Here is a 44,405-nt window from a genome sequence, read left to right as displayed (position 1 = left end):
CGCAACATCGCGCGCCCGCGCCCTCACGCTCGGTGCAACCGCATCGCTCTTGCGCGGACGCCCCAGCGGCCGCAGCGCCTCCGCCCCGCCGACGCGAAATAGATCGCGCCATGCGTAGAGATCCTTGCGCAGCACCTTCAGCTCTTCTGAAAGCGCCTTGATCCGCTCGCCCGCCAGAATGCGGCGAACCGCCTCAAGCTTGAACTCTCGGCTGAAAACACGGGGGGATTTGTTGGGCATACGTTCTCCGTTAGAGAACTGTCCCTAATTTCCCGTGTCTCACTTTTGGGGGGCACTCCAATCGATCTGCCCCGGATTACGATTCGCTCCATCCGGGCTACAGATTGACGGCCTACAAAATAAAGCGGCTCAAATCGGCGTTCTTGGCGAGGTCGCCGACATGCTTGCGCACATAATCGGCATCGACCGTGATGGTGTCGCCGTGGCGATCGGGCGCGGTGAAGGAGATCTCGTCCAGCACCCGCTCCATCACCGTCTGCAGCCGCCGCGCGCCGATATTCTCGACAGTGGAGTTAACGGCGACAGCGACGTCGGCGAGCTCGTCGATGGCGGTGTCGGTGATCTCCAGTTTCACGCCTTCGGTTTGCATCAGCGCAACATATTGCTTGATCAGCGACGCCTCGGGCTCGGTCAGAATGCGGCGCATGTCGTCTCGGGTCAGCGCCTGCAATTCGACGCGGATCGGCAGGCGGCCCTGCAATTCCGGCAACAGGTCGGAAGGCTTTGCGATATGGAACGCGCCGGAGGCGATGAACAGGATGTGATCGGTCTTCACCGGGCCATGCTTGGTCGAGACTGTGGTGCCCTCGATCAGCGGCAGCAGGTCGCGCTGCACGCCCTCGCGCGAGACGTCGCCGCCGGCGCGATTCTCCCGCACGCAGATCTTGTCGATCTCGTCGAGGAACACGATGCCGTTGTTCTCGACCGCGTTGATCGCTTCCTGCACCAATTGATCGGTGTCGAGCAGCTTGTCGGATTCCTCGTTGACGAGGATTTCGTGCGAGCCCGCCACGGTCAGACGCCGGGTCTTGGTGCGGCCACCCATCTTGCCGAAGATGTCGCCGATTGAAATGGCGCCCATCTGCGCGCCCGGCATGCCCGGGATCTCGAACATCGGGAAGCCGCCGGAGGACTGCGTCTCGATCTCGATCTCCTTGTCGTTCAATTCGCCGGCGCGCAATTTCTTGCGGAAGGATTCCCGCGTCGCCGGGCTCGAAGCCGGCCCGACCAGTGCATCCAGCACGCGTTCCTCGGCGGCAAGTTGCGCCCGCGCCTGAACGTCCTTTCGCTTGCGCTCGCGGATCAGCGCAATCGCGACCTCGACGAGATCGCGCACGATCTGCTCGACGTCGCGGCCGACATAACCGACCTCGGTGAACTTGGTGGCTTCGACCTTGAGGAAGGGCGCGCCGGCGAGTTTTGCCAATCGCCGCGCGATTTCGGTCTTGCCGACGCCGGTCGGCCCGATCATCAGGATGTTCTTCGGCAGCACTTCCTCGCGCAGGGAACCGGAAAGCTGCAGCCGCCGCCAGCGGTTGCGCAAGGCGATGGAGACCGCGCGCTTGGCGTCGGTCTGGCCGACGATGAAACGGTCGAGTTCGGAAACGATTTCGCGGGGGGAGAAGTCGGTCATGTCACCTAGCTAGGGGTTCAAGGCTGCCAGAGCAAGCTGAGGTTAGATTGCCGGCAGGCCGGAAATCATGTCGAGTTTGTAACCTGCGGTCATGCGTCACAGACCATCAAGAGAGCCGGGCCGTCGGGCGTGTCGATCATGCGGACTTTCTCAAATCGCGCTTTCTCATAGGCGCGCACGGCGCGAGCATTGTTCGGATCGGGATCGGTGACGATGCGCGGCGCGCCCTGCCCCAACCGCTCGATGACGAAGCGGCGGATCAATGCCGAGCCGTGCCCGCGTCCGATCATGTCGGGCTCGCCGATGAAGAGATCGATGCCGCGTGTGCCTTTGGGATGTGCTCCGAAACCTTCATTCCAGGCCGTCAACGCGTAGCACTGGATGTAGCCGAAATCGCTGCCATCGACTGAGACGATGAACTGGTCCATCGCCGGCTCATCGAGATCGCCACTCACCAGCGCATATTGCTCGGATGGATCGCCCCACCATTCCCGGACATGCGGCAGCGCCAGCCAGCGCTCGATCAGCGCAAGGTCGGCCGCCGCCATCTCTCGGAAGGTGTAAGACTGCAAGGTTCAGCCGCCCAGCGTCTCGATCGTCACGTTACGGTTGGTGTAGACGCAGATGTCGGCGGCGATATCGAGCGAGCGGCGCACGATCGCCTCGGCGTCCTTGTCGCTGTCGATCAGGGCGCGCGCCGCGGCCAATGCGTAATTGCCGCCCGAGCCGATCGCCATGACGCCGGCCTCCGGCTCCAGCACGTCGCCGGTTCCGGTGAGGACCAGGGAGACGTCCTTGTCGGCGACGATCATCATCGCCTCCAGCCGCCGCAGATAGCGGTCGGTGCGCCAGTCCTTGGCCAGCTCCACGGCCGCCCGGGTCAATTGTCCCGGATATTGCTCGAGCTTGCTTTCCAGCCGCTCGAACAGGGTGAAGGCGTCGGCGGTGGCGCCGGCAAAGCCGCCGATCACGTCGCCCTTGCCGATCCTGCGCACTTTCTTGGCATTGGCCTTGATCACGGTCTGGCCGATCGAGACCTGTCCGTCGCCGCCGATCACCACCTTGCCGCCCTTGCGGACGGTGACGATCGTGGTGCCGTGCCAGACGGTCGGCTCGTTTTGGGATGCTTGCATGGGGTACCTCTTTGTCCGAGCAGATTTAGGCGGTCGGCCAGTGGCTTACAATCGGCTGATTTGAAGCCTGTTCGGTCACCATGGCCGCAACTTGGCCGCTTTTTGCGTCATCCCGCAGTAGCGAAGGGGTCATCGGCCTGTTAAAAGACGCCCGTTTTCGGCACGGGAAAGCTCAATTTTCATGCGCACGGCGACGATCAAGCGCAAGACCAAGGAGACGGACATCGAGGTGGCGGTAAACCTCGACGGGTCCGGTGTGTCCCAGGTTTCGACCGGGATCGGCTTCTTTGACCATATGCTCGACCTCCTGGCGCGGCATTCGCGCATCGATATCACGGTCAGGGCCGAGGGCGATCTCCACGTCGATTACCACCACACCACTGAGGATGTCGGGATTGCGCTCGGACAGGCCGTGAAACAGGCGCTTGGCAACATGGCGGGCATCACCCGCTATGCCTCGATCCACATGCCGATGGACGAAACGCTGTCGCGCGTGGTGATCGACATTTCGGGCCGTCCGGTGCTGGTGTTCAAGGTCGCCTTCCCCCGCGACAAGATCGGGGAGTTCGACACCGAGCTGGTGCGCGAATGGTTCAATGCGTTTGCGATGAACGCCGGCGTGACTTTGCACGTCGAGACCCTATATGGCGAGAACAGCCATCATATCGCCGAATCTTGTTTCAAGGGTCTTGCGAGAGCGCTTCGCGCGGCTGTCGCGATCGATCCGCAGGCCGCGGGCGAAGTGCCCTCCACCAAGGGCAAGCTCGGCGGTTGATTTCCCGGGCATGGTCCGGAAAACTCGGTCCCGGCTTTCCCTCGCGACAAACGCGAAGCGTTTGCGCGGAGATCATGCTCAAACCAAAAGTTCGCGGCGGAGAGTTTTGATGCCGGTCTACACAGTGCATGCCCCCGTAGGGAACAATGCCGATCTTGCGGCAACCGACAAGTTCACCTTCGTGCGCGACGGCTTTCATTTCTGGGCGGCCATTGCGAGCGTGATCTGGCTGGCCTGGCACCGGCTGTGGCTGGCGCTGATCGGCTGGGTCTTGCTGATGGCGGCGATCGATTACGGCTTGGCAAAGCTCGGCATCGGCCGCGGTACGATCCTGGCCGTTGATGTCGTGCTGGCGCTGCTCTTGGGGTTCGAGGCCGCAAGCCTGAAGCGCTGGACCTTGTCGCGCGGCAGATGGCGTCAGCTCGACATCGTCGTGGCCGATGACGAGGAATCCGCCGAGCGTCGTTTTTTCGATCGCTGGACCGCGGCGCATCGTGGCGTGGTCAACGACCAATGGTCGGTCGACCGCGGCGGCCCGCCGCCGACGCGGAACAATCCGGGCCAGCCGTTCTCCAAGCCGCCGCCGCTGCCGCAGGGCGGCATTATCGGGTTGTTTCCAGAGCCGGGAGGATCGCGATGACGGTTGCCATCATCGATTACGGTTCGGGCAACCTGCACTCGGCGGCGAAAGCGTTCGAGCGCGCCGCGCGCAGCATGGAAGATCCGCAGAAGATCATGGTGACGCGCGATCCCGACGCGGTGTTCCGCGCCGACCGCATCGTGCTGCCGGGCGTCGGCGCCTTCGCCGATTGCCGCCGGGGCGTCGATGCGCTCGACGGTATGCTCGAGGCTTTGACGGAAGCGGTGCGGGTCAAGGCGCGGCCGTTCTTCGGCATCTGCGTCGGCATGCAGTTGATGGCGACACGCGGCAAGGAGCATGTGACGACCGACGGCTTCAACTGGGTCGAAGGTGACGTCGAGAAGATTCAGCCGCGCGAGGAGAACCTGAAGATCCCGCACATGGGCTGGAACACGCTCGAAGTGCTGCGCGAGCACCCCGTGCTGGAGCGCCTGCCGCTGGGGCCGGATGGCCGCCACGCTTACTTCGTGCACTCCTATCACCTCAACGCGGCCAATGAGCAGGACGTGCTGGCGCGCGCCGATTACGGCGGCCCGGTTACAGCCGTCGTTGCAAAAGACACCGCGATCGGCACGCAGTTTCACCCCGAGAAGAGCCAGCGCTTCGGGCTGGCGCTGATCTCGAACTTTTTGAAGTGGAAGCCGTGATCCTCTTTCCTGCCATTGACCTCAAGAACGGACAGTGCGTGCGCCTGGAGCAGGGCGACATGGCGCGCGCCACCGTGTTCAATCTCGATCCGGCGGCGCAGGCGCGCGCCTTCGCTGCTCAGGGATTCGAATATCTGCATGTCGTCGATCTCGACGGCGCCTTTGCCGGCAAGCCGATGAATGCGCAGGCCGTCGAGGCGATGCTGAAGGCGGTCACGATGCCGGTGCAGCTTGGCGGCGGCATCCGCGATCTCAGGACGGTGGAAGCCTGGCTGGAGAAGGGCGTGGCGCGCGTCATCATCGGCACCGCGGCGGTGCGCGACCCCGAGCTCGTCAGGAGCGCCGCGAAGAAGTATCCCGGCAGCGTCGCAGTCGGGCTCGATGCCCGTGACGGCAAGGTCGCGGTTCAGGGCTGGGCCGAAACATCGGAGGTGACGGCGCTCGAGATCGCGCAGCGTTTCGAGGACGCCGGCGTTGCCGCAATCATCTTCACCGACATCGCCCGCGATGGCCTTTTGAAGGGCCTCAACCTCGATGCCACGATCGCTCTCGCCGAGAGCATCTCGATCCCCGTCATCGCTTCCGGCGGCTTTGCTTCGATCGATGATGTGAAGGCATTGCTGGAGCCACGCGCGAAGAAGTTGGCGGGTGCTATCGTCGGCCGCGCGCTCTATGATGGCCGGCTTGATCCTGCAGCCGCATTGCAACTGATCCGCAGCGCCAGCGCCGCGGCTTAGGAGACGATATGTTCAAGGTCCGCGTCATTCCCTGCCTCGACGTCAAGGACGGCCGCGTGGTCAAGGGCGTCAATTTTGTCGATCTGCGCGACGCCGGCGATCCCGTCGAGGCCGCGATCGCCTATGACGCCGCCGGCGCCGACGAGCTCTGCTTCCTCGACATCACCGCGACCCATGAGAACCGCGGCATCATGCTTGATGTGGTACGGCGGACCGCCGAGGCCTGCTTCATGCCGCTCACCGTCGGCGGCGGCGTCCGTACCATCGACGACATCCGCACGCTCCTGCGCTCCGGTGCCGACAAGGTGTCGATCAATTCCGCAGCGGTCAGCCGTCGCGAATTCGTGAAGGAAGGCGCGGAAAAATTCGGCGAACAGTGCATCGTGGTCGCGATCGACGCCAAGCGCGTCAACCGCGCCGGCGGCTCCGACCGCTGGGAGATTTTCACCCATGGCGGCCGCAAGGCCACCGGCATCGAGGCGATCGAATATGCCCAGGAAGTGGTCTCGCTCGGCGCCGGCGAGATCCTGCTGACGTCGATGGATCGGGATGGCACTCGGCAGGGCTTCGACCTGGAGCTGACGCAGGCGATTGCCGATAGTGTCCCCGTACCGGTCATCGCGTCCGGCGGGGTCGGCAACCTCGATCATCTCGTCGACGGCATCCGCAAAGGGCACGCTACCGCCGTCCTGGCCGCCTCGATATTCCATTTCGGCGAATTTACCATCCGCCAGGCCAAGGAGCACATGGTGCGTGCAGGGCTGCCCATGCGTCTCGATCCCTAGGACTCGCCGTCACAAAAGTGCTAAGTCCCCTCCGGGGGAAATTGCCGGCTTTCACGCCGGTCCGGGTGCTCAAGTATGTCGCGTTTCACGGTCCACGATCTGGCCGCCATCATCGATGCCCGCGCGGCGTCGGGGGGAGAGGCGTCCTATACGAAGAAGCTGCTCGACAAAGGCGCCGAGCATTGTGCCAAGAAGCTCGGCGAGGAAGCGGTCGAGACCGTGATCGCCGCGATCGAGAACGATCGCGATCATCTCATCGCCGAAAGTGCCGATCTGGTGTTTCACCTGCTGGTGCTGTTGAAGGCCCGCAGCGTGAAGCTCGAGGACGTCGAGGCGGCGCTGGCGCAGCGCACATCCATGTCCGGGTTGGAAGAGAAAGCGGCGCGCAAGCGCGATTAGGGCACGGTCATGGATATTCAGGCACCCGACCAGCAATATAATCCGTACCGGATATTCTCGCGCGAGCAATGGGCGAAATTGCGCGACGACACGCCGATGACGCTGGAGCCAGGCGAATTCGAGCGGCTACGCTCGATGCACGATCGGCTCGACATCCACGAGGTCGAGGACATCTATCTGCCGCTGTCGCGGCTGCTCTCGATCTATGTCGACTCCACGCAGCGGCTCTATTACGCGCAGCGGCAATTCCTCGGCATCCAAGACCGCAAGATGCCCTACATCATCGGCGTTGCGGGCTCGGTCGCGGTGGGAAAGTCCACTACCGCCCGCGTGCTGCAGGCGCTGCTGGCGCGCTGGTCGCCGCGGCCCAAGGTCGACCTCGTCACCACTGACGGCTTCCTCTATCCCAACGCCGTGCTCGAGCGGCTGGGATTGATGCAGAAGAAGGGCTTTCCGGAAAGCTACGATCAGCAATTGCTGCTCTCGTTCGTGAGCGACATCAAGGCCGGGCGGCGGCCGGTGCGCGCGCCGGTTTATTCGCACCTGACCTACGACATCGTTCCGAACCAGTTCATCGAGATCGATCGTCCCGACATCCTGATCGTCGAGGGTGTCAATGTGCTGCAGACGAGCCGCTTGCCGCGTGACGGCAAGGCGGTGCCGGTGGTTTCCGACTTCTTCGATTTCTCGGTTTATATCGATGCCGATGAGCCGGTGTTGCGCGAATGGTACGTCAAGCGCTTCCTTGCGCTGCGCGATACCGCGTTCCACGATCCCCGCTCCTATTTCCACCGCTATGCCGTGCTGTCGGACGAAGAGGCGACCGCCACCGCGATCGCGATCTGGGAACGCACCAACCGCGCCAATCTCGAGGATAACATCCTGCCGACCCGTCCGCGCGCCACGCTGATCCTGAAGAAGGGCGCCGACCACGTGGTGGAGACCGTCGCGCTGCGGCGGCTGTAGCTGCTGTCGCTCGGCATCGTCATTGCGAGCGCAGCGAAGCAATCCATCGCGCCTCACATGCGGAGGCATGGATTGCTTCGCTGCGCTCGCAATGACGGCGGAGGCAGCGGAGGCTACGCAGCCAGATGCCGCGCCGCTGCCAGTCCTCTCAGCGCCTCCTCGAGCTTCTCGCGATCGAGCGGCTTGATCAGAAAGCCGTCCATCCCCGCTTCGAAGCAGGCGGAGCGATCTTCCGCTAAGGTGTTGGCCGTCAGCGCGAGGATTGGCGTTGGTCGGCCGGGCTGGTCGGCTTCCGATTGCCGGATGCGTTTGGTGGTCTCGATGCCGTTGAGCTGCGGCATCTGGACGTCCATCAGCACGAGGTCGTATGGCGCGCCCGTTGATTTCGCCGACAACCAGGATTGAAGCGCCTCTTCGCCGTTGGTGGTGATCACTACCTTGTGGCCGAGGCGCGTCAGCAGCGAGCGCATCAGGAGCGCGTTGATCTCATTGTCCTCGGCGACCAGGATCGACAGCCCCTTGTCGGACAGGGAGGCCGGTGCCGAGCCAGCCTCGATTGGCTCGACGACGAGCTCTGCGGCGACGCTTGGGGAAGCGATCTCGGGCGTGGCGGTCAGACGAGCGGCGAGCGAGACGGCGCGCAGTGGCTTGACCAGATAGCCGGTGAACGGCGAGTCGGCGGACGGCTGCAGTTCCTGCCGGGTTGCCGGCGTGAACATCACGATCCGCTGCGTCGCATGCATCCGCGCCGCTTCCCCGAGGTGGCCGATCTCGGCCGCTCCCAGCGCGTGGTCGATCAGCGCGGCATGCCATGAACGCTCGGGCAACAAGGCCTCCGCCACCATGGCATCCGACACCATGCAGGTCTGTGCACCCCAGCGCTGCAAGCGGCGCGAGATCAGCGAGGCCTCGATGCCTTGCGGCGCGACCAGCATGATCGACTGGCCCGCAAGGTCGGGCGGGCTGAACATCGGCGGTCCGTTGCTGTCGGAAGCCGCGAGCGGGATCGATAGTTCGAAGGTCGAGCCCGCGCCCGGCGTGCTTGCGAGTGCGATGCGGCCGCCCATGCGCTTGATGATGCGGTCGCTGATGCTGAGGCCCAGCCCGGTGCCGCCATAGCTGCGCGCAATGCCTTCGTCGGCCTGCTCAAACTCGCGGAAGATGCGCTGCTGCGCCTCCGGCGCAATGCCGATGCCGGTGTCGCGGACCAGGAAGCTGATTTCATTCGGCCGGATGCCGGGCTCGACCACCAGGGCGACGCCGCCGGTTGCGGTGAATTTGATCGCGTTGCCGGCGAGGTTGAGCAGCACCTGGCGCAGCCGGGCGGCGTCTCCGACCACATCCATCGGCAACCGCTCATCGATATAGGCGGCGATCTCGATTCCCTTTGCCTCCGCCCTCGGTGCCAGCAATTCGGTGATGTCCTCGATCAGTTTCGAGAGCGCGAACGGGCGCTGCTCGAGATCGATCTTGCCGGCCTCGATCTTGGAATAGTCGAGGAGCTCTTCGATCAGCGACAGCAGCGCGTCGCCGGAGGTCTTCACCGCCTTGGCGTAGGTCATCTGCTCCGGCGTCAGCGGCGTATCCATCAAGAGTCCGCTCATGCCGATGATGCCGTTCAGCGGGGTGCGGATCTCGTGGCTCGCCATTGCGAGGAAGCGCGACTTGGCGCGGTTGGCCGCATCGGCCTGATCGCGCGCCTCGGCAAGCACGCGCTCGCTTTCGGTGCGGTCGGTCACGTCACGCCCGACGCTTTGCATCTCCGCAGGCCTCCCAGCGTCGGTGCGGACGAGGCCCTCGCGCCAGGCGATCCAGCGCGGCCCGAAGGGGCCTGCGATCTTCTGGTCGTAGGTGCGGGTGCTGCTTGGCTCCAGCGCGGTGTCGCCCTGTTCCAGCACCTCGAAGGCGAAATGGCTGCCGATCAGTTCGCCGCGCGGCTTTCCCGCGAGGTCGCAATACGCGTCGTTGACGAAGGTGATCATGCCATCGCTGTCACGCAGGACGATCAGGTCGCTCTGCGACTCAAACAGGCTACGCGCGCGTTGCTCGGCTTCCTGCAGTTCCCAGTTGCGGTCGGCGAGCGCCTCGTTGTGCTCTGCGATCATGCGCAGCTTTCCGCGCATCAGCCGCAGTCGGACATTCAGCACGACCAGCGCCACGCAGGTGAGTGCGAACAGCAGACTGACAGCCACGGCAATGGTACGCGGATCACGGTCCGAAACGGCGCCAACGAGGAACGCATAACCGCCGGCGAAGGCTGCGGCGAAGACGATGAAGGCGCGGAAGATGAAGACGATCCAGGGGTGACGCCGCCCGAACCGAAGCAAGCGGAGCCTCAGTCGATAGGTCCACGTCATCGCCGATCCCCTGATCACCTGCTGAAGGCTGGCGGCTTGAGCCGCCCTTGCATGTTGGGTCGACGATGCGTCGGCGACCTTGCAAAGTGCTTGAGACAGCGTCGGGTTCCGGCCCGCGATGCGAACAGGGTTGATAAAGCGTTAACGATCGTTGCTACAGCGAAGCCGCCTGCAGATGGCGGTGCCCGCCATGCGCGCCGACGATCAGCGCCGCGGCATCGCGCACGGAGAAGCTCTTCGAATGGACGAAGATCCGGTAATCGGCCGGGCCATCCTGCGAAAGATAGATCACGGGGTCGGTCGCGGCGGGATTGGCCGAGATCGCCACCAGTTGCGGCACGCCCTTGCTCTCGCAGGCGCCGGGCTCGGCGTCGTCGTCGATATCATCGATAACAGCGAAATCGGCGGCTTCCGCATTGTCGGAGACCTGGACTCGGACGGTGGCGGCAGCCGGGTCGTCCGTGAAGCTGACATGGAGCTGGGCGAGCCAGGGGATCGATGCGATCTGGACGGTGGCGCCGCCGGCCTCGATGCAGGGATGTGGGCCCGGCAGGAATTCACCGCGGGCAACGAGCGCGAACACGGCCAGCGGCACGGCCGAGGCCAGAATCTTCAAACGCAACATGACACCACTCACTCAACCAAAGCTGGCTACGATTGCGCAGGCTTATGGTTGGCGGAGTGTAAAGAGAACTGGTTACCGTCGCGTTGACGCGACGCTGCTGGACGCTTTACGCCGCGCGCCTGATGTCGTCGGCGAGCGCGCGGTAGGACAGGGCCTCCGCGAGATGCAATCGTCCGATCTTCTCCGTGCCGTCGAGATCGGCGAGCGTGCGCGCGACGCGCAGCACGCGGTGATAGCCGCGCGCGGTGAGGCGCATGGTCTCGGCGGCATCGCGCAACAGCTTCTGCCCCTGCGCGTCCGGCTGGGCGATGGTCTCAAGCAGCGATGCCGGCGCTTCCGCATTGGTGCGGACGTTCGGCATGCCGGCGGCGGCATAGCGCGCAAGCTGGACGTCGCGCGCCGCAGCGACCCGCGCCGCCACTTCCGCCGATCCTTCGGCAGGCGGCGGCAGGATCAGGTCGGCGGCGGTCACCGCCGGCACCTCGATCCGTAGATCGATGCGGTCCATCAGCGGGCCTGAGATGCGCATCTGGTAATCGGCGGTGCAGCGGTCGATGGGTCCGCGCTTGCAGGCATAGCCGGGCTCATAGGCATGACCGCAGCGGCACGGGTTCATCGCCGCCACCAGCATGAAGCGCGCCGGATAGGTGACGCGGTGATTGGCACGCGAAACCGAAACCTCGCCCGTCTCCAGCGGCTGGCGCAGCGAATCCAGCACGCGTGGATCGAATTCCGGCAGTTCGTCGAGGAAGAGCACGCCCTGATGCGCCAGCGAGATTTCGCCGGGCCTGGCGCGCATGCCGCCGCCGGTGAGCGCAGCCATGCTGGCGGAATGATGCGGGCTGCGGAAGGGCCGCCGCGCGGTCAAGGCGCCGTCGCGGATCTCGCCGGCCACCGACGCGATCATCGACACTTCCAAAAGTTCCGACGGCGACAGCGGCGGCAGGATCGAGGGCAGCCGCGCCGCCAGCATCGATTTGCCGGCGCCGGGCGAGCCCATCATCAACAAATGATGCCCGCCGGCCGCTGCGATCTCGAGCGCCCGCTTGGCGCTTTCCTGACCCTTGATGTCGCGCAGGTCGAGCAGCGTCTCCTTCTGCTCATGCACCTTCGGCTGTGGGCGCGACAGCACCTGCGTGCCCTTGAAGTGATTGGCGATCTGGATCAGCGAGTGTGCTGCGATGATCTGGATGTCTGGGCTCGCCCACGCCGCTTCGGAGCCGCAGGCCGCGGGGCAGATCAGCCCCTCGTCGCGCGAATTGGCGCCGATCGCCGCCGGCAAGACGCCCGCAACCGGAGCGATCGAGCCGTCCAGCCCGAGTTCGCCCAGCACTGTGAAGCCGTTGAGCGCATCCGGCGGGATGGCCCCGATCGCCGCCATCAGCCCGAGTGCGATCGGCAGGTCGTAGTGGCTGCCTTCCTTTGGCAGGTCGGCCGGCGCTAGATTGACGATGATCCGGCGCGCCGGAAGGGCGAGGCCGGAGGCGATCAGCGCCGAGCGAACCCGCTCCCGCGCCTCGGAGACCGCCTTGTCCGGCAGGCCTACGATCGCAAAAGCCGGTAGTCCCGGCGCGACCTGCACCTGCACGTCGACCGCACGAGCCTCGATCCCCTCGAAAGCGACGGTGGAAACGCGTTGAACCATGCTGCCCCCTTGCCACAATCGAGGGTAGCCGAAGGCAACGCCAAGCGCAAGAACATTACGGGAACGTGGGCTCCGGGGCCGCTTTTCCGCTGTCCCGGAGCCCACGCAGCTTACAGCGTCATCTGCATCGGTTCGGGATAATAGTGGAAGCCGTCGCCGACCTTGGCGACATGGCCGTAGCCGGGCCAGGCGAAGTGGTAGGACATCACGGGGGTCTTGTTGGCCGCCAGCATCTCCAGCAGCCTCACCCGCGAGGCCGCCGCCTGTTTCGGGTCGGTATCGTAGGAGAATTCCATCCGCGGCCGCTCGAGCAGCAGCACGGCGTGGTGCGAGAGGTCGCCGAGGAAGGCGAAGGATTTGCCGGCCGAGCTCACCATGAAGATGTGGTGGCCGATGGTGTGGCCGGGCGCCGCAATCGCCTGCACGCCGGGCAGGAATTCCTGGCCGTCCTTGAAGAACACCAGGCGGTCGCGGACCGGCAGCAGATTCTTGCGCGCGTGAACGACGAAGTCCTTCAGCGGGCTGCCCATCTTGCCTTCATCGGTCCAGTAATCGAAATCGCTCTGGGCGATATAGACCTGCGCGTTCGGGAACAGCGGCTTGTCGTTGGCACCGACGATGCCGCCGATGTGGTCGATATGCGCATGCGAGCAGACGACGGCGTCGATGTCCTCCGGCTTGATGCCGGCTTCCGCCATGCTCTTCTGCTGGCGGCCGGTGGTCGGACCGAACGCTTTCGAAGTGCCCATGCCGGTGTCGAACAGGATCAGCTTGTCGCCGGTGTTCACGATCGGCGAATTCTGCTCCAGCACGACATTGTCGGGCGAGAGGAAGTTGTCCGACAGCATCTTCTTCACTTCTTCCTTCGGCACGCCGGTGAAGGTGCCGGAGGGATCGCCAAGCGGCAGCGGGCCGTCGGAAACGACGGTGACTTCGGCATCGCCTAGAATGAAGCGGTGCCAATACGGCGTTTGCGTGCCGAGCTTCGGCGCGCGTGCCAGCGCGCTGCTCCCGAGCAGCGTGCTTGCACCAAGGCCGGCGCCGAGCGCGAGCAGGGACCTTCGCGAGACGTTGATTGTCATGCTTTTCCTCCACGATTTTTATCGAGTTATATTTTGGCAATCATCGCGTTGCCGCCCGCGAGCAGGTCCTGCCCCACGACCTGAAGGCGAGCAACGCCATGCTGCGCTCGCCGTCGCAAGCTGACAAGAGGTCTCAGAGCGGAAGAAAGGCAGACGCGCCCTAAGATTTTGCGCGCTTCGCCTCGATGACGTCCCAGATCCTGGCCGCCACGTCCGGGCCGCCGAGCCGCGCAATGGCGCGGATGCCGGTCGGCGAGGTGACGTTGATCTCGGTGAGATAGCCGTCGATCACGTCGATGCCGACGAACAACAGGCCGCGCTCGCGCAGCGCCGGGCCAAGGGTTGTGCAGATCGCGCGCTCGCGATCGGACAGCTCGGTCGACTGCGCCGCGCCGCCACGCACCATGTTGGAGCGCAGGTCGTCCGCCGCAGGCACGCGGTTGACGGCGCCGGCGAACTCGCCATCGACCAGAATGATGCGCTTGTCGCCATGCTTGACCTCGGGAAGGAAGCGCTGGATCACCCATGGCTCCTTGAACGTCACCGTAAACATGTCGAACAGCGAACCGAAATTCATGTCCTGCGGCATCACGCGGAACACCGCGGCGCCGCCATGGCCGTGCAACGGTTTCATGACGACGGCGCCATGCTCGTCGCGGAACGCGTTGATCTCGTCGAGGTCGCGCGAGATCAAGGTCGGCGGCATCAACTGCGGAAAATTCATCACGAACAGCTTTTCCGGCGCATTACGGACGCTGGCGGGATTGTTGACGACCAGGGTCTTCGGGTGGATACGCTCGAGGAAATGCGTAGAGGTGATGTAGGCGAGATCGAACGGCGGATCCTGCCGCAGCAGGATCACGTCGAAATTGGTCAGCGGCTCGCGCTTGGGCTCGCCAAGCGTGAAGTGATCGCCGACCTCGTCGCGCACGGAAAGAATCTGCACCGGCGCCACCAGCTCATCGCCGCGCAGCGAGAGCTTGTCCGGTGTGTAATAGGAAATGCCGTGGCCGCGCTTCTGCGCTTCGAGCAGCAGCGCGAACGTCGAATCGCCGCGAATGTTGATGCGCTCAATGGGATCCATCTGGACGGCGACGTTCAATTTCATGGGCTTTGGGTCCGGTCTCTCGAGGAAGTCATGCGCTGGCGTCGAACGCCGCCAACAGATGGCGCGGCAAACGCTTGGGCGCAATCAGCATGGCGTCGAAACGCATGTCGAATTCCGCATGTTCGGGATGCGTCATCAGCCAGGCCTGGGCGGCCGCAATGATGCGCTGCTGCTGGCGCGGCGTGACGGCATAGGCGGCCTCATCAAAGCTGGCGCGGGCCTTGACCTCGACGAAGGCGAGCAGGTTGCGCTTGCGCACCACCAGGTCGATCTCGCCATAGGGCGTGCGGAAACGCTTGGCGAGGACGCGATAACCCTTGGCCATCAGATAGACCGCAGCGCGGCTTTCCGCCGACAGCCCGGTGCGGAACGCAGCGACCCGTTCGGGCGAAGCGAGCTTTGCGATTGCGTCCGGCGGCACGTCATCACTCTTCGCCATCGTCGCCCCGCCGTTCTTTTGCGAGTTCGAGCGCGCGAGCATAGACCTCGCGGCGTGGCCGGCCGGAAAGCTCGACTGCATGCGCAACCGCATCCTTGACGCTGTCGCGCAGGAGCGAGGTGCGCAGCAGTTCGTCGAGCTGATCCTGCCCCATCGTCTGCGCATCCGCCGGCGGCGGACCGATCACCAGCACGAATTCGCCGCGCGTCTCCAGGTCGTCTTTTCCTGCTGCCAGTTCGGCGATCGGGGCGCGCCTGATCTCTTCGTGCAGTTTCGTCAGCTCGCGGCAGATCGCGGCATCGCGTCCGCCCATGATCGCGGCGAGGTCGGCCAGCGTCTCCTGCACGCGGCTGCCGGATTCGAACAGCACCAGCGTTGCATCGATCCTGGCGAGCTCTACGAGGCGCGTGCGCCGGGCCTGTTCCTTCGTAGGCAAAAAACCCTCGAAGAAAAAGCGGTCGGTCGGCAGCGCCGCGACCGAGAGCGCCGTCAGCACCGATGACGCCCCGGGCACCGCGATCACGTGATGCCCGGCGGCGCAGGCCTCGCGCACCAGTTTGAAGCCGGGATCGGAAATCAGCGGCGTGCCGGCGTCGGAGACCAGCGCGATCGCGGCGCCCTCGGCCAGCCTCTGCAGGATTCTTGGCCGGGCCTGGGCCGCATTGTGCTCATGGTAGGGGGTCAGCTCGGCCGTAATCGTGTAACGCTCGGTCAAACGGCGGGTGATGCGGGTGTCCTCGCAGGCGATCAGGTCGACGCCGGCGAGCGTCCCCAGCGCGCGCAGGGTGATATCGGCGAGATTTCCGATTGGTGTTGCGACCAGATGGAGGCCGGGAACCGGCTTTGGCGCAGTCAGCACATGACCGCCGATGGAAAATGTCCTGTTGGGGACGTCCATCCCGGCGTCAGCACCGTATCTTGAGCTGGCTTTTGCGCGCATAATGCCAATCTAGAGCATGATCCGGAAAAGTGGACACCGGTTTTCCCAAAGATCGTGCTCGAACGAAGAGTGGGGGAGCGCCGGCGCCATAACGTGCTTGCGTCTTGCAGAGTGAGGGCGGCTGTGCTGCGCATTTGGTGAGGGGTTCACGGTCGACAGCCGGCAATTCGCCATGGGGATAATCCCGTTGTTTTGGTTAACTATTCGCCGACAATATGCCTGATTCCATCCCCCATTTGTTCGGCAGTTGGAATCCCGGCCCGAGCACGGCTGGTCAAGAGAAGAGACGAGATGGTGGGCCCGCATAGTCGCAAACCAAAATCCTCGGGTCTGCAAGGTTCCGCCGCGACCCGCCGGACAGCACTTGGCCTGATGCTGGGTGCTCCCTTGCTGGCCGCCTGCTCGGGGGTGCAGCAGACCCTTAGCCAGTTTACCAGTCCGTCGAGCCCGTCGCAGCCGGAAGCGCCCGCCGGCCCGCAACAGCAGCCGCAGGCGATCGGCAACGGGCAGGTCAAAGTGGGGCTGATCCTGCCGCTCTCGGCGGCCGGCAATGCCGGCCTCGCCGGGCAGTCGATGAAGAACGCCGCCGAATTGGCGCTGGCGGAATTCCAGAACCCGAATATCCAGCTCCTGATCAAGGACGACGGCGGCAGTCCGCAAGGCGCCTCCCAGGGCGCGCAGCAGGCGATCGGCGAGGGCGCGGAGATCATCCTGGGCCCGCTGTTCGCCCAGTCGGTGCCGGCCGTCGCCCAGGTGGCGCGCGGGCGCGGTATCTCAGTAATCGCGTTCTCGACGGATTCGAGCGTGGCGGGACGCGGCGTCTATCTCCTGAGTTTCCTGCCGGAGTCCGACATCAACCGGATCGTCGAATATTCCGCGAGTATCGGAAAGCGCTCCTTTGCCGCGCTGGTGCCCGACAATGCCTATGGCAATGTGGTCGAGGCGGCGTTCAAGCAGGTGGCCGGTCGCAAGGGCCGCGTCGTCGCATTCGAAAAATACGGCGCCGATCGCGCCACGCCGGCACGTACAGTGGCGCAGTCGCTCGCGCAGGCCGACGCGCTGTTGCTCGCCGATGACGGTGATTCGGTGGTGGCGACGGCAGACGCGCTGACCGCAGCCGGCGCCAATCTGCGCAACATCCAGCTCTTGGGGACAGGCCTGTGGGACAATCCGCGCGTGTTCGCAAGCCAGGCGCTGCAAGGCGGCCTGTTTGCCGCGCCGGATCCGTCCGGCTTCCGCGCCTTCGCCGGTCGTTACCGCAGCAAATACGGCTCCGAACCCGTGCGCACCGCGACGCTCGCCTATGATGCCGTTGCGCTGGTGGCCGCACTGGCGCGAACGCAAGGCGCTCAGCGCTTCCAGCAGGAAACGCTGACCAATCCCTCCGGCTTTGCCGGTATTGACGGCCTGTTCCGTTTCCGCGCCGACGGCACCAACGAGCGCGGACTTGCGGTGATGAAAGTCGCCAGCGGCGGCACGCAAGCGGTCGCGGGGTCACCGAAGAGCTTTGGGGCGTGAAGAAGCTGCCGTAGCCCGGGTGAAGCGCAGCGCAACCCGGGATTCTGTCGCGAGCTAGAGCATTTTTGGTTCTGATTGAATCAGAACCGAAGCTCTAGATTCTTATTTTGACGCGTTTTCTTCACGCGAACCGGTGTCCACTTCGCTCGGAAAACGCTCTAATGCAGACACCCCGGATTGCGCTGCGCTCCATCCGGGCTACGAACTGCACGTCACTATGCGGCTAAATCCGCCACCACGGCATCCAGCACCGGGAAACCTGACTTGGTCACGCGCAGCCGTCCGTCGGTGTCGACGATGATAGCGCCCTCTTCGCGCAGCAGCGCGATGCGGCGCGGGTCGAGTACGCGGCCGGAAAGCGACGCATAGCGCTCGGGGTCGATGCCTTCGGCGAGACGGAGCCCCATCAGCAGGAATTCGTCGGCGCGCTCTTCGCTATTGAGCACCTCGTCGGTGACGACGCCGCTGCCATTGGTTTCGACCCGCATCACCCAGGCTTCCGGCCGCTTCTCCGTTGCGGTGGCGTGACGGCGGCCGTTGATGTCGAGGCGGCCATGCGCGCCCGGGCCGATCCCGGCATATTCGTCGCCACGCCAATAGACGAGGTTGTGCCGGCACTCCGCGCCGGGGCGGGCGTGATTGGAAATCTCGTAGGCCGGCAGGCCTGCTTGCACACAGACTTCTTGCGTCACGTCGTAAAGCGCGCGTGCGACGGCCTCGTCCGGCGTCTGCAATTTGCCCGCGGCATGCAGGCCGAAGAATGGCGTGCCTTCCTCGATCGTGAGCTGATAGAGCGAGAGATGCTCGGCAGCTTCCGCGATCGCATGCCTCAGCTCGTCGGCCCACATCGCAGGGGTCTGATCGGGCCGGGCGTAGATCAGGTCGAAGGAATAGCGATCGAAAGACTGGCGCGCGACGGCGACCGCATCGAGCGCTTCGCGCGCGGTGTGCAGCCGCCCCAGCGCCTTCAGCGAAGCGTCGTCGAGCGCCTGCACGCCGAGCGACACGCGGTTGACGCCGGCGCTGCGATAGCCGCGAAACCTCGTCGCTTCGACGCTCGTCGGGTTGGCTTCCAGCGTCACCTCGACATCGGACGCGACGCGCCAATATTTGCCGATCGCATCCAGGATCGCGCCGACCGTCTGCGGCTGCATCAATGACGGCGTCCCACCGCCGAGGAAGATCGAGGACACTTCACGGCCGGGGACGCGCGCCGCGGTCGTCTCGATCTCGCGCGCAAAGGCGCGAGCAAACCGCGCCTCGTCGATCGGCGCATGCCTGACATGGCTGTTGAAATCACAATACGGGCATTTCGACAGGCAGAACGGCCAGTGCACGTAGACGCCGAAGGCTGCCTGGTCCCGGTCAGTCAAGGCATATCTCCGCCAACTTGACGAAGGCGCGGGCCCGGTGCGACAGGCCGAGCCCGAGCGGTGGCAGCCCGTGCTTCTCGACGCTCGTCATCTCGCCGAAGGTGCGGGTATGGCCATCCGGCAGGAACATGGGATCATAGCCGAAGCCGGCGGTGCCGCGCGGCGGCCACACCAAGGTTCCATCGGCGCGCGCCTCGACCTCTTCGAGATGTCCGTCCGGCCAGGCGACGCAGAGCGCGGAGACGAAATGCGCGCTGCGGCGGTGGGGCGCGGTCGCGTCGCGTTCCTGCAACAGGCGTTCGATCCGCGTCATCGCGGCGGCAAAATCCTTGTTTTCGCCGGCCCAGCGCGCCGAATAGATGCCGGGGGCACCGTCCAGCGCATCGACCGCCAGCCCGGAATCATCGGCAAATGCCGGAAGATCGGCGGCCTTGGCTGCGGCGATCGCCTTGATCGCGGCATTGGCGCGAAAACTGTCGCCGGTCTCCTCGGGCTCGCCAAGTCCGAGATCGCCCGCCGAGATCGCCTCCACGCCCTGCGGCGCCAGCAATTCGCGCATCTCGGCAAGCTTGCCGGGATTGTGGGTCGCGATCACGAGCTTTCCAGTGATTCGGCGGTGCATGGCCTATTGACTACGACACCGCCATTTTCTGCAAGTCGACCAGCCGCGCCACACCCTTGCGCGCCAGCCCCATTAGCGCCAGGAACTCGTCCTGCGAGAACGGCGTCTTTTCCGCGGTGCCCTGCACCTCGATGATGCGGCCGTCGCCGGTCATCACGAAATTGGCGTCCGTCTCGGCTTCCGAATCCTCGGCATAGTCGAGGTCGAGCACCGGCGTGCCGTTATAGATGCCGCAGGAGATGGCCGCGACGTTGTCGCGCAACACGTTGGTTTTCAGCATGTTGCGGGCCTTCATCCAGTTGATGCAGTCGGCGAGCGCGACCCAGGCGCCGGTGATCGAGGCGGTGCGCGTGCCGCCGTCGGCCTGCAACACGTCGCAATCAACAGTGATCTGGCGTTCGCCCAGCGCTTCCAGGTCGACCGTGGCGCGGAGCGAGCGGCCGATCAGGCGCTGGATCTCGATGGTGCGGCCGCCCTGCTTGCCGGCGGAGGCCTCGCGACGGGTACGTTCCAGCGTCGCACGGGGCAGCATGCCGTATTCGGCGGTCACCCAGCCGCGGCCCTGGCCCTTCAGCCACGGGGGCAGACGGTCTTCCAGGGTCGCAGTGACCAGCACATGGGTGTCGCCGAATTTCACCATGCAGGAACCCTCGGCATATTTGACCACGCCGCGTTCCAGTGAGACGGGGCGCAGTTCGTCGGGTGCACGGCGGCTTGGCCGCATGGGAATCCTCCGGGAATTCGAGCGATATGGCTGGCGGTGCTTGTAGGAGCGGGCAGGCGTAGCGGCAAGCTTTTTGGCCGGCTCCCGGGCGGTAATGCACGCTTGTCAGCGGGCGTGTGGATGGTCAAATTAGAGGCAGTTGTGAGGGAGTTGGAGTTATTGTGGCTCAACACGAACCGGTCGGTTTGATCACGCCGCACGCCGGGCTTGCCCAGCTCAACGAGCGTTCGCGCGACATTTTCCGTCAAATCGTCGAAAGTTATCTGGCGACCGGCGAGCCGGTCGGCTCGCGCAACATCTCGCGCCTGATCGCGCTCCCGCTGTCGCCGGCCTCGGTGCGCAATGTGATGTCCGATCTCGAGCAGCTCGGCCTGATCTACGCGCCGCATACCTCCGCCGGCCGGCTGCCGACCGAATTGGGCCTGCGCTTTTTCGTCGATGCGCTGATGCAGGTCGGCCACCTCACCGAGGCGGAACGGCAATCGATCCAAAGCCAATTGGCTACCGTCGGCCGCGCGCAGTCGGTGGAGGCAGCGCTCGACGAGGCTCTGATCCGGCTATCCGGCCTCACCCGCGCCGCCGCCGTGGTGCTGACGCCGAAGTCCAACGCGCGGCTGAAGCATATCGAGTTCGTGCGGCTCGAGCCGGAACGTGCGCTGGTGGTGTTGGTCGGCGAGGACGGGCAAGTCGAGAACCGGGTGCTGGGCTTGCCGCCGGGTGTTCCATCCTCGGCGCTGATCGAGGCCACCAACTTCCTCAATGCGCGCATCCTCGGGCGTACGCTCGCCGAAGCGCGGCTTGAGCTCGAGACCGCGCTGGCACAAAGTCGTGCGGACCTCGATCAATTGACGCAGAAGGTGATCTCGGCAGGGCTCGCAAGCTGGTCCGGTGGCGACAATGAAGACCGGCATCTCATCGTGCGTGGGCACGCCAATCTCTTGGAGGATTTGCATGCGCTCGAGGATCTCGAGCGCATCAAGTCGCTGTTCGACGATCTCGAGACCAAGCGCGGCGTGATCGACCTTCTGGGGCGCGCGGAAAGCGCCGATGGCGTGCGGATCTTCATCGGGTCGGAGAATAAATTGTTCTCGCTGTCGGGGTCCTCGACCATCGTTGCGCCCTATAGCGACGGCGCGGGCCGTATCGTGGGCGTGCTCGGCGTGATCGGGCCGACCCGGTTGAATTATGCGCGGGTGATCCCGACCGTGGACTATGCCGCGCGCCTCGTCAGTAGGATCCTGGGCGGTTAGATCATGATCTCATCTCTTTGTTTGAGCATGATCTCCGCGCAAACGCTTCGCGTTTGTCGCGAGGGAAAACCGGTTTCCACTTTTCCGGATCATGCTCGAATCCTCGAAACCGGGCTGGTTGCGCTTGATTTTCGTTGCCCAAAGCACGATATCCCGGCCAGCCAATCCCTTACATGTTGACCAGACGCGATTTTTCGAAAAGGCAAGCCATGACCGATCCGAACCGGCCGAACGACAACGCCGAGAACCCGGCGCAGACCGGCGAGCCCGTGGTCTCGAAGCCCTACGTCATGCCCGACGATCCCGAGCAGGGATCGGCGGAGGCCCTGACCAAGGAGCTGAACGAAGCGCGCGATCGGACGCTGCGCACGCTGGCCGAGATGGAAAACCTGCGCAAGCGCACCAGCCGCGAGATCGCGGACGCGCGCGCCTACGGCATCACCGGCTTTGCCCGCGACATCCTCGACATCGCCGACAATCTGCAGCGTGCCCTCGATGCTGTCCCGGCGGAGGCCAAGGCGGCCGCCGACCCTGGGCTGAAGGCCCTGATCGAGGGCGTCGAATTGACCGAGCGTTCGCTGCACGCCACGCTGGAGAAGAACGGCGTCAAGAAATTCGATCCCACCGGCGAGAAGTTCGATCCGAACTTCCAGCAGGCGATGTACGAGGTTCCCGATCCCTCCGTGCCCTCAGGCACGGTGGTGCAGGTGGTACAGGCCGGCTACACGATCGGCGATCGCGTGCTGCGTCCGGCGCTCGTCGGTGTCTCCAAGGGCGGCGCAAAGACCGCGCCGGCTTCGGCCGCACAGCAAAACTGAATCTGCTCAACGCATCGGCTGATGCAACGCGGTTGATGCCGGCCTCGACAGAGGCCGGCAGAGATCGATGTTATCGCGGCTGAATTCCGTCGCGCACGCTGCGGAAGCGCGGGAACGCGGTCGACCATTGATCGCGCGGCGAGGAGCCGATGATGCGCAGCGAGGTCTGTGCACCGAACCGCAGCCACTGCACGATGGTAACGGGCGTGTTGTCCTTGCCGCTGACCGCATCGATCCGTGTCTCGTAGCCGGGCTGGCCATCGATGCGGATCGGCTCCGACATCGTGATCCGTCCGTCGCGCACGCCGGGGATCGTGGTCGCGATTTGCTGGGCAAAACGGCCGCGATCATCGGGAGAGGCCGCGGTCGAGCCGATGATGCCGATGATCATGAAGGGCGCCACCTCGAACCCGCTCTTCTCGTCGCCATCGGCGACGATCAGCGCGGCGCCGGGCGCCAGCGTGCGGACGTTCTTGAAGTTCGCCAGTTCGGTTATCTTGAACGGCATCAGCCCGAGCTGCTCGTCGACCGGAACCTGATCCCGGATCGCTGCGGTCGAAAACATCTGGCGGACGGCGTCGTCGGTATAGATCCTGGCGGCATTCTCCGGGACCTGCATGGCGATGTAGCCGGAGAAGGTCGGGCCGGGCAGGATCATCGAATAGCGCCGCACGCCGCCGGCGCCATCCTTGGCATTCTCGACCGTGTAATAGGCAAGGCCGGCCGCTGTCTCGATGCTCTCCGGCTTGATCCCGCCGGCGCCGCCCGGGTTCGCCTTGAAGGCATTGGCGACCTCGCCATAGGCCTCCGCCGGCAGGTCGGTCACCAGCACCTTGACACCCTGGTCCTCGGTCTCGAAGCCGGTGAAGGTTTTCGCGCGATTGAGCCCCACCAGCGGCTTCATCCCGACCCGGGCGCCCGGCGGAAAGACCACGTCCGCGGCAAAGGCGGGAAATGCGGCGGCAATGAACAGGGCGACCGCGGCGAGGAGGCGAATGGGGTTCATGTCAAGGATCTACCGGGTTTGGCATTGAAGCCGTTCGATGGGCGGCCGGCGCGGGCCGCAAGCTGTCGGGCCTCGTTCAGTTGGCCCGCTTTTAGCGGTTTTGATGGCCCGACGACAGGGGCGGGCGGCTTCATGCCGCCTGATGGCGCAGGGTGCAATGTCGCAGCTTTCTTGCGCATTCGTTAATGTCGGCCCAAGGACCAAGCCGGGCCCAAGCCGATCCCGGCCCGGGCTGACACAATCTTTCAAACGTCAGTCTTTTCAGGTCTCAAGGTTGCGTCCAGTCCTTGCAGGCCTTACCCCCCCTCCTATATGAGCCTCATCGTCGCAATATCGCGAGCATTTGAACGTGTGGGGGTTCGGTTCGGTGCGCCGCCAGGGCCCAGCCAACCTGCCTTAGAGAAGAGAAGGAAATCAGAACCATGGGAAAGGTCATAGGGATCGACCTCGGCACCACGAATTCGTGCGTTGCTGTAATGGATGGCAAGAACGCGAAGGTCATCGAGAATTCCGAGGGCATGCGGACGACGCCGTCGATCGTCGCCCTCACCGATGATGGCGAGCGCCTCGTCGGTCAGCCGGCCAAGCGCCAGGCGGTGACCAATCCTGAACGGACATTCTTTGCGGTGAAGCGCCTCATCGGCCGCCGCTATGACGACCCGATGGTCGAGAAGGACAAGAAGCTTGTCCCCTACAAGATCGTCAAGGCATCGAACGGCGACGCCTGGGTCGAGGCCGACGGCAAGACCTATTCGCCCTCCCAGGTCTCCGCCTTCATCCTGCAGAAGATGAAGGAGACCGCGGAAGCGCATCTCGGCCAGAAGGTCGATCAGGCCGTCATCACGGTTCCCGCCTACTTCAACGACGCGCAACGCCAGGCCACCAAGGACGCCGGCAAGATCGCGGGTCTTGAAGTGCTGCGCATCATCAACGAGCCGACCGCGGCCGCGCTCGCTTACGGTCTCGACAAGACCAAGTCCGGCACCATCGCCGTGTACGACCTCGGCGGCGGCACCTTCGATATCTCGATCCTGGAAATCGGTGACGGCGTGTTCGAGGTGAAGTCGACCAACGGCGACACCTTCCTCGGCGGCGAAGACTTCGACATGCGGCTCGTCAGCTATCTCGCCGACGAATTCCAGAAGGAGCAGGGCATCAACCTGCGCAACGACAAGCTTGCCTTGCAGCGCCTGAAGGAAGCCGCTGAGAAGGCCAAGATCGAATTGTCGTCGACGACGCAGACCGAGATCAACCTGCCCTTCATTACGGCCGACCAGACCGGGCCGAAGCATCTGACGATGAAGCTGACCCGCGCCAAGTTCGAGGCGCTGGTTGACGAACTCATCCAGAAGACCATCGAGCCCTGCCGCAAGGCGCTGAAGGATGCCGGCCTCACCGCCGCTGAAGTTGGCGAGGTGGTGCTGGTCGGAGGCATGACTCGCATGCCGAAGGTTCAGGAAGTGGTGAAACAATTGTTCGGCAAGGAGCCGCACAAGGGCGTCAACCCGGACGAAGTCGTCGCCATCGGTGCTGCGATCCAGGCCGGCGTGCTGCAGGGCGACGTCAAGGACGTCCTGCTGCTCGACGTGACCCCGCTGTCGCTCGGCATCGAGACGCTGGGTGGCGTGTTCACCCGCATCATCGACCGCAACACCACGATCCCGACCAAGAAGAGCCAGGTGTTCTCGACCGCTGAGGATAACCAGAACGCGGTCACCATCCGCGTCTTCCAGGGTGAGCGTGAAATGGCGGCCGACAACAAGATGCTCGGCCAGTTCGACCTGATGGGCATTCCGCCGGCCCCGCGCGGCATGCCGCAGATCGAGGTGACCTTCGACATCGACGCCAACGGCATCGTCAACGTCTCGGCCAAGGACAAGGCGACCGGCAAGGAGCAGCAGATCCGGATCCAGGCATCCGGCGGCCTCTCCGAAACCGACATCGAGAAGATGGTCAAGGACGCCGAGGCCAACGCGGCCGAGGACAAGAAGCGGCGTGAGGCCGTCGACGCCAAGAACCATGCGGACGCGCTGGTGCATTCCACCGAGAAGGCGCTGGCCGAGCATGGCTCGAAGGTCGCCGAGACCGAGCGCCGTGCCATCGAGGACGCCGTCAGCGACCTGAAGGAAGCGCTGAAGGGCAATGATGCCGAAGCGATCAAGGCCAAGACCAACGCGCTGGCGCAGGCTTCGATGAAGCTCGGCGAAGCCATGTACAAGCAGCAGGCCGAAAGCGATGCCGCCAAGGACGCTGCGAAGGATGATGTCGTCGACGCGGAGTTCACCGAGGTCGACGACGACAAGAACAAAAAGTCTGCTTAAGACACGGGCGTAGGATGATGACCCCCATGCCAAGAGCGCGCCAAGCGTCTCCATGGATGGGGGTCATTTTTCGTTAAGCCGAACACTGCATCTTGCCGAACGCATGGTCCGGCATGAGGATGAATTCGGGCGGGTTTGACTGATGTCTACCAAGCGCTGCTATTACGAGACCCTCGAGGTCGAGCGGAACGCGGACGAAACCAAGCTGAAATCGGCTTTCCGCAAGCTCGCGATGAAATGGCATCCGGACCGTAATCCCGGCGATGCCACGAGCGAGGTCAGATTCAAGGAAATCAACGAAGCCTACGAGGTCCTGAAGGACAACGACAAGCGCGCCGCTTATGACCGCTACGGCCATGCCGCGTTCGAGCAGGGCATGGGCGGTGGCGGTCCGGGCTTCGGCGCTGGTTTTGCCTCTTCCTTCTCCGATATTTTCGAAGACCTGTTCGGCATGGCCGGGCAGCGTCGCAGCGGCGGCCGCGAGCGCGGCGCCGATCTGCGCTACAACATGGAGATCACGCTCGAGGAGGCGTATCTCGGCAAGACCGCGCAGATCGAAATTCCCGTCTCCGTCACCTGCGAATCCTGCTCCGGCACCGGCGCCAAGGCCGGCACCAAGCCGAAGACCTGCTCGATGTGCGGCGGCGCCGGCCGCATCCGCCAGGCCCAGGGCTTCTTCACGCTGGAGCGCACCTGCCCCGGCTGCCAGGGTCGCGGCCAGATGATCGAGGACGCCTGTCCGTCTTGCTCCGGCTCCGGTCGGGTCACGCGCGAGCGGACGCTGTCGGTCAATATTCCCCAGGGCGTCGAGGATGGCACCCGCATTCGCCTCGCGGGCGAGGGCGAGGCCGGCGTCCGCGGCGGCCCGTCCGGCGACCTCTATATCTTCCTGTCGCTGACCCAGCACCCGTTCTTCCAGCGCGATGGCGCCGACCTGCACTGCCGCGTGCCGATCTCGATGGTCACCGCGGCCCTGGGTGGCGAGTTCGATGTGCCGACCATCGACAAGGGCAAGACCAAGGTGAAGGTACCGGCCGGAACGCAATCCGGCCGCCGATTCCGCATTGCATCAAAAGGCATGCCGGTCCTGCGGTCGCGTCAAACCGGCGACATGTATGTCCAGGTCGTGGTCGAAACGCCCCAGAATCTGACCAAGAAGCAACAGGAATTGCTGACGGAGTTCGAAAAGCTCTCCTCCGGCGCGACGCAACCGGAGGCGGTAGGCTTCTTCTCCAAGGTCAAGGACTTCTTCGGCACTCGGACGGGTACCTAGCGTGCTGGCAGAAGTGGTCCTGGCAGCGCGCGCCATGGCGCTGAAATCCAAATTGGTGCATGGCGTTATCGCCAAACCCCGTCACAGTTTGGCGGATCAGATGCGTGGGCGATCTGCTTGACCATAACGGTTTCGACCTATACCTCTTTATGACTGTTTTCTGACAGCCGCTCGCGCGGTCCCGCCTGGTAGCGACATGCCCCTGCAATCGTCCGTGCGTCCGTTGAAGAAGCCCCGTCTCGACGACGAGGTCCGCTTCCTCCGGTCATGGATCGAAAAACCGCTGCATGTTGGCGCAGTGATGCCGTCGAGCCGGCTGCTGGCGCGCACGATGGCGCAATATGTCGATGTCAGATCGGAAGGTCCCGTCGTCGAACTTGGTCCCGGGACCGGTGCGATCACCAACGCGCTGATCGAACATGGCGTCGATCAGAAGCGTCTCGTACTGGTCGAATACAATCCCAGCTTCTGCGCGCTGCTGCGCGAGCGCTATCCGCAGGCCAAAGTGGTGCAGGGCGACGCCTACAAGCTTCGGGACTCGCTCTGGGATGTGTTGCCCGCACCGGCCGCGGCGATGGTTTCTGGCCTGCCTCTGGTCACCAAACCGATGATCACCCGCCTAAGGCTGATCCGCGATGCCTTCGTGGCGCTGGCGCCGGGCGCTCCCTTCGTCCAGTTCACCTATTCGGTCGTCCCGCCGATCCCGAAATCGCTGCCGGGCGTGTCCACAGAAGCTTCCGAGCGGATCTGGATGAACCTTCCGCCCGCCCGGGTCTGGGTGTATCGCAAAGGGCGGTAGGCGCGTATTCCGCAAAAGTGGACGCCGGTTTTGCGCATAGAATACGCGCAATTTATTGGCTAAGAGCATTTTCTGCGAAAATGCTCGCTGCGCATCGCGCGGCGGGTCTGCTGAACGCGATTCAAAAATAATGTCTGCGCTGAAAATACTTGTGATCCCGGGGTCGCTGCGATCAGGTTCGCTCAACGCGAAGCTTGCGGCCGTTGCGGCGCATGAGCTCGCGCAGGCGGGCGCCGAGGTCAGCCGCATCTCGCTGGCCGATTTTCCGCTGCCGATCTATGACGGTGACTTGCAGGCGAAATCCGGCGTGCCGAAAAACGCGATCAATCTCAAGCGCATGATCGGCGCCCATCATGGCGTGCTGATCGTGACGCCGGAATATAATTCCTCGGTGCCGCCGCTGGTCAAGAACACCATCGATTGGGTGAGCCGCGTGCAGGATCCCCATGAGGTTCGCGGCCAGGTGTTTCGCGATCGTGTCTTCGCCATCGCTGCCGCTTCCGGCGGCCGGCTCGGCGGCAGCCGCGCATTGGCGGCGCTGCGCCTCATCCTGTCCGCCTGCCAGGCCACCGTGATCCCGAACCAGCTCGCGCTGTCATTTGCCGAACATGCCTATGACGATATGGATCACCTGAGGCATCCCGCCGATATCGAGGCGATGCAGGCCATGGCGCGGCAATTGATCGACCTTTCCCAACGCATGATGTGAGGTGACATGCAGCCAGCCGATATCGCGCCGAAGGACCGCCTGATCGTAGCGCTCGATTTGCCCAGTGTCACTGCGGCGGAAGCGATGATCGACAAACTCGGCGACAGCGTGAACTTCTACAAGATCGGCTATCAGCTCGCTTATGCCGGCGGCCTGCCGCTGGCGCGCGCGCTCGCAACTGCCGGCAAGAAGGTCTTCATCGATCTCAAGCTGCATGACATCGGCAACACCGTCGCGCGCGGCGTCGAGAGCATCGCGACACTTGGCGCCACTTTCCTCACCGTGCACGCTTATCCGCAGACCATGAAGGCGGCCGTGGAGGCGCGCGCGGGATCGAACCTCAGGATTCTCGCGGTCACGGTGCTGACGTCCTATGACGACAATGATCTCCACGCCGCAGGCTATCGCTTCAACGTTGCCGATCTCGTCGAGGCGCGCGCGCAGCAGGCGCAGGTGCTCGGCGTCGACGGGCTCGTGAGTTCGCCGGAGGAGGCGGCCTCGTTGCGCAAGATCGTCGGACACCAGATGAAGCTGGTGACGCCCGGCATCCGCCCGGCCGGTTCCGCGAGCGGCGATCAGAAGCGCATCATGACGCCGTCACGTGCAATCGCCGCCGGCGCCGACTATCTGGTGGTGGGGCGGCCGATCCTGGAGGCCAGTGACCCCAAAGCCGCCGCAGATATCATTCAGGCTGAGATTGCGCAGGTGCTAGGCTAACGACAAGGGAGAAAAAGGGATGGCCAAGGGATACTGGATCGGACGCGTCGACGTTCACAACGAGGAGGGATACAAGCCCTACATAGCGGCCAACCCGGCCATCTTCCAGAAATTCGGTGGCAAGTTTGTCGTGCGCGGCGGCAAGTTCACTGCGGTCGAAGGCCAGAGCCGTTCCCGCAACGTCGTGATCGAGTTTCCCGACTACGAAACAGCGCTAGCCTGCTATCGCTCGCCGGAATATCAGGCCAACATCAAGGTTCGGCAGCCGCATTCGATCGCCGATCTCATCATCATCGAAGGCTACGAGGCGCCGCAATCCTGAGCGAGCATTCTGCGCGAGAGGATGGCGAGCCACGCTTTGTCCGAATGTTGGTCGGGAAAGTTCCTCCGCTGGATAGCTGATAGGCTTCCGCCAGATGATACCGAGGCCGTTCATCATCTCCCACGGATTCATGCGGTCCGTCGCAGCGATTGCGGCGGCAGTCGGCTTTGCCGGCTCCGCGCGGGCGGAGAACATCGAGCTCGCAATGCCCGTCGGCTGCGAGATTGGCCAGACCTGCTACATCCAGAACTATGTTGATGACGACCCTTCGCAGTCGAGCCGCGATTATAAATGCGGCTCGCTCACCTACGACGCACATAACGGGACGGACTTTCGTATTCCCTCACTCGCGGCGCAAAAATCCGGCGTGGACGTGCTCGCTTCCGCAAGCGGCCGCGTTCTTCGCATGCGCGACGGCGCGCCCGATGGCGCGTTCGGCAAGACGGCGCGCGAGGCCGTGCGCGATGTTGAGTGCGGCAACGGCGTCCTCATCGAACATCCCGGCGGTTGGGAAACCCAATACTGCCATATGGCCAATGGCAGCCTGGCGGTGAAGCCCGGCGACGACTTCGCCCGCGGGCAGCGGCTCGGCCGCATCGGTCTGTCCGGTCTGACCGAATATCCTCATTTGCATTTCACCGTCAGGTACAAAGGAGCCATCGTAGATCCCTTCGCCTATGGTGCCGTTCCCGGCTCATGCGGTGGCGGCGAATCTCTTTGGCAGCCTGCGCTCCGCGCCCGGCTTGCGTATCAGGAACGAGCGGTCCTGAACGCCGGCTTCATGAGCGGTCCGCCGACCATGGAACTCATTGAGGAGGCAAGTGCGGAGGGGCAATCCGTATCCGCCAATTCCCCCGCGCTTGTTGCCTTCATCCGTGCCATTGGGCTGAAAGCGGGAGACACCCAGGAGCTGGTGATCAAGGACCCGCAGGGACAAGTTCTTGCCGAAAATCGAACCGCGCCGCTTCAGAGCAACAAGGCGCAGTACATGTTGTTTGCGGGCAAAAAGCGCCCGCCGAACGGCTGGGACCACGGCACCTACAAGGCGACCTATACTGTCGAACGCGACGGCCAGCTCGTCTTGGAAAAGCAGTTGGAACTAGCCCTATAGCCACGCGGGCACGCGGGATGGCGGCCTGGGCGATCCCGCCGGCGGGGCTAGGTTGGACCATCCTTCTACCCGCCTCGTTTCCAGCTTTTGCTTGCCTATGGGAACGTCTCGCAAGAGACTCGGTTGCCGGAATGGGCTGCGCCCGCTATAGGCGTGGAGAGGGATAAGCCATGGCCGATATGCGCTTGATCGTTGCGGGGGCCGGCGGCCGGATGGGCCGCGCCTTGACGCGCGCCATCTCGGAGACCCCGGGCGCGGTTCTGACCGGTGCGCTGGAAGCGCCCGGCTCCGAGCTTCTCGGGGAGGACGCCGGCGTGCTCGCGGGCCTGCCGGCCAACGGCGTCAAATTGTCGGCTGATCTTTGGTCGCTCTCGGCCAATGCCGACGGCATCCTGGATTTCACCGTGCCGGCGGCGACGATCGCCAATGTCGCGATCGCAGTCGAGCGTGGCCTCGTCCATGTCATCGGCACCACCGGACTGTCGGCGTCCGATGACGCGGTGATCCGAAGCGTCACCAATCGCGCCGTGGTGGTGAAGTCCGGCAATATGAGCCTCGGCGTCAATCTCTTGGCGGCCCTCGTTCAGCAGGTCGCGAAATCGCTCGACAATGCCTTCGACATCGAGATCGTCGAGATGCACCACAAGGCCAAGGTCGACGCACCCTCCGGCACCGCGCTCCTGCTTGGCGAGGCTGCCGCGGCTGGCCGTGGCATTGCGCTCGACAGGCACTCGGCCCGTGGCCGCGATGGCCACACTGGTGCGCGCCGTGCCGGCGATATCGGCTTTGCCTCGCTGCGCGGCGGCACGGTGCCCGGCGACCACAGCGTGATCTTCGCCGGACCGCATGAGCGCATCACGCTGTCGCATCTTGCCGAGGACCGCATGATCTTTGCGCATGGCGCGATCAAGGCGGCGCTATGGGCACATGGCAAGGAGCCCGGGCTATACTCCATGATGGATGTGCTGGGACTCTCCGACGTCTAACGCATGATCCGGAAAAGCGGGAACCGGTTTTCCGAAATGATCATGCTCAAACAAGAACGGAATTTGGAATGAGCGATCGTCTTCTCGTGCTGGTGCGCCATGGCCAGAGTGAATGGAATCTGAAGAATCTCTTCACCGGTTGGAAAGACCCCGATCTCACCGAGCAGGGCATTGCCGAAGCGAAAGAGGCCGGCCGCAAGTTGAAGGCGCAAGGACTGTCGTTCGACATCGCCTTTACGTCGGTGCTGAAGCGCGCGCAGCATACGCTCGATCTGGCGCTCGCCGAAATCGGCCAGACCGGATTGAAGACGCTCAAGAACCTCGCGCTCAATGAACGCGACTACGGCGATCTCTCCGGTCTCAACAAGGACGACGCCCGCAAGAAGTGGGGCGAGGAGCAGGTCCTGATCTGGCGCCGCTCCTACGACGTCTCGCCGCCCGGCGGTGAAAGCCTGAAGGATACGCTGGCGCGCACGCTGCCGTATTACGTGCAGGAGATCCTGCCCTGCGTGCTGCGCGGCGAACGAACGCTGGTCGCCGCCCACGGCAATTCGCTGCGCGCGCTGATCATGGTGCTGGAGAAACTGTCGCCCGAGCAGATCCTGAAGCGCGAGCTGGCGACCGGCGCACCTATCATCTACCGCCTCAACGCCGATTCCACCGTCGCCTCGAAACTCGACCTGGCGGCGTGAGCGGCAGCGTCGAGATATCCGTTCTCGACGCGCCCGTACCGGACGCAGCCCTCGAGCAGCTCGCATCGGTCCTTGTCGATTGCGTCGAGGGCGGCGCCAGCGTCAGCTTCATGGCGCCGTTTTCGCAGGCCGATGGGCTTGCGTACTTTCGTAAAGTCGCTGGCGCAGTCGCGTCAGGCGACACTGTGCTGCTTGCAGCAAAGCTCGATGGCAGGATCGTCGGCACGGTCCAGTTGGGACTCGACACGCCGCCCAACCAGCCGCACCGCGCCGACCTGAAAAAGATGCTGGTCCACCGTTCCGCGCGCGGGCGCGGCATCGGCGCAGCGCTGATGGCGCAGATCGAAGTCGAAGCCATCAGACACGGCCGCTGGTTGCTCGTGCTCGATACCGTGCCGGGCGAAAACGGCTATCGTCTCTACAAGCGCGCCGGCTGGACCGAGAGCGGGATCATCCCGAACTACGCGCTGTTTCCCGACGGCCGGCTCTGCGACACGGCGGTGTTCTGGAAGCGATTGAATAAGTAGGATTGTAGGGTGGGCAAAGCGCAGCGTGCCCACCATCACGAGCCGAGTGCGGATGGTGGGCACGGCGCTACGCGCCTTTGCCCACCGGGATCGCTCACTAATTCAATCCCAACTGCCCGGCTTCCCAGCCGAGCATCGCCTGCTTGCGGGTGATGCCCCAATGATAGCCGGTGAGCGCGCCGCTCTTGCCGAGCGCGCGATGGCAGGGCACCACGAACGACACAGGGTTGCGACCGACTGCGGCGCCGACGGCGCGCGAGGCCTTCGGGCTGTTGATCTTGCAGGCGATGTCGGAATAGGACACCGCGCGCCCCATCGGGATCCTCAGCAGCGTCTCCCACACCCGCACCTCGAAATCGGTGCCGATCAGGACCACGCGCAGCGGCTGGTCCGGCCGCCACAGTTTGGTGTCGAAGACGCGCTGCGCAATTGGAGCCGTGCCTTCGGCATCCTCCACATAGGTTGCGTTCGGCCAGCGCCGGCGCAGGTCGGCAAATGCGGTTGCTTCGTCCCCGGGATCGGCGAAGGCGAGACCGGCCAGACCGCGGCTGGTGGCGATCACGATCGCGGTTCCGAATGGCGACGGGTGGAAGCCGTAGCTCAGCGTCATGCCTGCGCCGCCAATCTTCCATTCGCCCGGCGACATCGCTTCGTGGGTGACGAAGAGATCGTGCAACCGGCCGGGGCCCGAGAGTCCCGAATCGAGCGCGGCATCGAGCACGCTCGCGGAATCGCGCAACAGGTTCTTGGCATGGTCGAGGGTGAGCGCCTGCATGAACGCCTTTGGCGTGAGCCCGGCCCAGCGCCGGAACAGGTGGTGCAACTCGTCCGGCGTCACGCCGGCGGCATCCGCCACCGCCTCGATCGTCGGCTGCGCGCGCCAGCGCTCCGAGATGAAGGCGATCGCGCGCCGTACCGAATCATAGTCGCGCAGCGCAGCGCTCTCGAGGCCCTGCTTGGCCAGACGCTGGTCATGGATGGCGAGTGTCATCATGGAGGCTGATTTAGGGCGCATGCGGCTGTTCAACCACCCGTTTTCCGACAACCCTCAATGGATCGGATTATAGATCGGCCCGCGCTTGGCGGCATTCAGCGCGGCAATTAAGGCTTTGGCAAAGCTGGCTTTTTCGTCCGGACCCAGGAAGCTGCCGATGTCGACGCGGCGTCCCCTGGAAACCAGATAGAGCCGCTCGATGCCGAACTCGGCGTCGACCTGCTGCTCGAACTGCACCCAGAGCGGATTGAGCACCCATTCCGCGACATGGCCGCGGTGGCTGACCCGGCGCACCCGCAATTCCGATGGCGTCACTGTGATTTCCTCGCAGGCCTGGGCCGTGCGGAAATTGACGCGGAAGGCCCAATAGATAACCAGCACGTCGAGACCGAAGAAACCGAGCACCGGCCAGGCGCCGATCCACCAGAATACGGCGCCGGCGGCAAAACTGACCACGCTGACGATGCTCATCAGCACGATGAAACCGGTGCGGTTGAGCGAGCGGTGCGGCGTCAGCAGCGCCGAGAACAGCTCTGGTTCAAGCGTTGGGTCAAAGTCGTTGCTTGCGCTCATGGCCTACCAGTATATGCCGATCATGGCCAAAATCATCCGCGCTCAACGCGCCAGGAAACCCACCGTTCGATCGTCGCCGAAAAAGTCGGCAAAGAAGCCGGTGGCCAGGCCGCCCGCTCGCGCGGCAAAGAAATCCCTTAAAGCGCCGAAGCCCTGGACCCCGGCCGACGTGCGCGAAGCATTCGAGCGGTTCCGCAAGGCCAATCCGGAGCCGAAGGGAGAGCTCGAGCATCTCAACCCGTATACGCTGCTGGTTGCCGTCGTGCTCTCGGCGCAGGCGACCGATGCCGGCGTCAACAAGGCGACGCGCGCGCTGTTTGCCGTCGCCGACACGCCGCAGAAAATGCTCGCGCTTGGCGAGGAGAAGCTGCGCGACTACATCAGGACCATCGGCCTCTATCGCACCAAGGCCAAGAACGTCATCGCGCTATCCGAGAAGCTGATTGCGGATTTCGGCGGCCAGGTGCCGCGCACCCGCGCCGAGATCGAGTCGCTGCCCGGTGCCGGCCGCAAGACCGCCAATGTTGTGCTCAACATGGCCTATGGCGAACATACGCTGGCGGTCGATACCCACGTGTTCCGTGTCGCCAATCGCACCGGGCTTGCGCCGGGCAAGACGCCGCTCGAAGTCGAGCTCGGGCTGGAGAAAGTGATTCCGGCCGAGTTCATGTTGTATGCACATCACTGGCTTATCCTGCACGGCCGCTACACCTGTCTCGCTCGCAAACCGCGCTGCGAGGTATGCCTGATCAACGATCTTTGCCGGTGGCCGGAAAAGACGGTCTGAGCGATGATGGCTGCCGTCGGCCGGCCGCTGTCTCGGTAGTTGCGTGAGAACGATGACCTGGGGAATGTATCTTGAGTGAGCAGAACCGAATCACCCCGGCACCGCTGAACAGGATTGCGCCGGCACCGGCTCCGGCCCCGACGGCTCCTCCGCCGAAGCCGTCGGCTGCACCATCTGGTACGTTGGGGCGGCTGGCCATTCCCGTATTCGCCGTGCTCGCCGCCTTCGCCTTCATTGCACTGGCAACGCTGCGTTGGGACGAATGGATCGGCGCCGCCACGATCCAGACCACCAACGATGCCTATGTCCGCGCTGAGCTGACACGGCTGAGCAGCCGCGTCGCCGGTGAGGTGTTGACGGTGGCGGTGAAGGATTTCCAGCACGTCAAGGCCGGCGACCTCCTGGTGCAGATCGATCCCGCCGATTACCAGGCGCAGGTCGCGCAGGCTGAAGCCGGCGTTGCCGCCGCGCAGGCCGCGCTCGACAATCTGAACAACCAGGTCGAACTGCAATATGCGACGATCGCGCAGGCCGAAGCCGCGCAAGTATCTGCGGCAGCGCTGGAGGTCGAGGCGCGCCAGGAGCAGGAGCGCCAGCAATCGCTGTCGCAAACGGACGCAGGCACGCGGCAGAGGCTCGAACAGGCAACGGCCGCCTATGCAAAGGCGCAAGCCGATGTGCGCGCGAGCCGCGCCGTGGTTGCTGCGCAGCGCCATCAGCTCGAAGTGCTGCAGGGCACCAAGAAGCAGCGCGCCGCCGATCTCGATGCCGCCAAGGCGCAGCTCGCCGCCGCGAAGCTCAAGCTTGGCTACACCAAAATCGTGGCGCCGTTCGACGGCGTCGTCGGTGAGCGGCAGGTGCAGCCGGGCGACTACGTCAATATCGGCACCAACCTGATCAATGTCGTGCCGCTGCCAAACGTCTATGTGATCGCCAACTACAAGGAAACCCAGCTCACACGGGTGCGGCCGGGCCAACCCGTCGAGATCACCGTCGACAGTTTCTCGCGCGAGAAATTGCGCGGTCGCGTCGAGCGCATTGCGCCGGCCAGCGGCTCGCAATTCGCGCTATTGCCGCCGGATAACGCCACCGGCAATTTCACCAAAGTCGTGCAGCGTATCCCGGTCCGCATCCGGTTCGACGAAAACCAACCGCTGCTCTCGCGCCTGTTGCCCGGCATGTCCGTGATCACAAGGATCAATACCGGCGATGAGGAGACGAATGGCGGCAAATGACGACGCCGGCCGCGGACCGGTCTCGCAGGGCGGCATTGCGCGGCAGCCGCTGTTTGCAGTCGCCGCGGTGCTGCTCGGCGCGTTCCTTGCTAATGTCGACAGCCGGCTGACCACGGTTGGCCTGCCGGACCTGCGCGGGGCCTTCTCGCTCGGTTTCGACGAGGGCGCCTGGATTTCGACCGCAGGAATCGGCTCGCAGATCTTCATCGCGCCGGCAGTCGCCTGGCTTGCCACGGTGTTCGGCCTGCGCCGTGTGTTGGGCATCCCGAGCCTCGTCTATGCCGGGGTGTCGCTGATCATCCCGTTCGTCGACCATTACCCCACGCTGATCGGGCTCAGCGTCGTGCATGGCCTGTTGCTCGGCACTTTCGTGCCCGCGACGCTGATGATCGTGTTCCGGAATCTGCCGATCCGCTGGTGGATTCCGGCGATATCGATCTATTCGATCCGCGTCGGCTTCGCGCTCGATACCTCGACCTCGCTGGTCGGCTTCTATGTCGATCATCTCGGCTGGCAGTGGGTCTATTGGCAGGGCGTCGTCATCGCGCCGCTGATGGCGCTGATGGTCTATCTCGGCACGCCCAGTGAACCCGTCAACAAGAACCTGCTTCGCGATGCGGACTGGGGCGGCATGCTTCTGCTCGGCAGCTCCGTCTCGATGATCTATGCCGGTCTCGACCAGGGCAATCGGCTCGACTGGCTCGAGTCCGGCACGGTGATGGCGCTGCTGCTTGGCGGCGCTGCGCTGTTCGTCGTCTTCGTGATCAACGAGGCCATGGTGCGGCAACCTTGGGCGCACGTGAACGTGCTGTTCTCGCGTAACGTCGGGCTCTCACTGGTCGTCATCCTGCTCTACACCCTCACCAGCCTGTCCAATTCATCGCTGGTGCCGAACTTTCTCGGCACGATCGCGCTGATGCGGCCGGAGCAGAGCGGCGTTTTGCTCTTGACCTATGGCGCGCTGCCGATGTTCGTGCTGGTGCCGATCTCGATCTATCTGCTCAGGCATTTCGATCCGCGCACGGTGGTCGTCCTGGGATTCTCGGCGTTTGCGGCCGCCAACCTCTGGGGCACGCAATTGACGCACGACTGGGCGCGGGAGGATTTTGTCGGCATCGTTCTCCTGCAAGCGATCGGGCAGTCGCTGACGCTATTGCCGATCATCATCATGGCGCTGTCCAATTCCGACCCGAGCCGCGCCACGGCGTTCGCCGCCTATATCCAGATCATGCGGCTTGGCGGCGCCGAGATCGGCGTGGCGCTGATGGGCACCTGGCTGCGGGTCCGCGAGCAGATCCATTCCAACTATATCGGGCAACACGTCGCCAATGGCGATGTCAATGTCATGCGCATGCTCAAGCAGCTCGCCGATCAATTCGCCGCTCACGGCGTGGGCCTCGCCCAGGCGCGCGCGGTGGGAACGCTGGCGGCGCTGGTGCAGCGCGAGGCCAATGTGCTCGCTTATATCGATGGCTTCTGGCTGTGCTTCTGGCTCGCGATGACGGCGCTGTTCTTCGTCGCCCTGATCACCCGCGCGCCGCCAGGGCCGTTTACGCCGGAGCCGTTCGGCTTTGCCAAGATGGTGATGCGCAAGTGCGGAATGTCGGTGGCCTAAAGCATGATCCGGAAAAGTGGGAACCGGTTTTCCCTCGCGACAAACACGAAGCGTTTGCGCGGAGATCATGCTTAAACAAACAGCCACCGATCAACGTACCGATATTCCCTGCCGCCGCGGCTCGAGCAATTCCGGCCTCGGACCCGACAGGCGCTTGTGCATGTGGACCATGAAGGCCATGCCGAACAGCGGCGTCGCCAGGTTGACGATCGGTATAGACACGAAAGCGGCGATGATCAGACCGGCGGTGAATATGGTCGCGGCATTGTCCCGGCGCATCGCCTTGGCCTCGGCCGGCGGCCGGAACCGCATCGCTGCGAGCTCGAAATATTCGCGCCCCAACAGCCAGGCGGTGGCGAAGAAGAAAATCAGGAAGCCGGCACCGGCGAAGAACACGAAGGGCAGCGCGATCAGATAGACCAGGATGGTCAGCAGCGCGGTCTTGATGCCCTCGGTCATGGCAAGGTTGAATGGCAGCGCGACGCCGGGCTGTTCCGCCGGATAGTGTTCACGCTCGACATGGTCGGCGACCTCGTCGACGAAGAGGCTCGCCACCAACGAGGTGATCGCGGGCATCAGGAAGATGCCGCCGAGCACCACGCCGAGGCCGGCGGCGATCGAGACGATCCAGGAGAGCACGTTGAGCGTAGAGTGGAAGTTGGGGCCGAGCAGGCCCTCGGCCCAGACCTCGCCATAGTCGGCAAACCAGCTCAAGAGCCGCTGCAATCCGATCGCGAGCACCGTCACCAATACCAGCGCCACGCCGACCGAGCGCCACAGGATCGAGCGCATCGGCGGCGACAGGATTTGCGTGAGCGCCTTGACGGCGGCATCTAACATGGTGGGTTCACCTCTCCCAAAAGCCCCCGCGAGAGGTAGACATGGCAAAAGGTTTCGGCAAGAGCCGGACGGCCGCCCTCAATCGTGCCGGTGCCCATGCTTGCGCGGCTTCTTGTCCGGTGCGGTCGGGATCATGACGACCCGGCCATAGCGCACGCCACGTTCGGCGATGACGTGGTCGGCGAGATGGCGGACGTCGCCGGCGGCTCCCTTCAGCGCGGTCACTTCCATGCAGCTATCGTCGTCGAGATGGACATGCAGCGTCGCCAGCGACAGGTCGTGGTGACCATGGAAGTTCTGCACCAGCCGCTTTGAAAGGTCGCGCGCGGCGTGGTCGTAGACGTACACCAGCGCCGCCACACATTGCCCTGAAGGTGCCGCGTCCTCCGCGCTCTGTTGCAAGCCCGCGCGGGCGAGATCGCGGATGATTTCCGAACGGTTCTGGTAGCCGCGCGCTTTTGCCGCGGCGTCGATCTCGTCCAGCAGGTCGTCCTCGATGGTGATGGTGATCCGTTGCATCCAAATTTTCCGATTGGTGTCGCGGGCGCGTCAGTATGATGTTCTGATTGTAACGTCATACTCGGCTTGTTAGCCTCGCAGGGTCGGGTTGAAGTCGAATTGGTGCGGTTGCCTGCGGATTGTAGCAGGTTGCCGTGCGGGAGCATGGGCGTTGCGTGAACTTGTCTGGCGGATTCTTCCCGCCGCCTCCCTTGCCATTGTTACGTCGACGGCGCAGGCGCAAATGTCTGTCGCCGGGTCCGCCAATCAACTTCCACCGGTCACGGTGACGTCGCCGGAGGTGGCGCCGCCGAAGCGGATCAAGCGGGCTGAACAGTCGCGCCGTCCGCGGAGTGGCCGACGTACCTCCGTAGCCCGGTCGGACCAGCCTGCATCGGCGGCGGGCGGCATCGCCCCCGGTTCGGGGCAGTCGGATGCAGCCAACCTTCTGCCGACCGCCGCGAGCGAGACGCGCATCAGCGGCGAGGAGGTCAATGCGCTGCCGGTGTCGCGCGTCGGCGAGGTCCTGGAAGTGGTGCCCGGTCTGATCGTCACCCAGCATTCCGGCGAGGGCAAAGCCAACCAATATTTCCTGCGTGGCTTCAATCTCGACCACGGCACCGATCTTGCGATCAAAGTCGACGGCATGCCCGTCAACATGCCGACCCATGGCCACGGCCAGGGCTATGCCGACATCAACTTCCTGATCCCGGAACTGATCGGCTCGATCAACGTCCGCAAAGGTCCGTACTACGCCGACACTGGAGACTTTTCCTCCGCCGGCAGCGTCGGCATCGATTATGTCAACCGGCTGCCGAAGAACATCGCCCAGGTGACCTTCGGCAGTTTCGGCTATCAGCGCGCGCTGGCGGCGGGCTCGACGGCGGTCGGCGAGGGCACCCTGCTCGGCGCGATCGTGGCCAACAAATATGACGGCCCATGGGACGTGCCGGACAATGTGCGCAAGGCGAGCGGCGTGTTCCGCTACAGCCAGGGCACCGCGACCGATGGCTTCACGCTGTCGGCGATGGCCTATTCCAACGGCTGGACTTCGACCGATCAGGTGGCGCAGCGCGCGATCGATGAGGGGTTGATCGACCGCTTCGGCTCGCTCGATCCAACCGACGGCGGCACTTCGAGCCGCTTCAGCCTGTCAGGCAATTGGGCGCAGTCGGGCGACTACGGCCAGACCCGGGCGAATGCCTATGTGATCCGCTCGTCGCTGCGGCTGTTCAATAACTTCACCTATTTCCTCGACGATCCCATCAATGGCGACCAGTTCAGCCAGCTCGATCGCCGCACCGTCTATGGCTTCAACGCCTCTCATGCCTTCGATGCGCGCGTCGCCGGCATCGAGACCCAGACCCGCATCGGGCTGCAGACGCGTGGCGACGATATCGAGGTGGGCTTGTTCAAGACCTTCCAGCGCGAGGCGCTCTCGACGGTGCGCCAGGACCGCGTGCAGGAAGGCAACGTCGGCCTCTGGGCCGACACCACCGCCCGCTGGACCGAATGGCTGCGTACCACGGTCGGCATCCGCGAGGATTTCTTTGCGGGCCATGTCTTCAGCGACACGCCGCAAAATTCCGGCAATGCGCAGGTCGCGATGACGAGCCCGAAGGCCGGCATCATGCTGGGCCCGTGGTACAAGACCGAGTTCTACGGCAATGCCGGCTACGGCCTGCACTCGAACGACATCCGCGGCGCGACGATCACCGTTGATCCCACCGACAAGGTGACGCCGCTCGATCGCGTGCCGCTGCTGGTTCGCTCCAAGGGCGCCGAGGTTGGAATCCGCACCAAGGCGATCGAAGGCCTGACCAGCTCGCTTGCGGTGTTCGTGCTCGACTTCGATTCCGAACTCCTGTTCGTCGGCGACGCCGGCACCACCGAGGCGAGCCGCCCGAGCCGGCGCGTCGGCGTCGAGTGGACCAATCAGTACAGGCCGTTGCCGTGGATGCGCCTCGATGTCGATCTCGCCTATACCCGCGCGCGCTTCACCGATTTCGACCCGGTCGGCAATTTCATTCCGGGCGCGCCGGCCTGGATCGCCAGCGGCGCCGTGACGTTCGGACGCGAGACGGGCTGGTTCGGCGCCCTGACCGCGCGCTATTTCGGGCCGCGCCCGCTGATCGAGGATGACAGCGTGCGCTCGCAATCCTCGCTGATCTTCAACGCCCGCGCCGGCTATCAGTTCGACAATGGCATGCGGTTGCAGCTCGACGTGCTCAACCTCTTCAATGCCAACACCAACCAGATCGAATATTACTATCTGTCGCGCCTGCCGGGCGAGCCGATCGATGGCGTTGCCGACCGCCACATCCACCCGGCCGAACCGCTCGCGGTCCGCCTGACACTGGCTGCGCGCTTTTAGCGAAATCAGGCCGCGGGCTCCGGCGCCTTCACTTCCGCATCTTCAGTCGCCACCGGAAGCGGCGTTTCCTGGTCAGGCGTTTCAGGAACAAGCGGCGGCGACTTTTCGTGAAACACACTGAATTCGCCCGCCACCTCCTCGAGCGGCTTCTGCTTGTCGGCCCAGTGCAGCGCGGTGTAGTCGAAGCCGTGCACGATGGTGGGTTTGACGACTTCGAAATAGGGCGAGATGTCGAAGTCGCGCGGCATGTAGAGCGAGGAGTCACGGATATGCAGGATCTCGCGCCGCGCTCTGCGGCTCGAGGTGCGCGTGATCCTGGGCAAGATGGGATAGCGCACGGCATCGAAGGCCTGTGCGATCAGTGCCGAGCAGATGATCTTGGTGGGATCGCCCGAGCCGAGCGCGATCATCCGCCGTCGCCAGCGCTGCGGCACCGGCAGCGGGAACAGATAGCGCGCAAGGTCGACGATGTTCTTGGTGTCGTAGCCGAAGCCGATCCGGTTGATGGCGTAGCGGCACACCGTCTCGCGGTCCTCGTAGGACAGGCCGACCGGGCGACAGAGGCGGGTATGATAGGGGAAATATTTCGACAGCGGCGCGGCGGTCACGCCTTCGCCGATATTGGCCTCGATCAGCACATGCGGCTCGCCGTCAGGCTCGCAGGCACCGTCGACCGGACCGACATAGAGCGCGGCGTGCGACCAGGTCGATTGCGTGAGGTATTTGATGATGCCGGAAATGCGGTTGTTGCCTTCGACCAGCAGGACATCGCCAGGCTGGATCACGCCGCGCAGATGCTCCGGATCGCTCGGCGTGAACGGCTCGTAACCCGGGATTTCCTTCTCCAGGTAGCCCGCGATCACCTGGCCGATCGTGTCGAGCATGACGCCCATAAATGTTTCCCCCTGCGCGGCTTGCCCTTCCGCTTTTTGGTTCCTTATCATGGTCGCGAGCGGTTGCAATTTAGTTCATCGACGCAGCCGATCAATCATGATTGATTCACCATGATGGTTGCTGCGCCGCATGAGATGCGGCAAGGTTCGCTGACTGTTCCCATTTGCTTCAAGCCTGCGGAAACCATGATATGACGATCACCCGCCGCAACTTCCTGTCGGCGTCCGCAGGCATTGCCGCTACTTCGCTCCTTGCCGGCCGCGCTGGAGCCGCGCCGCCGGCGCGCGATGCCGACATCGTGGTGATCGGCGCGGGCGCTGCCGGCATTGCTGCGGCGCGGCGAGTACTGGCGGCGGGCCGCAAGGTGATCGTGCTGGAAGCGTCGAGCCAGATCGGCGGCCGTTGCCAGACCGACAGCTCGACCTTCGAGGTCCCGTTCGATCGCGGCGCGCGCTGGGCGCACAATCCCGAGACCAATCCGATGATCCGCCTCGCGCGGACCGCGGGGCTCGAGCTGATGCCCGCGCCATCGGGCGAGAAGATTCGGATCGGCCGCCGCAATGCGCGTCCCGGCGAAACCGAGGAATTCCTGGCCGCGCTGGTGCGCGCCAATCGCGCGATCGACGATGCCGCGCGCAGGAGCGACGTGTCCTGTGCCTCGGTGCTGCCAAAGGAGCTCGGCGATTGGGCTGGCACGGCGGAGTTCGTGCTCGGCGCCAGTTTCACCGGCAAGGACCTCAAGGAGGTCTCGGTCGTCGACAAGGCGCGGGCGCAGGATCGCGACAGCGCGGTCGCCTGCCGGCAGGGGCTCGGCACGCTGATTGCGAAGCTCGGCGCGCAGTTGCCCGTGGCATTGTCGACGCCCGCCACCCGCATCTCCTACAGCAACCGCGACGTCGAGGTGAACACGCCCTCGGGCAAGGTCCTCGCGCGCGCCGCGATCATCACGGTGTCGACCAACGTGCTCGCGGCCGGCAAGCTCAAGTTCGATTCTGAGCTTCCCAAGCGCATCGGCGATGCCGTCGCAAAGCTCAGCCTCGGCAGCTACGACCGCATCGCGCTGCAGTTGCCCGGCAATCCGCTGGGGCTTGCGCGCGACGATGTCCTGATCGAGCAGAGCAATTCGATGCGCACCGCGCTGCTCTATGCCAATATCGGCGGTTCATCCCTGTGCACCATCGACGTCGCGGGCTCGTTCGGCCGCGATCTCTCGGCAGACGGCGAGCAGGCGATGGTCGCGTTTGCGACGGAATGGCTGAAGAAGCTGTTCGGCAGTGATGCGGCGGCCGGGATCAAGAAGTCGAGCGCGACGCGCTGGAACGCTTCGCCCTATATACTGGGCGCGATGTCGGTGGCCGCGCCGGGCGGGCAGGCCGCACGAAGAGCGCTGATCGATCCGGTCGGCTGCATGTATTTCGCCGGCGAAGCCACGCATGACACCTTGTGGGGCACGGTCGACGGCGCCTGGGAGAGCGGCGAGCGGGCCGCGGAAGCGGCGTTGCGTCGGATCGGCGCGTTGCCCGCAGCACCGTCGGCGGCAGCACCGCCGCAGAAGCAGCGCAGGCGCGCACCGCCGGCGCAATCGGCCCAGCCGCGAGGGCTGTTCGACTGATGCCACGGCCGATGGCGTCGATCCATGCGGCGAGAACGGCGAGTTTCATACCTGCGTGGTCGCAGGCCCCATGTTCTCGCACCGGATCGCAGTCACCACAGGCGAATGGGTGCAACGCGATAGTTATGCGTATTGCGATCTGGTGATTGCGTAGCAATTGTAGATTCCATGGGGCGGTGAGCGCGCCCTTTCCGGTAGGTTTGGGTTTCCACACTCGAACCATCGGAGAGTCTGATGCAAGCATCGACCAAGAGCACGCCCACCGCCGGCCATTGTGGCACGA

The 44,405-nt window shown here is 64.3% G+C and carries 46 protein-coding genes; 25 read left to right on the top strand and 21 right to left on the bottom strand.

Translation table 11 applies throughout. The annotated features are described in order from the left end of the window. From ACZYOF_RS22860 to hslV, 4 genes are all read right to left on the bottom strand, one after another. On the bottom strand, positions 1-240 hold a 240-nt coding region (locus ACZYOF_RS22860), incomplete at its 3' end, for a helix-turn-helix domain-containing protein (protein ID WP_463717182.1). A 112-nt stretch (positions 241-352) separates the two neighbouring features. Next, positions 353-1,654, bottom strand: a complete 1,302-nt coding sequence (hslU, locus tag ACZYOF_RS22855; RefSeq protein ID WP_282531416.1) for an ATP-dependent protease ATPase subunit HslU — start codon at positions 1,652-1,654, stop codon at positions 353-355. 89 nt (positions 1,655-1,743) lie between these two features. Further along, positions 1,744-2,202 (bottom strand): GNAT family N-acetyltransferase, encoded by a 459-nt coding sequence (locus tag ACZYOF_RS22850; RefSeq protein WP_130578049.1) that lies wholly within the window; start codon positions 2,200-2,202, stop codon positions 1,744-1,746. Positions 2,203-2,229: 27 nt separating this feature from the next. After that, on the bottom strand, positions 2,230-2,787 hold the full coding sequence (hslV, locus tag ACZYOF_RS22845; RefSeq protein ID WP_130578044.1) for an ATP-dependent protease subunit HslV: 558 nt from the start codon (positions 2,785-2,787) through the stop codon (positions 2,230-2,232). A 181-nt stretch (positions 2,788-2,968) separates the two neighbouring features. Between hslV and hisB the strand changes: the two genes are divergently transcribed. The 7 genes from hisB to coaA all read left to right on the top strand — a co-directional run bounded on the left by hisB (position 2,969) and on the right by coaA (position 7,736). Further along, a complete protein-coding gene (hisB, locus tag ACZYOF_RS22840) occupies positions 2,969-3,562 on the top strand; it encodes an imidazoleglycerol-phosphate dehydratase HisB (RefSeq protein ID WP_130225513.1) in 594 nt (197 codons plus the stop codon). Between the two features lie 109 nt (positions 3,563-3,671). Beyond that, positions 3,672-4,202, top strand: a complete 531-nt coding sequence (locus ACZYOF_RS22835) for a DUF2628 domain-containing protein (RefSeq protein ID WP_130578043.1) — start codon at positions 3,672-3,674, stop codon at positions 4,200-4,202. Further along, positions 4,199-4,849 (top strand): imidazole glycerol phosphate synthase subunit HisH, encoded by a 651-nt coding sequence (gene hisH / locus ACZYOF_RS22830; protein WP_130578042.1) that lies wholly within the window; start codon positions 4,199-4,201, stop codon positions 4,847-4,849. The genes ACZYOF_RS22835 and hisH overlap by 4 nt, the downstream gene beginning before the upstream one ends. Beyond that, entirely contained in the window at positions 4,846-5,586 is a 741-nt protein-coding gene (hisA, locus tag ACZYOF_RS22825; RefSeq protein ID WP_130578041.1) for a 1-(5-phosphoribosyl)-5-[(5-phosphoribosylamino)methylideneamino]imidazole-4-carboxamide isomerase, read from the top strand. Before hisH ends, hisA begins: the two co-directional genes overlap by 4 nt. 8 nt (positions 5,587-5,594) lie before the next feature. Beyond that, positions 5,595-6,371, top strand: a complete 777-nt coding sequence (gene hisF, locus ACZYOF_RS22820) for an imidazole glycerol phosphate synthase subunit HisF (protein ID WP_463717181.1) — start codon at positions 5,595-5,597, stop codon at positions 6,369-6,371. Between the two features lie 75 nt (positions 6,372-6,446). Continuing rightward, the gene (locus tag ACZYOF_RS22815; protein WP_463717180.1) at positions 6,447-6,770 is read left to right on the top strand and encodes a phosphoribosyl-ATP diphosphatase; all 324 of its coding nucleotides are present in this window, start codon (positions 6,447-6,449) and stop codon (positions 6,768-6,770) included. Between the two features lie 9 nt (positions 6,771-6,779). Beyond that, positions 6,780-7,736 (top strand): type I pantothenate kinase, encoded by a 957-nt coding sequence (gene coaA / locus ACZYOF_RS22810; protein ID WP_028164789.1) that lies wholly within the window; start codon positions 6,780-6,782, stop codon positions 7,734-7,736. 113 nt (positions 7,737-7,849) lie between these two features. Here the strand turns inward: coaA and ACZYOF_RS22805 are convergent, their stop codons facing one another. The 7 genes from ACZYOF_RS22805 to rsmI all read right to left on the bottom strand — a co-directional run bounded on the left by ACZYOF_RS22805 (position 7,850) and on the right by rsmI (position 15,932). Next, complete coding sequence (locus tag ACZYOF_RS22805) at positions 7,850-10,093, bottom strand: PAS domain-containing hybrid sensor histidine kinase/response regulator (protein WP_463717179.1); 2,244 nt, start codon at positions 10,091-10,093, stop codon at positions 7,850-7,852. A gap of 154 nt (positions 10,094-10,247) precedes the next feature. Then, a complete protein-coding gene (locus tag ACZYOF_RS22800; RefSeq protein ID WP_463717178.1) occupies positions 10,248-10,718 on the bottom strand; it encodes a hypothetical protein in 471 nt (156 codons plus the stop codon). Between the two features lie 106 nt (positions 10,719-10,824). Continuing rightward, positions 10,825-12,363, bottom strand: coding sequence for a YifB family Mg chelatase-like AAA ATPase (locus tag ACZYOF_RS22795; protein ID WP_282531408.1), 1,539 nt, complete (start codon positions 12,361-12,363; stop codon positions 10,825-10,827). Positions 12,364-12,473: 110 nt separating this feature from the next. After that, complete coding sequence (locus ACZYOF_RS22790; RefSeq protein WP_463717177.1) at positions 12,474-13,445, bottom strand: MBL fold metallo-hydrolase; 972 nt, start codon at positions 13,443-13,445, stop codon at positions 12,474-12,476. A 160-nt stretch (positions 13,446-13,605) separates the two neighbouring features. Further along, entirely contained in the window at positions 13,606-14,553 is a 948-nt protein-coding gene (gene gshB, locus ACZYOF_RS22785) for a glutathione synthase (RefSeq protein WP_463717176.1), read from the bottom strand. Positions 14,554-14,581: 28 nt separating this feature from the next. Beyond that, positions 14,582-14,992 (bottom strand): YraN family protein, encoded by a 411-nt coding sequence (locus ACZYOF_RS22780; RefSeq protein WP_463717175.1) that lies wholly within the window; start codon positions 14,990-14,992, stop codon positions 14,582-14,584. Next, positions 14,979-15,932, bottom strand: coding sequence for a 16S rRNA (cytidine(1402)-2'-O)-methyltransferase (gene rsmI, locus ACZYOF_RS22775; protein ID WP_463717174.1), 954 nt, complete (start codon positions 15,930-15,932; stop codon positions 14,979-14,981). Before rsmI ends, ACZYOF_RS22780 begins: the two co-directional genes overlap by 14 nt. Before the next feature lie 291 nt (positions 15,933-16,223). Here rsmI and ACZYOF_RS22770 point away from each other — a divergent pair, with 291 nt between their 5' ends. Then, on the top strand, positions 16,224-17,450 hold the full coding sequence (locus ACZYOF_RS22770) for a penicillin-binding protein activator (protein WP_282531404.1): 1,227 nt from the start codon (positions 16,224-16,226) through the stop codon (positions 17,448-17,450). Positions 17,451-17,665: 215 nt separating this feature from the next. Here ACZYOF_RS22770 and hemW read toward each other — a convergent pair whose 3' ends face one another. From hemW to rph, 3 genes are read right to left on the bottom strand one after another with little or no spacing between them, the layout of a single operon-like run. Beyond that, positions 17,666-18,823, bottom strand: a complete 1,158-nt coding sequence (gene hemW / locus ACZYOF_RS22765) for a radical SAM family heme chaperone HemW (protein WP_463717173.1) — start codon at positions 18,821-18,823, stop codon at positions 17,666-17,668. Next, a complete protein-coding gene (gene rdgB, locus ACZYOF_RS22760; protein ID WP_463717172.1) occupies positions 18,816-19,445 on the bottom strand; it encodes an RdgB/HAM1 family non-canonical purine NTP pyrophosphatase in 630 nt (209 codons plus the stop codon). The genes hemW and rdgB overlap by 8 nt, the downstream gene beginning before the upstream one ends. A gap of 10 nt (positions 19,446-19,455) precedes the next feature. Continuing rightward, positions 19,456-20,169, bottom strand: a complete 714-nt coding sequence (rph, locus tag ACZYOF_RS22755) for a ribonuclease PH (RefSeq protein WP_130578030.1) — start codon at positions 20,167-20,169, stop codon at positions 19,456-19,458. Positions 20,170-20,330: 161 nt separating this feature from the next. Between rph and hrcA the strand changes: the two genes are divergently transcribed. Next, the gene (gene hrcA / locus ACZYOF_RS22750; RefSeq protein ID WP_282531403.1) at positions 20,331-21,419 is read left to right on the top strand and encodes a heat-inducible transcriptional repressor HrcA; all 1,089 of its coding nucleotides are present in this window, start codon (positions 20,331-20,333) and stop codon (positions 21,417-21,419) included. A gap of 209 nt (positions 21,420-21,628) precedes the next feature. Next, positions 21,629-22,237, top strand: coding sequence for a nucleotide exchange factor GrpE (grpE, locus tag ACZYOF_RS22745; RefSeq protein ID WP_028164802.1), 609 nt, complete (start codon positions 21,629-21,631; stop codon positions 22,235-22,237). Between the two features lie 70 nt (positions 22,238-22,307). Here the strand turns inward: grpE and ACZYOF_RS22740 are convergent, their stop codons facing one another. Further along, complete coding sequence (locus ACZYOF_RS22740) at positions 22,308-23,243, bottom strand: hypothetical protein (protein WP_130578028.1); 936 nt, start codon at positions 23,241-23,243, stop codon at positions 22,308-22,310. A gap of 422 nt (positions 23,244-23,665) precedes the next feature. Here ACZYOF_RS22740 and dnaK point away from each other — a divergent pair, with 422 nt between their 5' ends. The 10 genes from dnaK (at position 23,666) to ACZYOF_RS22690 (ending at position 32,700) form a co-directional block, all read left to right on the top strand. After that, positions 23,666-25,564, top strand: coding sequence for a molecular chaperone DnaK (gene dnaK / locus ACZYOF_RS22735; RefSeq protein WP_130225528.1), 1,899 nt, complete (start codon positions 23,666-23,668; stop codon positions 25,562-25,564). 142 nt (positions 25,565-25,706) lie between these two features. Beyond that, positions 25,707-26,837, top strand: a complete 1,131-nt coding sequence (gene dnaJ / locus ACZYOF_RS22730; RefSeq protein ID WP_282531402.1) for a molecular chaperone DnaJ — start codon at positions 25,707-25,709, stop codon at positions 26,835-26,837. 196 nt (positions 26,838-27,033) lie between these two features. Then, positions 27,034-27,636: a class I SAM-dependent methyltransferase gene (locus tag ACZYOF_RS22725; protein ID WP_130578026.1), complete on the top strand. Its 603-nt coding sequence runs from the start codon at positions 27,034-27,036 to the stop codon at positions 27,634-27,636. A 130-nt stretch (positions 27,637-27,766) separates the two neighbouring features. After that, positions 27,767-28,345 (top strand): NADPH-dependent FMN reductase, encoded by a 579-nt coding sequence (locus ACZYOF_RS22720; RefSeq protein WP_130578025.1) that lies wholly within the window; start codon positions 27,767-27,769, stop codon positions 28,343-28,345. 6 nt (positions 28,346-28,351) lie between these two features. Beyond that, positions 28,352-29,062: an orotidine-5'-phosphate decarboxylase gene (gene pyrF, locus ACZYOF_RS22715; protein ID WP_463717171.1), complete on the top strand. Its 711-nt coding sequence runs from the start codon at positions 28,352-28,354 to the stop codon at positions 29,060-29,062. 19 nt (positions 29,063-29,081) lie between these two features. Beyond that, on the top strand, positions 29,082-29,384 hold the full coding sequence (locus tag ACZYOF_RS22710; protein WP_130578023.1) for a DUF1330 domain-containing protein: 303 nt from the start codon (positions 29,082-29,084) through the stop codon (positions 29,382-29,384). Positions 29,385-29,589: 205 nt separating this feature from the next. Continuing rightward, positions 29,590-30,495: a M23 family metallopeptidase gene (locus ACZYOF_RS22705; RefSeq protein ID WP_463717170.1), complete on the top strand. Its 906-nt coding sequence runs from the start codon at positions 29,590-29,592 to the stop codon at positions 30,493-30,495. A gap of 170 nt (positions 30,496-30,665) precedes the next feature. After that, entirely contained in the window at positions 30,666-31,481 is an 816-nt protein-coding gene (gene dapB / locus ACZYOF_RS22700; RefSeq protein WP_130578021.1) for a 4-hydroxy-tetrahydrodipicolinate reductase, read from the top strand. Positions 31,482-31,549: 68 nt separating this feature from the next. After that, positions 31,550-32,173, top strand: a complete 624-nt coding sequence (locus tag ACZYOF_RS22695; RefSeq protein WP_130578020.1) for a 2,3-bisphosphoglycerate-dependent phosphoglycerate mutase — start codon at positions 31,550-31,552, stop codon at positions 32,171-32,173. After that, positions 32,170-32,700 carry an N-acetyltransferase family protein gene (locus ACZYOF_RS22690; protein WP_463717169.1) on the top strand — a complete coding sequence of 177 codons (531 nt, stop codon included), beginning with the start codon at positions 32,170-32,172 and terminating at the stop codon, positions 32,698-32,700. The genes ACZYOF_RS22695 and ACZYOF_RS22690 overlap by 4 nt, the downstream gene beginning before the upstream one ends. Before the next feature lie 97 nt (positions 32,701-32,797). Here the strand turns inward: ACZYOF_RS22690 and ACZYOF_RS22685 are convergent, their stop codons facing one another. Together ACZYOF_RS22685 and ACZYOF_RS22680 are read right to left on the bottom strand one after the other, a co-directional pair. Then, a complete protein-coding gene (locus tag ACZYOF_RS22685) occupies positions 32,798-33,694 on the bottom strand; it encodes a methylated-DNA--[protein]-cysteine S-methyltransferase (protein ID WP_130578019.1) in 897 nt (298 codons plus the stop codon). Between the two features lie 54 nt (positions 33,695-33,748). Continuing rightward, complete coding sequence (locus tag ACZYOF_RS22680) at positions 33,749-34,267, bottom strand: DUF2244 domain-containing protein (protein ID WP_282532577.1); 519 nt, start codon at positions 34,265-34,267, stop codon at positions 33,749-33,751. Between the two features lie 22 nt (positions 34,268-34,289). Between ACZYOF_RS22680 and nth the strand changes: the two genes are divergently transcribed. The 3 genes from nth (at position 34,290) to ACZYOF_RS22665 (ending at position 37,904) form a co-directional block, all read left to right on the top strand. After that, positions 34,290-35,054: an endonuclease III gene (gene nth, locus ACZYOF_RS22675; protein ID WP_463717184.1), complete on the top strand. Its 765-nt coding sequence runs from the start codon at positions 34,290-34,292 to the stop codon at positions 35,052-35,054. 71 nt (positions 35,055-35,125) lie between these two features. Beyond that, the gene (locus tag ACZYOF_RS22670) at positions 35,126-36,289 is read left to right on the top strand and encodes an HlyD family secretion protein (protein ID WP_463717168.1); all 1,164 of its coding nucleotides are present in this window, start codon (positions 35,126-35,128) and stop codon (positions 36,287-36,289) included. Next, positions 36,276-37,904 (top strand): MFS transporter, encoded by a 1,629-nt coding sequence (locus ACZYOF_RS22665; protein ID WP_463717167.1) that lies wholly within the window; start codon positions 36,276-36,278, stop codon positions 37,902-37,904. The genes ACZYOF_RS22670 and ACZYOF_RS22665 overlap by 14 nt, the downstream gene beginning before the upstream one ends. 90 nt (positions 37,905-37,994) lie before the next feature. Here the strand turns inward: ACZYOF_RS22665 and ACZYOF_RS22660 are convergent, their stop codons facing one another. Both ACZYOF_RS22660 and nikR read right to left on the bottom strand, forming a co-directional pair. After that, positions 37,995-38,744, bottom strand: a complete 750-nt coding sequence (locus ACZYOF_RS22660; protein WP_463717166.1) for a sulfate transporter family protein — start codon at positions 38,742-38,744, stop codon at positions 37,995-37,997. Between the two features lie 78 nt (positions 38,745-38,822). Continuing rightward, entirely contained in the window at positions 38,823-39,263 is a 441-nt protein-coding gene (nikR, locus tag ACZYOF_RS22655) for a nickel-responsive transcriptional regulator NikR (protein ID WP_463717165.1), read from the bottom strand. A 223-nt stretch (positions 39,264-39,486) separates the two neighbouring features. Between nikR and ACZYOF_RS22650 the strand changes: the two genes are divergently transcribed. Then, on the top strand, positions 39,487-41,616 hold the full coding sequence (locus ACZYOF_RS22650; protein ID WP_463717183.1) for a TonB-dependent receptor: 2,130 nt from the start codon (positions 39,487-39,489) through the stop codon (positions 41,614-41,616). A gap of 5 nt (positions 41,617-41,621) precedes the next feature. Here ACZYOF_RS22650 and ACZYOF_RS22645 read toward each other — a convergent pair whose 3' ends face one another. Next, positions 41,622-42,509, bottom strand: coding sequence for a YiiX/YebB-like N1pC/P60 family cysteine hydrolase (locus tag ACZYOF_RS22645; protein WP_463717164.1), 888 nt, complete (start codon positions 42,507-42,509; stop codon positions 41,622-41,624). A 191-nt stretch (positions 42,510-42,700) separates the two neighbouring features. On the opposite strand from ACZYOF_RS22645, the gene ACZYOF_RS22640 reads away from it, so the two are divergent. After that, on the top strand, positions 42,701-44,122 hold the full coding sequence (locus ACZYOF_RS22640) for a flavin monoamine oxidase family protein (RefSeq protein WP_463717163.1): 1,422 nt from the start codon (positions 42,701-42,703) through the stop codon (positions 44,120-44,122). 92 nt (positions 44,123-44,214) lie between these two features. Here ACZYOF_RS22640 and ACZYOF_RS22635 read toward each other — a convergent pair. Further along, positions 44,215-44,405, bottom strand: a 191-nt coding sequence (locus ACZYOF_RS22635) for a hypothetical protein (RefSeq protein WP_463717185.1), incomplete at its 5' end; no start/stop codon positions are given.

The organism is Bradyrhizobium sp. LeoA1Lang, assembly GCF_055413685.1.
The sequence above is the reverse complement of the archived record's forward strand: the minus strand, read 5'-3'. Positions and strand labels throughout refer to the sequence as shown.

Bases quoted from the DNA above. Each gene is read 5' to 3' on its own strand.
- hslU (WP_282531416.1), bottom strand. From the start codon at position 1,654: ATGACCGACTTCTCCCCCCGCGAAATCGTTTCCGAACTCGACCGTTTC.
- ACZYOF_RS22850 (WP_130578049.1), bottom strand. From the start codon at position 2,202: ATGGCGGCGGCCGACCTTGCGCTGATCGAGCGCTGGCTGGCGCTGCCG.
- hslV (WP_130578044.1), bottom strand. From the start codon at position 2,787: ATGCAAGCATCCCAAAACGAGCCGACCGTCTGGCACGGCACCACGATC.
- hisB (WP_130225513.1), top strand. From the start codon at position 2,969: ATGCGCACGGCGACGATCAAGCGCAAGACCAAGGAGACGGACATCGAG.
- ACZYOF_RS22835 (WP_130578043.1), top strand. From the start codon at position 3,672: ATGCCGGTCTACACAGTGCATGCCCCCGTAGGGAACAATGCCGATCTT.
- hisH (WP_130578042.1), top strand. From the start codon at position 4,199: ATGACGGTTGCCATCATCGATTACGGTTCGGGCAACCTGCACTCGGCG.
- hisF (WP_463717181.1), top strand. From the start codon at position 5,595: ATGTTCAAGGTCCGCGTCATTCCCTGCCTCGACGTCAAGGACGGCCGC.
- ACZYOF_RS22815 (WP_463717180.1), top strand. From the start codon at position 6,447: ATGTCGCGTTTCACGGTCCACGATCTGGCCGCCATCATCGATGCCCGC.
- coaA (WP_028164789.1), top strand. From the start codon at position 6,780: ATGGATATTCAGGCACCCGACCAGCAATATAATCCGTACCGGATATTC.
- ACZYOF_RS22805 (WP_463717179.1), bottom strand. From the start codon at position 10,093: ATGACGTGGACCTATCGACTGAGGCTCCGCTTGCTTCGGTTCGGGCGG.
- ACZYOF_RS22800 (WP_463717178.1), bottom strand. From the start codon at position 10,718: ATGTTGCGTTTGAAGATTCTGGCCTCGGCCGTGCCGCTGGCCGTGTTC.
- ACZYOF_RS22795 (WP_282531408.1), bottom strand. From the start codon at position 12,363: ATGGTTCAACGCGTTTCCACCGTCGCTTTCGAGGGGATCGAGGCTCGT.
- ACZYOF_RS22790 (WP_463717177.1), bottom strand. From the start codon at position 13,445: ATGACAATCAACGTCTCGCGAAGGTCCCTGCTCGCGCTCGGCGCCGGC.
- gshB (WP_463717176.1), bottom strand. From the start codon at position 14,553: ATGAAATTGAACGTCGCCGTCCAGATGGATCCCATTGAGCGCATCAAC.
- ACZYOF_RS22780 (WP_463717175.1), bottom strand. From the start codon at position 14,992: ATGGCGAAGAGTGATGACGTGCCGCCGGACGCAATCGCAAAGCTCGCT.
- rsmI (WP_463717174.1), bottom strand. From the start codon at position 15,932: ATGCGCGCAAAAGCCAGCTCAAGATACGGTGCTGACGCCGGGATGGAC.
- ACZYOF_RS22770 (WP_282531404.1), top strand. From the start codon at position 16,224: ATGGTGGGCCCGCATAGTCGCAAACCAAAATCCTCGGGTCTGCAAGGT.
- rdgB (WP_463717172.1), bottom strand. From the start codon at position 19,445: ATGCACCGCCGAATCACTGGAAAGCTCGTGATCGCGACCCACAATCCC.
- rph (WP_130578030.1), bottom strand. From the start codon at position 20,169: ATGCGGCCAAGCCGCCGTGCACCCGACGAACTGCGCCCCGTCTCACTG.
- grpE (WP_028164802.1), top strand. From the start codon at position 21,629: ATGACCGATCCGAACCGGCCGAACGACAACGCCGAGAACCCGGCGCAG.
- ACZYOF_RS22740 (WP_130578028.1), bottom strand. From the start codon at position 23,243: ATGAACCCCATTCGCCTCCTCGCCGCGGTCGCCCTGTTCATTGCCGCC.
- dnaK (WP_130225528.1), top strand. From the start codon at position 23,666: ATGGGAAAGGTCATAGGGATCGACCTCGGCACCACGAATTCGTGCGTT.
- dnaJ (WP_282531402.1), top strand. From the start codon at position 25,707: ATGTCTACCAAGCGCTGCTATTACGAGACCCTCGAGGTCGAGCGGAAC.
- ACZYOF_RS22725 (WP_130578026.1), top strand. From the start codon at position 27,034: ATGCCCCTGCAATCGTCCGTGCGTCCGTTGAAGAAGCCCCGTCTCGAC.
- ACZYOF_RS22720 (WP_130578025.1), top strand. From the start codon at position 27,767: ATGTCTGCGCTGAAAATACTTGTGATCCCGGGGTCGCTGCGATCAGGT.
- pyrF (WP_463717171.1), top strand. From the start codon at position 28,352: ATGCAGCCAGCCGATATCGCGCCGAAGGACCGCCTGATCGTAGCGCTC.
- ACZYOF_RS22710 (WP_130578023.1), top strand. From the start codon at position 29,082: ATGGCCAAGGGATACTGGATCGGACGCGTCGACGTTCACAACGAGGAG.
- ACZYOF_RS22705 (WP_463717170.1), top strand. From the start codon at position 29,590: ATGCCCGTCGGCTGCGAGATTGGCCAGACCTGCTACATCCAGAACTAT.
- dapB (WP_130578021.1), top strand. From the start codon at position 30,666: ATGGCCGATATGCGCTTGATCGTTGCGGGGGCCGGCGGCCGGATGGGC.
- ACZYOF_RS22695 (WP_130578020.1), top strand. From the start codon at position 31,550: ATGAGCGATCGTCTTCTCGTGCTGGTGCGCCATGGCCAGAGTGAATGG.
- ACZYOF_RS22685 (WP_130578019.1), bottom strand. From the start codon at position 33,694: ATGATGACACTCGCCATCCATGACCAGCGTCTGGCCAAGCAGGGCCTC.
- ACZYOF_RS22680 (WP_282532577.1), bottom strand. From the start codon at position 34,267: ATGAGCGCAAGCAACGACTTTGACCCAACGCTTGAACCAGAGCTGTTC.
- nth (WP_463717184.1), top strand. From the start codon at position 34,290: ATGGCCAAAATCATCCGCGCTCAACGCGCCAGGAAACCCACCGTTCGA.
- ACZYOF_RS22665 (WP_463717167.1), top strand. From the start codon at position 36,276: ATGGCGGCAAATGACGACGCCGGCCGCGGACCGGTCTCGCAGGGCGGC.
- ACZYOF_RS22660 (WP_463717166.1), bottom strand. From the start codon at position 38,744: ATGTTAGATGCCGCCGTCAAGGCGCTCACGCAAATCCTGTCGCCGCCG.
- nikR (WP_463717165.1), bottom strand. From the start codon at position 39,263: ATGCAACGGATCACCATCACCATCGAGGACGACCTGCTGGACGAGATC.
- ACZYOF_RS22650 (WP_463717183.1), top strand. From the start codon at position 39,487: ATGTCTGTCGCCGGGTCCGCCAATCAACTTCCACCGGTCACGGTGACG.
- ACZYOF_RS22645 (WP_463717164.1), bottom strand. From the start codon at position 42,509: ATGGGCGTCATGCTCGACACGATCGGCCAGGTGATCGCGGGCTACCTG.
- ACZYOF_RS22640 (WP_463717163.1), top strand. From the start codon at position 42,701: ATGACGATCACCCGCCGCAACTTCCTGTCGGCGTCCGCAGGCATTGCC.